The following is a 57,671-nucleotide window of genomic DNA, read 5'->3' on the forward strand; positions in this document are numbered from 1 at the left end:
GGGATGACGTGAGCGCGTTAAGGATCAGGGTGTTCACGTTGGCCGGAATGGCTGTTCAACTTCGCCGGAATACGCAGCTTCGACCTTCATGGCAATACTCCTCGTTGTGATGCCTGATATCAGAACCTGTATAGGTATCGACGGCGAGCATCAGGGCATAGGATGTTGAGCGGCATACGCCGCAACCAGCCGCACAGCCAATGCGTAACTGAGCGGTAGACGTGTTTTGTATTTCCTCAGGCAGTCTGGCCTATCGACTGCCCGTTCCAGTGCAGATAGAGAGCTTGCCTGCTCGGCCAGCAGCCCCAGTTGCTCAGCCAGTTTCCTATCCCGTTCTTCCCAATCCACACTGGGATGGTGAACTGCTCGCTTGGCGGCAGGTAACTGTTGATACAACCAGGCACGATCATGTTTATAGAGCCAGGTGAAAGCCGTTCTGCACACCTGCTCGACAAAGCCTCGACTAGCATCAGCATGTTTTGCCAAATATGCAGCCACCGTTACACGGTGCTCACGGAGACGGTTAACCCTTCTCAAATGCCGTCGCCAGTCAGACAGCCCTTGGTGGCTCTGAATAATGGCTTCGACCGCCCCGACAGAAACGCCATGACTGTGCGCGATCTGCTGCCGTGATCCCCCCATGAACGCCTGACGCCATATTCCCCGCTCAACTTCAGCTGTAATGCGCTTGGCACGGTGATCAACCGGTTGATTGTGTCTCAGGGCGAGTTGCTTGATATAGCCGATGCTGTATCCGGTCTGGCAGGCAATCTGTCGCATGGAAACCCGCTTCACCAACAATGTCAGTATTGCTGTTTCTGATAGCTGTCCGTCGCTAGGCATAGTGGATTGTATCTGCACCGCAGCTGGGCTACTGATAGAAAAAAATTCCGCTGGGCTACGGCTTACAAACGCCATCAGCATCACATGTTTCAGGTAGTGGTGACTGCGGTCACCGTGCACCAGCCCCGAGACGTATCGATAGTTGGCCAGCCCCGGCGGCACTATTGGCGTTATATCGGCAAACAACCCCTGCCAGAACTCCGTCATGGCCTGCAACAGGGGCTGGCTACGCAGATGGCCTCTGGCCGTCAGATAGCCCTGTTGCCCGAGCCATCGCTGGTACAGCTCAGCTAGCGACTCCGTTGGCGACTGGACGCACAGATACCGATGCATAGCGGTGATATATGTAGAAAGTTTGATTTCCTGTTCAGATGGACGCGATGGTTCACAGGGTATCTCGGGATCCGGTATTAGCAGTCGCCGATCAATACCTCCCGCACTGGCCGCCAGGGTTTGCAATCGTAGCTCATGCTTGGCACAGGCCGTGACCCCATACAACTGGTGTACCGTATGCCAATACCCACACCCGAACTGCTTTTCATCTTCTAGAAGACAGGCCGGACACCATTTCAGGCAAGCGCCACCGACCCTTAGTTTGCTGGCGGCTTGTCCTGACAGGGCCATTATTCCCCTCCCCTCACCCAGCATGGCGGCAGCCAGGGCGTGGACTTGGTGCTTATTGTTCAGCGTCAGGGCGAACAATGGGAAGGCCGAGCCGTGGTGCAGCAGGTATTGCGGATCCACCCCCGCCGCCTGGGCAGCCGCCTTAATATGGCCTGGTAATGCCGGATGCAACCGAACAGCAGGACAGTGGAATAGCTGGTTACAAAAATGGTTTCGATCACTGTATGCCGAATGAACAAAATACTGGCTGACCCAGCTGTAGGCCGACTCGCCAGGGATATAGGTGGGGATCACCGAGGTCAACACCGATCACCCCTCAGATCCCAAGAGCCTCACCAGATCGACGCCTGCATGCTGCAACATCATTAGGTGGGCCAGAGGGTGCAACGGATCTCGGGCTGACTTCTCATGGTAGCCCCGTGCATTGCGCAGCTGTGGGGGTAATTGCCATACCTGACCTGGCCCCCCACTATTGGTGAAATACGCAGTAAGTGCCAGGGGATCACATTGCGAGTCCATCTGCTGAAACCACGCATTGATCGTTTTGATACTTTTGACCGTGCGCATCGCCTCGCCCGAGATGCCCATCGAATCAGTCACCAGCTGAGTTAGTGCACACAGGGTGAGAGTGCTCGTGGACTGGGCCAATGCCAGCGACGCCAACTCAATCTCGTGCATCCGCTCGGAAAAATGACCATCGTATCCCCCCATCCAGTGTCCACAATGGGAACAGAGGCTGTCGTAGGGCGGGATCAGTTGCTCCGACAACAATTTGGCGGAAAAACCACAGCCTGCGCAGTGACCAGACAAACCGCGTTGATGCCGATGACAATGGAACACTCCTGGTAGTTGATGATCTCGGTGGTAGTAGGGCATACCATAGAGCTCATAATCCTCGGCAATACAGTCTGCGCACCAGCGCCAATATTGGTGTTGTACATTGTGCAGGCCAGTCACCCGTAACCGAAGCTGGGAACGGCCCGCCAGTGCTGATGCCACTATCCTCTGCTCATCCGGAGTCAAAAAAGAAGCTAAATAATTGCCGACAGAGTGATCCTGCCACGCACGTTGAACGTGTCGGGCCCGAAATTGGGTATCGAGGACAGGATCGTCGGGATGACATAAACGATGGGGACGGATTTGTGGGCTGCTCAGCCCCAGCATCTGGGCCGTTGCAGTAAACGTCCCGTGCGTGCTCAGCACATGCATCCGGCCAACTACCGCCCCTAAATGCTCACCAGGTAGCAACTCCAACCGATGGAGGATCATTTGCACGGCCCCTTATCTACAGAGTAACCGAGTTGCCCCAGCAATGAATCCGGGGATAATTGCTCTAAAGTTTTTAGCTTCTTTTCCTCTGTTTTTGGCAGCTTTTTGGTGATTTTAACCTCACCTTGCAGCAGGATTTCTCCCTCTGCTGAATATGTGTCTCCATCAACAACCTGACTATTTCCCACTGATTCGAGCAGTAACATCGGCGATAGGTCCTCAAATTGGTAGTAATCACCCTTACGCAGAGCACTCAACGCAGGCTGGAGGATTTTAAATTCGCGATTGAAACATAAGTCCAATGCAGCGATCGAGAGATCTTGATCTGTTGGTTTCAGCAGGGTTAGATACGATAGCGTGGCGCGAACTAGACTGGTTGCAATAGCCGGGATACCGGCACTCAAATAATGTATATGTTGGCGTAATACATCCTCTGATGTTTTCTGGTTTTTCAGAAATCTAGTTTGACATATCAGGCGGATAAAACGCAGCCAAAATGAGCTATGTATATCGCAGCTCACCAACTGCATAAATCCATTTTTAGTTGCTCGGCGGGTTAGCGTCATTTCGCTATCAAACAATTTCATCGTGGCCAATGTTCCGACAAACATCAACGGGATCCCCACTCGATTTAATAGTTCCTCTAGAAATTTCATGGTCGTTTTCTCGTTGTTACTGATCACTTCATTCTTGGCAGACCTGGCCAGGTTCTGCGCTTCATCAAGGATCAGCAAACCAACCCCATGGCCGATAAACGATTTTTGCACTACCGAAATCAACTCATTAACAGAGCGGTTCCTATGGGTATGGCTATAACTCTCACCAGTGACAGCGTCGAGTGATTCTAACAAGTTCAGCAAAAGTGCTTTTTGGCCACGGCGATCATGAATTTCAATGTACAGATAGGTCACCTGCACTCGACTCACAATAATTTCGTGACCATGCAGGTCCGTATAGCGATCATGCTCTATCGTTTGTGGTATCTGTTGGCAAATTTGCCTAACCATCGTGCTCTTCCCACGTCCACTGAGCCCTAGCAGTAACAGGCTATACTGAACAGACAATTCTAGTTCCAATACATGTGAAGCTTTCCATGGCTCGGCCTTGTCACGATCAATCGCAGCTAATATCCTGCGTACATCGGCCCCAATTGGATTGCGTCGAGCATACCCAGCCTCGATCATCCGTCGTATCTGGTCATATAAACGGTACGCCTCATCTGGAGAGGTATAAACCTCCGCCAGTTGATCAATGGCAGTGCGGATAAAATATGAATGCAGCGATTCATCCACCCCTGCAAGATCCAGATCACACTGAAAAGGGATCTCACAGTTCGCATAAAATTGTGCCGTTGAGAGCGGCAAGCCAAGCCCCTCGATATAGGGGTTTCCCCGATATTTTGAATTGGGATGTGGGTAATATTGAGGTGCGGCCATGATTATTTCTCCTGAACTGTAAATATTGTCGGATCAGCAAGGTTCTGACTGGGTGTTTTTTTAATATAATTATCTTGCTGACATGTATTTCTTAAATCAGCAGCAATAGCCATTTCCTCATGATGACGTTGCAAGTTCCCTTCGACCTGTTTATGGATTTTCATTCCTGACTGTATATTTTTTGCAGTGGATTTTTTCAGTCCACGATTAGTTTTTCGAATTACCTCATCACATTCATGAAAGTCCATTTCTAACACTGCGCGAGCATTGAATCTCTTCTCATCCAACGCAGCCAATTGTTGTTTAACAATATACAGGCGATGCATGACATTTGCCCAAACCTGATTCCGATATGCCTCACTGCGATCTGTCAGCTCAACCTGATAGACCTCATCACTATCCTCAGTTTTAAACCAAAGATGATTAGTACATGTATCTATGTACCTGACTCTAATTTTGAAACGTCCGAGATTTTTCGCCTGATCCAGCCACTGCATTCGAACAATTTCATTACTGCTATAGTAAAGGCCTCGAAAAAATATCCCATCAGCACGCACCGTAGCCTCATCCTCTGGCAACAGCGCAAATCGCAGGCGGTCTATGGGAACAGGCCTCACTATCACTGAATTTTTCAGACCCCAGTTCCATACATCACGAGGAGTAAAACCAACCCCATCACGTGACATTTCTAGGTTGTGCGAGGTCACGCGCTGACGATGATTATTTGAATAGATAATGATATTAATGAGTCGATACATGAACTGTTCATACGTCAACAGGGGGCGACGAGATGCGTGCTGATCCTCCTTATGTGGATACTTAACCACCTTGCCTGCCTCGAACGGGATCGCTAAAGTCTGAATAATGTCGAAAGTTTTCTCCACTTGGCCTTTCATATCCCCGCGATGATAGGCATTAAAATTACCGACTGTGATACCAATGAGTCCGCGCAGCAGGCTGCAAATATTGGTATCAGTATTCTCAGAGCCCCGGTCGAACGTTAATTCACGACATGGTAAATTGCAGGGCCAGTCAGCCTCTTCGATCTCCACACCATACTGCCGACAAAACTCTCGCTTACTGCTCATCGCATTGAATAATGCTTGACTTGCTCCATGCCAACAAGGCGAGTCGAAACCGACATGCAATCCAACAATCATACTGCTGGCGGTATCAACGACAAAATATATAACCGGTCTTCCAGTACTCAGTAGCTCATCGTTACTGTACGGGTAACGGATGTAAACATCGGCAATAGTACTGTCTATTTCATATCGTGACGTTGGCCCCCGCAGGCCGGCACGGGCAAGACCTGGTTTTCCTGCATGGTCACGGGAATAATTAATACTGCCTACTCGCTTTTTCAGGAACGTGAGATCACTGACGAACTTTTTCAGATGATATTTAAATATTCTTGGTGATATTAAATATTCCCTATGAAGTAACATTTTAATTGGTTCTGCTATGTCACAATCCTCAATGCCCTTCGGTAAAACATTGACACATTCATATTTCAAACAATAGTCAAAGTATAGCTCTGACAACCTCACTTCAGAGCCAGATTTAATAGATTTTGAAAAACGCTCAATTTGTATAATATCTCGCTGAGTAATGCCACGATATGGTGTACCATATCGAGTAATTGGGCCACTCTTGGTTGCTTTCTGACCCAATGGCACATCTGGTAGTTGAAAGTTGCTGCCACAATTAAAATAGTGTGGAAGCAATGAATTTGGAAATGCCCCAAAAAAGAAATAACTATTCAATTGAGCGCAAATGTATTTCCTACTTCGACCGGAATTTTCAATCAACGTTTTCAATATACCACTTGCATCACCATATAAATAGCGATGTAACAATTCAGGCTGACTAAGCAACGGACTAATTACAGCCAACCTCTCATTGCGAATCTTGATCCATTGAGGTTCTAGCTCACTATCAGAGGAAAATAAAACTTTTGGAAATTGATGTTCAGCCAGAGTCCACTCACCACTTTCAATATTAGACTCGACATTCTCGATTAATAGATTAGTCGGCCGTTTTGGTGGCCCATCTAATAATTCACTTACAGCTAACAACCCCATGTCATAACAAATAGAGACAATCAGAAACTCTGAACCACCATTTGTATTAGTGATCAGTTTCTGGTTAACTCGCATGAACCACCTCGTTGAATGGCACAGGCCTATATAACTCTAAACGTTGTGTAAGATCAACGATTATAACACCATGATAAACTGCATATTGAAATACACATTTCACCTGCACGTCAGAAATATTCAACTCCTTAGCCACCTGCTTGATCAACACTAACAAGGTATTTGAGGGATGGGCAATCAGGTGATGTTTGATACGTCCCAATATAATGAGGTATATGGTCTCAGATACCTGAATATACTCAGGCGTATCAAAACACTCACGTAGGAATTCCAGATTATATATATGTACTTTATTGAAGCTTTTTTCCGTTAACAGCACATGATCAATATTTTGAGTACGCCAATATTCAATGGCAATTTTCTCCTTTGCCCTTGTACGATTAACAACACGGGGGGATGTTATTTCCGGATCCAGCGCATCCGAATATTTGAAGCTATATGGAGCCAATATATGCTTCCCTGCCTCCGTTTTCCGAATAATGACAAAATCCTGAGTCATTGTTTTGGCTGGGATGCGGCCACCATAATTCGCCCGCTCTTTGTAATTACCAGGATGGACAATGTGCAGAGATGCCGCAATTTTGAGCGTTTCATGCAGTGGTAACGGATACTGTTCGAGAATGTCGATAACAGTTGGATCGCGTTCGAAATAGAAAAATGGTGCCCTCTCGCCACGGCTGAGAAGATGATGCTCACGACCCGTTTTGTGGCTAAATACAATCTGCCCCTGGCCGTAGGTGTGGGACTGCCGCACCGTGACCCAGGGGCGATACCCCGAAGCTTTGATGTCTCGGTTGTACCGTGCTGTTTTTGCGATCTCCGCATCGGTGACGATGGGCTGCTGAACCGTTTTTTGCTGCATGACTACTCCTACCTGACCTGCATACAACCTAGTAACTGGGCAGGGGGTCGTCAACCGCAATAGTGCACGTAAGGCGTTGTTTTTACTTATTTATTTTTATAAATAATAACTATCGACGCTATCATGGCAAAAATGCCACACTCAACAAAATTTCATTTTTTATCTTAAAAAACATATAGTTATAAAAAATCACATAAGCATACATAATCACGAATATTTATTTTTATAAATAATAAGTAAATGTTTTTTATTCCTTTTTTGACATAATAGGGTGGCGGATATAGAACATTATTCTGAAGCGATTGATGATTCCGCTCAGAAAAAATGTCCGTTTTTGGCTACAAAAGGCTCCATGCGAAGAGCAATCAATGCATCCACACCAAAAAATTCAGCCCGGCAAGGGGGCCTGCCGGGCTGCGGGTGACTGACGAGCAGATAACTCAGGTCAACAAGCGATTAGCCATGCCATCCAGCTTCGCTTTGGTCTTTTCCCAACCGGGCATCACCTGACTCATCAGCCGGTAAAAGTGCTCGCTGTGGTTGTGCTCGGCGATATGGCAGAGCTCGTGCAGGATCACGTAATCGATACACTCGCGGGACGCTTTGACCAAATGTGGGTTGAGCGTGATCCGGCCATGGGGGGAACAACTGCCCCACTGTGTCTGCATAGTCAGGATGCGCAGTGCTGGTCTGCCCGTGACCCAGATGGCTTGATCCAGCATGGCGTTGAGGCGTCTGGCAAACACCTCTTTGGCACGGGCCTTGTACCAGTCTGCCAGCAGCTCACGAACTTTCTCGGCGCTACGTTGTCGAACCGACACCTCCAACTTGCCACGCAGCATTTTGACCCCCTGCACCGAATCAGGGGCTTCGATCATCTTGAGCAGGTACTGCTTGCCGAGGTAATAGTGGCTCTCACCGCTGATGTACTGGCGTGGGGTGACGTGCTCCAACTGCTGGCGAAAGTCGCGTAACTGTTCGTAGATCCAGCGTCCGCGCTGCTTGACCGCTGCGAGAACCGCATCATCAGCCGTCTCACGCGGGGCCGAGACCACGACGCGGCAATCGGGATGCACCTTGATAAGCACCTTGCCGCTAGCCTGTCTCCGTTGCACCCGCTCGAAGGCGATCCGCTCATCGCCGTAGCGAAAGCTAAAGGATGGAGCTGGAGCCTGGGGCTGAGCATCGCCCTTGACCCGAATAGGCACATTCATCTGATCAGACTCCGCTCAAGCCGACTCGGGTGATCTGCACCACCATCTCGACAATCTTCTTGGCCTGCTCCATACCACTGCCGATTGCTTTGCACTCCTGGAACATACGCGGCAGCAACTGCTTGCGAATACCCGCCTCGATGTTCTGCGGGTTGATGGAGTGCTCGGCCACCGATGCATCCACGACCGTATCGATCTCGAAGGCCAGCTTTATCCACTTCTCCTGTACCTGGCTGTCGGTAATGGCGAACACCTCCGGCAGTACCTTTTTAAACACCCCAAAGTAGGCCTGAGCGTGGCGATGCCCAGCAAAAGCGTCAGGAATCTCACTCAGGCGACGCTCCTGCACCTGCTCTTCGAACTCACGAAACAGCATGTACTGCTTGAGCGGGTGATCGAACAGCTTCTCCGCATCAAGGATGGCTTGGCGCAGCAGCTTGGAGAAGGCTTCCTGGGCGTAGGGGTCGTCGCATAGCTCCTGCTCAATCATGCGGGTGACGCGAGTCTTGATGATGTCGGTCTCGTTGCGGGTCTTGTTCTCGCTCCACTCTTCTGGCTGCTTTTGGCCCATCTTGCCGACTTCATAGACGCCGCCCGGCTCTTTAACCTCTACCCCGACCACATGCTTATCCAGCAGCTTCTTCACCTGTTCGGCATATTCGTCGTAGTCAACCTTCTCACCTGCATCCTGTTGCACCAGTTGGCGCAGGCTGGAGAGCTGTTTCACCGTCTCTTTGTAGTGGCGACGATCCGCCTCGCTAAAGGCGCTGTCCTCGAAAAAAGAGGCCGACTGCAACGCCACTTTCAGGCAACTGGCAAACGCCGTGAGAGCCTCGTAGAAGTCTTCTCGCACCTTGAGGTTCACATCCACCAGTTCGCCGTCCAGTTCCTCCATCTTGGGCACCAGCACTTGGCGCAGTTGCTCGATATCCTGCTTGTTCTTCACCCCGGCGAAGATGTTCCACAGGGTCTGGTAGAGCTGAGGCAGCCGCTTATATTCGGTGCCCATCTGGTTGTAGAGGCCTTTGAGATCGTCAACGTCATAGCCGCCCTGAGTACGGGAAGCGAGATCCTGATACTTGCCGATGGTGGTATCCAGCTCGGATAAGATGCCGCGATAGTCGATAAGCAGGCCGAACTTCTTCTTCGGGTGCAGCCGGTTGACCCGCGCAATCGCCTGGATCAGGTTGTGCTCTTTGAGTGGCTTGTCGATATAGAGCACTGTGTTCTTTGGTTCATCGAAGCCGGTCAACAGCTTGTCCACCACGACCAGCAACTTGAGGGGGTCATTTTCATCGGCAAAACGCTCGATAAGCGCCTTGGAATACACCTGCTCATCCTGAGTGCCGACATTCTCCTTCCACCACTGAGTGACCAGCGGGGTGGTTGATTCATCGACCTCGGTGTTGCCTTCACGACTGTCGGGCGGGCTCATCACCACCGCCGACTCGAACAGCCCCGCCTCGTCGAGGTACTTTTTATAGAGCACCGCCGATGCCTTGCTATCGCAGGCCAGCTGGCCCTTGAGCCCCTCGACAATGTGGTTTGAAAAGTGACTGGCGATATCGAACGCAATCAGCTTGATGCGATCCTCCGCGCTGTAGATCTCGCCCTTGCGGGCAAATTTGCGTTTCAGATCGGCCTGCTGCTGCTCGTTTAACCCCAGGGTGATACGCTCAAACCAGCTGTCGATGGCCCGCTCGTTGACCTCCAGATCGGGGATGCGCTCCTCATAGAGCAGCGGCGTCACCGTTTTGTCCTCGACCGCCCGCTGCATGGTGTAGGCATGGACGATGGGGCCAAACTTATTGGTGGTCTTGTCATCCTTGAGAAGCGGCGTGCCGGTAAAAGCCACAAACGCGGCGTTGGGCAATGCCAGCTTCATGCGGACATGGTTCTCGCCCCCCTGGCTGCGGTGGCCCTCATCGATCAGCACGATGAGATCCGGGCTCTTGTTGATGCACTCCGGCAACTTGGTCGCTGAGTTGAACTTCTGAATAAGCGAGAAGATGATCCGCTCGCTGCCCTTACCGATCTGCTCGGCCAGCCGCTTGCCCGAGGTAGCCATGGCCGCCTCTTTATCTTTCTTGCCCGCGAGTTCACCGCTGGAGGCAAAGGTCTTGCTGAGCTGGCTCTCCAGATCCACCCGGTCGGTCACCACCAGCAGGCGACACTGTTTCAAACTATCGTGCAGGATCAGCGCCTTGCTGAGGAACACCATGGTGAACGACTTGCCCGAACCAGTGGTGTGCCAGATCACCCCACCTTCTCTCCCGCCATCGGGGCGTTTCTGGTTGATACGCTCGATTAACCGCTTGATGCCAAACACCTGCTGGTAGCGGGCGACTATCTTGCCCGCCTTCTTGTCAAACAGGGTGAACAGCCGGGTCATCTCCAGCAGCCGCTCCGGCGAGAGCAGGCTGATGAGCAGCCGATCCTGATCGCTGACGGCCAGCTCGCCCGCCGCAACCAGAGACTGATACCAGTCCAGGTCGGCGGCGGAACGGTGGCTAAACAGGGCGGAGAGTTGTTCGGATGAGAGCGGCTCATTCTTGATGGCTGTCATCGCACCATCACCGATATCCTCCTCACGCCAGGCGGCCCAGAACTTCTCCGGCGTACCGCAGGTGCCGTATCGCCCCTCGATGCCATTGATGGAGAGCAACAACTGGCTGTAGGCAAACAGCAGCGGGATCTCGTCGGGGCGCTGGTTGCGCAGGCTCTGGGAGATCCCCTCCTTGATGGTCGGCCCTTTTTTGGCGTTGCCATCCGGGCGCTTGGCCTCAATCACCACCAAGGGCAAGCCATTGACGAAGCAGACGATATCCGGGCGACGATGCTCTTGAAACGAAGAGCCGATGCCCCCTGCGCGGGTGACCCGAAACTCTTCGGTAAAGGTAAAGCGGTTATTGTGCGGATTGTGCCAGTCAATCAGGGGGATGGTGGGGTTCACCTTCTTGCCATCGACAAATTCGGTCACCGACATGCCATAGAGAAGGTGGTTATAGAGCCGCTCGTTGGCCGCCTGCAACCCTTCATTCAGGGCCGGACTACACAGCTCACTCACCAGATTGTCCACTGACTTAGGGGAAAGCGGATAGGTTTTGCCCGCAAACATAAAGGTGCGCTCGGCCAGCACGCTGCGCAGTTGTTGGCGCAGCACCACCTGATCGGCCTTGTTATCCCGTGCCGCCAGAGCCTGTTCAGGGGAGAGGAAAGACCAGCCCAGCTGGGTCAGCAGGGTCAGGGCCGGGATCTTGGAGCTGTATTCTTCCTGAAACTTAGGCATGAGTTGCGTCATTAGTTCTATCTCTATCAAGACTTGAAGCCCAAGGTGAACAGATTTTATGCAACTTGGTTTTCTTGTTCTTCTTGTAATATATGAAGTTGGATAAATAACTGACGGAAAGAAGGAAATAAGTCATCTAGTGATGCAATAAAATCGAAATATTTAATCAACAATAATGATGCAATTTCCTCATCATTATTTGAACTTCGCAGAAATAGAGATAGCCCAATTTTAGATTCTAAACCCATAACGAAGTCTCGAATTATTGGTTTTGCCATCACTCTTTCTGGCCTAAATACACCTTGGTCTGTCCAAGATCTAACAACGTCCGTGAACTGGAGTGTTGAGAATTCTGGTCTGTTGTTTTTCTGCCCATTAAAACGAGATTCGATCTCTCTATTAGAAGAAGAGTTGATATCTTGAACATTTTCAGCCAACTCAGTTAGCAACTCATCGACATGATTAAACACATCTTCTTGAGCAATGTTATGAACAAGAGACGAAAGGTATCTTTTCAGAATGTCAACATCTGAAAATAAAACGGACTCTATGCAATAGCCTTCGTGACTATGTGGCTCACAATGTTTACCTCTTATACTTGCTTTTAGATGTTCATCAATCTCATTTGTAGAGAAGTCACGGTCAAAGATGACATTCCATGTTTTTCCTTTCAACATCGAAGCTAGAGTTCTTCTATTATACTCAATTTTCTGGACTATATTATCCTTACCGCGTAGTGGGAAGAACGCAACATCAGACAAACAACCTATAGGATTTGCAATTTCTTTTAATTTTAAATTGAGTTTTTTTAGATATTCTGCATCATCATTACCTTCTACAAACACAATCTGCTTTGCGTTATTCAAACGTTCAAGTGATATAATAACACCACCTAAAGAGCTTTTTATGATGTCGAAACTGCTAGGACTGACAGGCTCTAGCTGCCCCTGCCGTTTAGCATCATCATTCATAAAAAAGACTTCGCCATCTCCTGCATTATTCACAAATTGATCGTTATGGCTAATTACAAAAAATTGATTGTGATCAATCTTCCTTAAGTGACTAAGAAGGTTTTGTTGCAATTTGGTATGAATATGTGAATCCGGCTCATCAACAAGTAGCAATTTTAATGGTGCATCAACAAACTCAACAGTCGCTAATATCTCAACAATCTGGAGGAAGCCACTGCCTTGGAGATGAAGGTCATAAAACTTAGAGTCATTTATAGAAACACATAAATCTATATATTCATCTTTTTCTCTTCGCGTTGCTGCTGGGATAGAAAATTTAACTTTCTTTTCAAGAATTTCTGAAATACTACGTTCCAACTCAATAATAGACTTTCTTTTTGCAATTATTTTATTCCTTAATACTTCATGTGATAATCCTTTTTGTATCTTTTTAGTTATCTGTGCCTCATTGTAATAAGGTTCGTATTGGTGCACACCAGATACAGGTCTAGTCTGATATATGAAAACAGCTTCATCAAGAAATTGTCCACCACGACAAAATTCCGTCGCAAAAGCAGTAAAATGAGCTTCCTCTATTGGCTGTATACGGAAAAATGCATCAGGAATAGAAGTTGGGCATGTTACCTTAAAGCCTAAATCCCATGTGCGAACCCCAATATCCTCATCTTCACTTGTAAGTGATAATGTAATTTCTGAGCACTTCCCTAAATCAGGGTCTTTAGGATCGTGAAAGAGATCTTCATCCTTAGTAATCCGTAAAAAATCGAGCTCATGATAATTCACGTATCTGTTTGTCGATTTTTGTACTTTATAAAATCCTTTGCGAGATGCCAAAATATTATTTTTATAGCATTTTTCCCATAGATGAATTGCTTCAAATACAGAGGACTTTCCCGCACCATTCTCACCTATGATTATATTGAAATCAGCATTAGGAGTGATGGAAATATCCTTGAACGCTTTGAGGTTTTTTAAAACAATTCTACTAATACGTAATTTCATAATTATGTCATCCTACACAATGACCCGCTTTTTACCGGTCAGAAGTTGTTGCATCAGGGCCATTTTCTCTTGCTTTAGAGCGTCGAGTTTCTGTTGCAGGGCTGCAATTTCTTGATCAGCAGTTGAGAGAACTGCGGAGATTTTTTGTTGCTCTGCTATAGATGGAGGACACCAAAACTTGGTTTTTTTCGCATTTTGAATGGTATAGGTCCCTACCGTTGTAATGGATGCCTGAGCAACAATCTGTTCCTGCAAGAAATCTGACTGGAAACAATATTTAAAATAATCAGAGAAAAGACCTTCTTTTATTTTAAACCAAAGTACGTTGCCATCTTTGAAATAAAATCTGTCACCATCTTTAACCTGATATGAAATACCTAGCGTGCCTACACCACTCACAAGAAAATCACCTGGCTTGGGGGCTCCATACTTTATAGACAATTCATGAAAGAGCTCATCAGCAATGAAAACTTCACTCCTGAATGGCTCATTCTTACTCAGGGATACCAATTCTCTAGTACGATAGAATGGCGTTCCTTCATTTTTCCAATCATCCTGTAACACCCTCTTGCTTGAGCCAACATCAAAGAAATCTTCAATAATACATTGTTGCCATTCTCCACTAAACCTCACACCATTGTTATCCAGCAGGCGTTTTTTGCCGGTGAGCAGTTGCTGCATCAGCGCCTTTTTCTGCTGCTGGCTATTGGCCAGCAGTTGCTCGGTGGTGGTGATAGCCTTATCCCAAGCGGAGAGGATTTTGGCGATTTTCTTTTGTTCGGGGAGTGGCGGAACGAGAACAGGAAATTCCTTTATCTGGCTCGAATTAATACTGGCTAAATTTGTGCTTCGTTTTGCACAACTTAGAAAATAGGTTTTTCCATAATTACTAGCCGCTAATGCGGCGAGGTAAAATGAATCTATTAACTCTTCATCGGGCCTAACCGCAAACACATGGTTCTGATGTAAGCATGGTTCTATTTGACCTAACCATACGTCTCCGCGACCTAGTTTATCGAAGTCACCACCTTCATTCATAAGAACGTCGCCCTTTTTCAAGGAGAAGCGTTCTAGCTTGTCGCGTTCAATCTCAATTTCTTTCACTTCCTCAAGATTGATATGTCCATCTTGAACATTGGCAACCCTCAGGTATGGAACACACACGGGATCTTTTAATCCAGTTTTTCCCTTGGCTACTCCAGATCTTACTTCTGCAACCTGCTCAAGAGGCTGCCTTTTCCAACCCTTAGGCACCATAACCCAGCTCCTCCAGATATTTGGCCATCTCGGTTTCCAGCGCGGCCAGTTGGGTTTTTAGCTGTTCGCGCTCGGCACGCACCGCCAGCAGATCGATCTCCTCCTCTTCTTCGAAGGTATCCACATAACGGGGAATATTGAGGTTGTAGTCGTTAGCGATGATCTCTTTAAGCGAGGCAAGATAGGCGTATTTATCGACATTGCCGCCATTGCGATAGGTGGCGACAATTTTGGCGATATTGTCCGCGCTCAGCAGATTCTGGTTTTTACCCGCCTTGAACTCGCGGCTGGCGTCGATAAACAACACATTGTCGTCCACCTTCTGCTTTTTAAAGATCAGGATGGCGGCGGGGATGCCGGTGCCGTAGAAGAGCTTCTCCGGCAGGCCGATCACCGCATCGAGCAGGTTTTCGTCGATCAACTGCTGGCGAATTTTCCCCTCGCTGGAACCCCGGAATAGCACGCCGTGGGGCACCACCACCCCCATGCGCCCACTCTTGGGCTTCAGGGTTTCAATCATATGGAGGATAAAGGCGTAATCCCCCTTGGTTTTGGGCGGCAGCCCGCGCTTGAAGCGACCGAACTTATCGTTCCCCGCTTCCTCATAACCCCATTTATCCAGCGAAAAGGGCGGGTTGGCGGTCACGATATCGAAGCGCATCAGGTCGCCGTTTTTATCGAGCAGCTTGGGGTTGCGGATGGTGTCGCCCCACTCGATCTTATGGTTGTCTTCCCCGTGCAGGAACATGTTCATCTTGGCCAGCGACCAGGTGGAGCCGATGGCCTCCTGCCCGTAGAGGGCGTAGTGCTTCTCGCCATGGTTTGCCACCACCTTGCGGCCGCACTTCATCAAGAGTGACCCCGAGCCACAGGCCGGATCGCAGATGGTGTCGCCCGGCATCGGCTCCAGCAGCTCGGCGATAAGATCGGAAACTTCGGGCGGGGTATAGAACTCCCCCGCCTTCTGGCCGCCGCTGGCAGCGAAGTTTTTGATGAGATACTCGTAGGCGTTGCCGATCACATCCAGAGTGCCGACCCGACTCGGTTTGAGGTTGAGCTCATCCTTGGCAAAATCTTCCATCAGGTGGCGCAGTATGGTGTTCTTCTGCTTCTCTTCGCCGAGTCGGTCGGTGTTGAAGCTGATGTCCTGAAACACGCTCTTGCCCGCGTCTTTGAGCTTGGTGCCGTTGGCCTCTTCGATGGCGTGCAGCGCCTGATCGATCCGCTCGCCATTGCCCGGTTCAAAGCGACGCTCGAACAGGCTGTAGAAGCTGGCCTGTTTGGGCAACACGAAGCGCTCGTTTTTGAGCATCTCTTCAATGAGCTCCGGCTCATCGCCATATTCGGCCTTGTAGCCATCGTAGTGATCCTGCCAGACATCGGAGATGTATTTCAGGAACAGCATGGTGAGCACGAAGTCTTTATAGGTATCAGGGCTGACAGTGCCCCGGAAGGTGTCGCAGGCAGACCAGAGGGCCTTGTTGATATCGTCCTGGTTTATCGAGGTAGTCATAAGTCACAATTCCTTGGGTATTTCTTGGAAAAATGGGCTGCTCAGCGAAACTATTTCGCTGGCTGATCGGATTGTTCGAGCAGGCTGGCAGCGATGGCCTGCATTATCTGCTCGCCGTTACGTTGCAGTTGTTGCATCAGGTTCCGTTCTTCACGCAGGCTGTGGGCCAGCTTCATGATGGCGGCTTGTCTTGCAAGAGATGGGATACCGATAGGGGCCTCCTCCAACACCTGACGGCGAATACTTTTTGCCGCGCTGCCTTCGGCGTGAAGCTCGAAGTAGCGCTGGCAAGGGGACTGATTGAGCTGCCAGGCCAGAAATTCGGGACTGAGCGCCTCGCTATGCAACCGCACCACATAGAAGTGAGGGGCGGCTACGGCGGGCAATGGTGCAAGCCCGGTATCGACCAGCACGGCATAGTTAGTGCTGCCACGGGCCGCCACTAGGATATCGCCGGTTTGCAGCCAGTCAGGCTCCTTCTTGCTGGTAGGCTCGGAGCGAAGGCAGGCAGACCAGTCAACCCCTCCTTCTGGCGAGGCATCTCTCATCTGCACCACGGCCATGCTGCCGGAATCGATCTCCGGGATCTTGCCGCGATAGGGGTGCCCAGCACTGATGGTGGCAATTTGGTTCAGCTTCACAAAAAATCTCTTCATCGTTAATGATGCAGTTACAGTGTGTCGCATCTGACGCTACTGAGTCAATATCAACGCCCATTATTTTTGCATCAATTGGAATGATGCTTTTATGTGTGCCATTGACAAGAGGTAGACCCTGACCTGCCTGAAAGATCCAACTGAGATCATTTTTGTAATTTAATTACAGATATTCACCGCACAAAATAAAAAGGCCCTGCTGTTGCAGGGCCTTTGAGTTTCCAACTTGAATGGTCGGTTTCCAACTTCAATGTCACGGTTTCCAACTTAAATGGCCGTGATCACTAAACGCCACTTACTTGGCGTAATCCTCAGTCGGGATACAGGAGCAGAACAGGTTGCGATCGCCGTAGACGTCGTCGATGCGGTTCACAGAGGGCCACAGTTTGGCGGCACGCACGGCGTCGGACGGGAAGACCGCCTCGGCGCGGCTGTAGCCACGGGACCACTCTGCATCCATCACGTCATCCTGGGTGTGCGGCGCATGGACCAGCGGGTTGTCGGTCAGGCTCCACTGCCCCTCCTGCACCTTGGCAATTTCGGCGCGGATGGCGGTCATCGCCTCGACGAAGCGATCCAGCTCGCGCTTGGATTCCGATTCGGTCGGCTCGACCATCAGAGTGCCCGCAACCGGGAAGCTCATGGTCGGCGCGTGGAAGCCGTAATCCATCAGCCGCTTGGCCACGTCCATCTCGCTGATGCCGGAAGCCTCCTTGAGCGGACGGATATCCAGGATGCACTCGTGGGCCACCCGACCGTTGCGGCCAGAGTAGAGCACCGGGAAGGACTCACCCAGCTTCTTGGCCAGATAGTTGGCGTTGAGGATGGCCACCTGAGTGGATTTCTTCAGTCCTTCGTCACCCAGCATGGCGATATACATCCAGCTGATGGGCAGGATGCTGGCCGAGCCGAACGGTGCCGCCGACACGGCGCCGTTGTCACGGCTCTCCTTGTCGGTCTTGACCACGGTGTGACCAGCCACGAACGGTGCCAGATGCTTCTTCACACCGATGGGGCCCATGCCCGGGCCGCCACCGCCGTGAGGAATGGCAAAGGTCTTGTGCAGGTTGAGGTGAGAGACGTCCGCCCCGATAAAGCCCGGTGCCGTCAATCCAACTTGCGCGTTCATATTGGCGCCGTCCAGATAGACCTGACCACCGTGCTGGTGAACGATGTCGCACACCTCCTTGATGGTCTCCTCATACACCCCGTGGGTGGAGGGGTAGGTCACCATCAGACAGGAGAGTTGATCCCCCGCCTCGGCCGCCTTGGCGCGCAGGTCATCGAGATCCACGTTGCCGGACTTGTCACAGGCGGTGACGATAACCTTGAGCCCCGCCATCTGGGCAGAGGCCGGGTTGGTACCGTGGGCAGAAGCTGGGATCAGGCAGATGTCGCGATGCCCTTCACCACGAGACTCGTGATATTTCTTGATGGCGAGCAGACCTGCGTATTCGCCCTGCGCACCTGAGTTGGGCTGCATGCAGACCGCATCGTAACCGGTCACTTTCACCAGCCAGTTTTCGAGGTCGGCCAGCAGCAGTTGGTAGCCCTTGGCCTGTGCCAGCGGGGCGAACGGGTGCAGCTTGCCAAACTCGGGCCAGGTCACCGGGATCATCTCGGCGGTAGCGTTGAGCTTCATGGTGCAGGAGCCGAGCGAAATCATGGCGTAGTTGAGCGCCAGATCCTTGGCTTCGAGACGGTGGATATAACGCAGCATCTCGGTTTCGGAGTGGTACTTGTTGAACACCTCGTGGGTCAGCACGGCGTCGGTGCGCAGCAGATCCTGCGGGATGGCGTGATGGGCCTGCGCCGCCTTGTCGAGGGCCTCGATGTCGAGCCCATGGCCTTGACCGAGGAAGAGATCGAACAGCTCCGCCACATCGCCACGGGTGGTGGTCTCAGAGAGTGACACCCCTACCGCGCCATCGAGGTCTGCACGCAGGTTGATGCCATTCGCTTCAGCCTTGGCAATGAGTGCTGCTTTATCTGCCGTCAGCACGGTCAGGGTATCGAACCAGCTGGCATGCTTGAGGGCCACCCCCTTGGCCTTGAGGCCAAGCGCCAGAATGGTGGTGAGACGGTGCACGCGGGAGGCGATGGTTTTCAGCCCCACCGGGCCGTGATAGACGGCGTAGAAGCTCGCCATGTTGGCCAGCAGCACCTGAGCGGTACAGATGTTGGAGTTGGCCTTCTCGCGGCGGATGTGCTGCTCGCGGGTCTGCATCGCCATGCGCAGCGCAGCCTTGCCGCGGGCATCCTTGGAGACACCAATGATGCGGCCCGGCATGGAGCGCTTGTAGGCATCGCGGGTAGCGAAGAAGGCGGCGTGGGGGCCACCGTAACCCATGGGCACACCAAAGCGCTGGGCGGAGCCCAACACCACGTCGGCGCCCAGCTCGCCCGGGGACTTGAGCAGCAGCAGGGAGAGCAGATCGGCGCTGACGCAAGCCAGCCCTTTCTGGGCCTGTACCGCGGCAATCAGGGCGCGCAGATCTTTCACCTCACCTGTGGTGGTGGGGTACTGGAACAGGGCACCAAACACCTCTTCGCTCACTGCATCGCTCGCAGCGCCGACCGCCACGTCGAAACCGAAGTGAACCGCGCGCTCCTTGACCACGTCGATCACCTGCGGGTGCACGTCATCGGCCACAAAGAAGAGGTTGGATTTGGACTTGGCCATCCGTTTGGCCAGCGCCATCGCCTCGGCGGCGGCAGTCGCTTCATCCAGCAGGGAGGCACTCGCCAAATCCATGCCGGTGAGATCCAGCGTCAGTTGCTGGAAGTTGAGCAGGGCTTCGAGACGGCCCTGCGCCAGCTCGGGCTGATAGGGGGTGTAGGCGGTATACCAACCCGGGTTTTCCAGTACGTTGCGCAAAATGACGTGGGGCACATGGGTATCGTGATAACCCATGCCGATATAGCTCTTGGCAATCTTGTTCTGAGCGGCATAGCCCCTGAGCTTGGCCAGCGCCTCCACTTCGGTCATGCCGGCACCGATCCCCAGCGGGCCCGGCAGGCGAATGGCGGCGGGCACGGTCTGTTCAATCAAATCGTCCAGGCTTTCAGCCCCGACGGTCGCCAGCAGCTGGCGCAGCTCTTCCTCGCCCGGGCCGATATGGCGGCGGACAAAATCGGTTTTTTGCTCGAGTTCAAACAGTGACTGGGTCATTTCCCTATTTCCTGATAAATAAGTCCTGGCATGACATCCTGATAACCAAGACCTGATGTTCCTGATCGTCGGCTGATACCGACTCCACTCATGTTCTGGGTCCCGCAGACAGGGCGCGGCACCGGATGCTGCGGCAGCATCGAGAGGGGATCGCCTTGTTGCGAACCGGCCTGTTTGCCCCTAGGCTCCTAGGCTGGCAAACGGCAGGCGAGGACGACTTCACCCTTCCACCGGCCGGTGCTTGCCCGGCTGGCGGTCATACAAAGGGGCCCTGCTGTGTTGGCAGGGCCCGGGGGTATTACTCTTCGTCCACCACGTTCTGGTAGCCTTCGGCATCCAGCAGGTTGGCCAGCTCGCTCTCGTCATCGAGCTTGATGCGGAACAGCCAGCCAGCGCTGTAGGGGTCGGAGTTGACCAGCTCGGGGCTCCCTTCCAGCTCTTCGTTGACGGCAATGATCTCGCCGCTCACCGGGCTGTAGATATCAGAGGCCGCCTTGACCGACTCGGCCACGGCGCAGTCGTCACCGGCACTGACCTGCTTGCCCACTTCCGGCAGCTCGACAAACACCATGTCACCCAGCAGCTCCTGGGCGTGTTCGGTGATACCGACCACGGCCTCGCCGTTGGCTTCAACACGGATCCACTCGTGGGAAGTGGCATATTTCAGTTCGCTCGGGATATGGCTCATTTGTGCTTCCTTTGATCTTTGAGTCGCGTTTAAAAACGAATATGAAAAGGGATGGGGGAGGCACTGCCCTCCCCCAAGACGATGTTAAACCAGCTTCTGGCCGTTACGGACGAAAGCGGGCTTGGTAACCTTCACGGTGACCAGCTTCTTGCGGATCTCCACCTCGGCCAGCTCACCGATATCGCGGGGCACCCGCGCCAGGGCAATACTGTAGCCCAGGGTGGGGGAGAAAGAGCCGGAGGTGATCACACCTTCCCGCTTCTCACCGTTTGCCGCGGTGAAGGTGACCGGCATACCGGCACGCAGCACCCCTTTCTCTTCCATCACCAGCCCCACCAGCTTGGGCTGGTTGCCCGCCGCTTTCTGCGCTTCCAGCACGTCGCGGCCGATGAAGTTGCGATCGCTCGGCTCCCAGGCGATGGTCCAGGCCATGTTGGCGGCGAGCGGAGAGACTGACTCGTCCATATCCTGACCATAGAGGTTCATCCCCGCTTCGAGGCGCAGGGTATCGCGGGCACCGAGGCCGCAGGGGGCCACGCCGTTATCCAGCAGCGCTTGCCACAGCTCGCAGGCTTTCTCTTGCGGCACCACGATTTCATAACCATCTTCGCCGGTGTAGCCGGTAGTGGCGATAAAGAGATCGCCAGCCTGCACGCCGAAGAAGGGTTTCATCCCCACCACGGCAGTGCGCTGGGCGGCGCTCAGCACAGCCGCAGCCTTGACCTTGGCGTTGGGGCCCTGCACCGCGATCATTGCGAGCTCGGGACGCTCGGTCACTGTGATATCGAAATCGATGGCGTGATGGCGGATCCAGGCCAGATCCTTCTCGCGGGTAGCGGAATTGACCACTAGCCGGTAGAAGGTATCGGTCAGGTAATAGGTGATGAGGTCATCGATCACGCCGCCTTCCGGATTGAGCATGCCGCTGTAGAGGGCCTTGCCGGGGGCAGTGAGTTTGGCCACGTCGTTGGCCAGCAGGTGTTGCAGAAAGGCTTTGACCCGTTCGCCGGTCAAATCGACGATGGTCATGTGGGAGACATCGAACATACCGGCATCGCTGCGCACCGCGTGGTGCTCTTCCAGCTGGGAGCCGTAGTTGATGGGCATTTCCCAACCGTGGAAGTCCACCATCTTGGCGCCGGCTTCCAGGTGTTTGGGATGCAGTACAGTAGTCTGGATCATCGCATTCTTTCCTTAGCAAAAAGCCTTTTCGCTTTGGCGACCACCCTTGCGACCCGCGCCACCGCTCTGACTGCACAGCGTGCAGCAAAAAGCGACCGGATCCAAAAGTGTGTGCTCGCTCCTGCCCTTGCCAGGCAAGAGGGATTCCTTGAACGCAGCGGATTATATGACAAGCAGGCGAGCGTGCCGCTCAAAAAAAACTAATCCCCTCCCGTAAAACTGACTCCAGACACTAAGATAAATGCAGTGATAAAAACAGCCATAAGCCGACTCAGGCGAGATTAAATTTTGATTTTTACCGTTTCGTCACAATTTGCAGAAAAACGTTTCGCTCCAGAGCAAAATTAAAGGCTGACACCCAAAACGGGTCATCAGCCTTGTCGGATTACTTTTGTTGTCAAAAATGGCGAGTAATATTAGTTTTTTTCACCCTTGGCCTGCATGGCACTGCCCTTGGTCGCCGCAACGACCCAGTCAGGACGGGCCAATGCGGGCAACTCTCCCTCCAGCCCCATGGCGGCGCGGATCACCCCCTCCTTGAAGGGCGTCAGCAGATTGGCTGCCCGCAATCCCACGCCCCGCACCAGCTTCTTGAGCGGGTTGGCACCGCTGAACAGCCGCTTGAGCCCCTCCATCGCCGCCAGCATGCGAGCCGCCTCGCTCTTGCGCCAGCGCTCGTAGCTGCGCAGGTTGGCGAGCAGGCCGATATCCTCACCCGCGGCATGATTTTGCAAGATCTGCTCCGCCAGCGCGGCAGCATCCAGCAGGCCAAGGTTGACCCCCTGCCCCGCCAGGGGGTGGATGGTGTGAGCGGCATCTCCCACCAGCACCAGCCGCTCGCGAGCAAAGTCGCGGGCATAGCGGGCAGTGAGGGGAATGGCGCTGCGCGGCCCCTCCACCTTGCACAGACCGAGACGGGCATCGAAGGCGGCGGTAAGCTGGCGATTGAACTGCTCGTCATCGCAGGCGCAGAGCGCCTCGGCGCGGGCCGCAGGCAGCGACCAGACGATGGAACAGAGGTTCTCCTTCCATAGCGGCAAAAAGGCGAGCGGACCATCCGGGGTGAAGATCTGGCGAGCAACAGCTTCATGGGGTTCGGCGCAGCGCACCGTCGCCACCAGGGCGTGGTGGCCATAATCCCAGCTGGTAAGCGGGATATCAGCCTGACGGCGCACCCAGGAGTGGGCGCCATCGGCAGCCACCACCAGTTTGGCCGAGATGGCCTGACCATCTTCAAGGAGCAGCAGGGCGCCCGCCGGGCCGCTCTGCAGGCTCTTGGCTCTGGCGGGGGTCAGCAACTGGATATTGCTGGCACCTTCAATCGCCTCAAGCAATGCCAGCTGGATCACCCTATTCTCGACGATATGGCCGAGGTTGGCCTGACGCAGGCTGGCGGCATCGAAGTCGATATGGCCGAAACTGTCCTGCTCCCACACCGCCATCTTGTCGTAGGCCTGCAGGCGGCGCGCTTCAATGCCGTCCCAGGCGCCGACATGGCGCAGGATCTGCTGGCTGGCCAGACTCAGGGCACTGACCCGGTTATCTGCCACCTCCCCCAGCTGCGGGTCGGGCAGTTGTCCCTCCACCACCAGCACCTTGAGGGCGCTATGTTTCAGGGCCGCAGCGAGCCCCAGCCCCACCATGCCGCCACCGACAATCACCACATCCACATTTTGCATCTGCATCATCTCATCCTTTCAGGGCTGACCGGCTGGCCAGCGAGGGGACGCCCGCAGGCATCACCTCTTTATTCAATAGGTTTTGATCAACGAATGGTGGTCAACAGGTTCCACTCAACAAGTGCTGGCTAGTTGCCGCACACATCAGCGACAAAGCCCAGGGTGCGCGAGGCAAGCGGCGCCTTGAGGCACGGGAATCGCCCCATCAGGGTGAGCGCCAGATTGCGCCCCGCCACCAGCGGATCGTGACCATTGGAGAAGAGCTGGGCCAGCGAAGAGGTGAGCCAGACGGTCTGCTCCTGATCGCGCTGACGCTGCTGCCAGTAGCCACTCAGTACCTTGAAGCTGCCGATATCCTCTCCTTCTGCCAACGCCTTGGCTACGGCGCCGGTAAGCAGGTCCAGATCCCGCATCCCGAGGTTGAAGCCCTGTCCGGCAATCGGGTGCAGGGCGTGGGCGGCATTACCGACCAGCACGGTGCGCTGGGCCAGCGGGTAATCGCAGGCGGTCAGAATGAGCGGATAGACGTGACGCACGCCGCATCGCTCGAAGCGACCGAGCCGCCAGCCAAAGGCCTGCTGCAGACGGGCAAGAAACGCCGCCTCATCGAGGGCCGTCAGCTCATCCACCTCATGCTGCCCGACGCTCCACACCAGCGAGGAGAGCCCCTCCTGCATCGGCAGCAGGGCCAGCGGCCCCCCTTCGGTAAAACGCTCGAAGGCGCGTCCCTCAGGGGCTTGCGCCGTTTTGACCGTGGCGATGATGGCGTGCTGCTCAAAGTCGTGGCGGGTCACCGGCAACTTGAAGTGCTGACGCACAAAGGAGTTGCCGCCGTCTGCCGCCACCAGCAGGCGGGTCTCAATCTGTTCACCGCTCTCGAGGGTGAGGGTCACCTTCTCCTCATCGGGCACAATCTCGCTCACCCGTGCCGGACAACAGACCCGGATATTGGGAGAAGCCGCCATCGCCCGTTGCAGCTCATGACCGGCAGCTGCAAGCTCGATCACCTGGCCCAGCGCGGGCAGACCGTATTCAGCGGCCGACAGGCGAGCCTGACCGAAGTGGCCCCGATCCGAGACATGAATCTGGGTAATGGGAGCGCAATGGGGGGCAAACAGCGGCCAGAGTCCGCGTCGTAACAGCGCATCACAGGTACCGGCCGAGAGCGCAATGGCGCGGGCGTCGAACCCTGAATGGGTGTGCTGTTCGGGGACGCTTGCCTCCAGCAGCAGGATCTCGAGGGGGGAGCCATCGGATCGAAGCAGGGCTGCCAGCGAGAGGGCCAGCACGGCACCGCTCATTCCACCGCCGACCAGGGTGACATCGACCTGTCGCACATCAGATTGAGACATAAGCAGAGAGGAAGAAGTGAAAAAGGTGGCCTCATGCTATCACAAAGCCGCTGGCCGAATGCGAGGTCACCGGCAAAAAACCGGTTGTGCCTCACAGGGTTAGCCACCACAAGGAAATAAAAAAGAGCGCCATCAGGCGCTCTTGCAGATTCAGTAAGGGTCTCGTTGACCCGCACCTCAATGAAGGGTCGGCGGCGCGCTCGGGGTATCGGGGCGCTTGCCAAACTCTTCGAAGGCCATCATGACCCCCAGCTTGACGTGTTCGTAGAGCACCAGGAAGGAGGCTTCGTTCTCGTCATCTTCCTGATCGAACTCGGCGGAGACCTGAGTGATGCTGGCGATATCCTGGATCATCTCCTGCAGCTCTTCCGACGCGCGGGAGAGCTCCTGCTGCACCACGCCAAAACCGGCCAGAAATGCCTGTGACCAGTCCACCAGCGAATCGATGCGCTCGTCGAGGGGAGCATCATCACTTGGCAGCAGCAGCTCGACGCCCTTCTGGGCCATCAGGCTCTCGACCACATTGTGATAAAGTTCGGTCATCACCTGGCGCACCGGGGCCGGCAGGCCGAAACCGTCGTTCACCAGATCGTTGAAATGGGGCACCCAACTCTTGTCGTCCAGTGCCACACCACCGCACACCAGACCGCAGATCACACCATGGGCCTCTACTGCGCTGGCCATCAGCTCATGTTGTTCCATGATGTCGGCCACTGCCGCGTATTTAAGGGGGTTCGTTTTGCTCATCGAGGATCCGCTCAAAGTTCAGTCAAATTTGCAGAATTAATGGTCAGGATCCTAGCATTCTCCCTCTTGCAGAGCCAGCAAGGCCTTGAAACTTATGCATCTGCGCTATATAGTCCCGCCCAGTTGTCCACGTGGATAAAGGCGGAAATCAGCTCCGCCGTATTGAGGAAGGCATGAGCACAGAGGCCGTAGAAATCGTCATTTTGGGACGTCCCTACAAGGTATCCTGTCCCTTGGGACAGCAGGATGCCCTGCGCCAGGCCGCCGAGCAGCTGACCGACAAGTTGATCGACCTGCGTCAACGCTCCAAAGTCTCCAGCAACGAGCAATTGGCTATCATGGCGGCGCTCAATTTCTGTCATGAGCTCTGCCTTGAAAAAGAGAAGAACCACCAATACTCTGAGACCATGGACAAGCGGATCAAGATGCTGCAGCGCACCATCGAAGCGGCCCTGATCGAGCACGGACAATATGGTGATTCCAGCGAAGAGGGGCAACAGCCCTAATCGCAAACCGTTTTAAAATTCCCTGGGATGTTTGTCAGCCGGTTCAAGTCCCCGAGCCGATATTCATACCAAACAGGGGATCTGCCTTCTGGCTATTGCGCATGCTCGGCACGACCGAGAAGCCTGCGGTCAGATCCGATCCCCGCCTTGAACCGACGGTTCAAGGGCCCAAACCGGCAACGGCATCTCGGGGTACCAACAGCAAAAGCCCGTCACCAGCGTGACGGGCTTTTTCTTTGCCTGATGATCAACGAACTGTCCCGTCCTGAATATGGTTTACACCTTTCCCCCCAATAAATGGAGAACCCGATGGGACAAGGTGTGAAGCGGACACAGCCATAACGACAAAGCCCGCCAAAAGGCGGGCTTTGTTTTGCAGCAGGCAAGCACGTTTAGATGGCCATCTGCTCGTGGGGGGAGCCGTGGTGGCGCAGCCAGACAAAACTCAGCGCCACGATCAGCACCATCAGGGTCATGATGGCCCCCAGAGTCACCTGCCCGGTCATTGGGAAACCGGCGGCCAGCAGGGTCACCACGCCCGCCCCCAGATTCTGCATCCCGCCGAGAATGGCCCCCGCGGTGCCGGCTTGACCCGGGAAGGGCTCGATGGCACAGGAAGTGGCGGTCGGGTAGAGAATACCGCTACCGATGAAGTAGACAGCCGCACCACCGACCAGCGAGGCGGCACTCACCACCCCGAACAGCCCCGGTACCAGAATGATGAGGGAGCCGAGCGCCAGAAAGGCGATGCCAAGACGCATCAGTTTGCCCTGAGTCAAACGGAAGCTCAGCTTGGCAGAGAGCCAGGCCCCGAACAGATAGCCGGGCAGCGGCAGCACGAACAGCACGCTCACGGTACGGGCGCTCAGTTTCAGCACATCGCCCAGCAACACACCGGCCGCAGCCTCGAACACTGCCAAACCGGCAAAGGTCGCCATCAGGCAAAGCAGGTTGCCCTGAAACTTGGGGTTGCCCAGCACATGACGATAGGCTGCACCGACGCGCAGTGGCTGACGGGCAGCAGCAGGCAGGGTCTCGCCAAACCAGGCCATGATCGCCAGGGTTGCTACGGCACCAAAACCGAACAGGAACCAGTAACCGGCGCGCCAGTTGAACAGCTCGGTCAGCCATCCCCCCAGCACCGGTGCCAGCAGCGGGGAGAAGATCACCCCCATACTCACCAGACTGTTGGCGCGGTTGAGCTCGGCGCCATTGTAGCGATCGCGCATCACGGTGCGGCTCATGGCGCCACCGGCACCGGTACCCAGCCCCTGAACAAAGCTGCCCACCAGCAGGGCGGCAAAATGGGGGATGACCTGAATGATCAGGGTACCCACCAGAAACACCATCATGCCGACGATCAGCACCGGGCGACGGCCGATGCGATCCGACAACGGCCCGTAGACAAACTGGGAGAGGCCATAGGGGATCAGGTAACAGGCCATCACCGCCTGCAACTGGCCCGAGGCCACATTGAAGTCCCCCGCCATCATGGGAATGGAGGGAACATAAAGGGTCTGGGTCATCTGGCCCACAGCGACCATCAGAATGGTCAATAAAAACAACGGATAAAAACTGTGCCGATCCATATCAGTCCCAAAAAATCGAAAAAATGCTGCCGCCCCTCTGGCACAAAATGGCCCAGAGGAATCTGATCACAGAGGCTGTGATGCAATCAAAAACAGTGTTGGAAACAGTAGGCGGGGAGCCCGCCAAGCCACCGCACAGGACGCTTGGTGGTATGAGGGCATCATAGTGATTCAGCTCACAAAAAACGAACGAATCTTTATAATCTGCTTGCCTTAGTTTTTCTAATATTACGGGGCTTTACGCCCCGTCGGCAGTTAAAAAATCAACGTGTTACCATCTGTTGTGCCTGCTTGATCAGCTCATCCGGCTGCTCCTTGCGCGGCGGTATGGTGATCCCCTTCTGGCAGGCTGGCTTCTCGGCCATCCGCTCCATCCAGGCTTGCAGATGGGGCAATCCCTCGATGGAGATACCGCTCCAGTCATAAATACGCACCCAGGGCCAGGTGGCAATGTCGGCGATGCTGTACTCGTCCGCCAGATATTCGTGATGGGCCAGATGGCTGTCGAGCACCTCGAACAGGCGGCGCCCCTCCTTCTGGTAGCGTTCGATAGCGGCGGGGATCTTCTCGGGGAAGTAGCGGTAGAAGACGTTGGCCTGCCCCATCATGGGTCCTATCCCGCCCATCTGGAACATCAGCCACTGGATGGCCTGAGAGCGGCGTTTGGGATCAGCGGGCAGCAACTTGCCTGCTTTCTCCGCCAGATAGATGAGGATGGCCCCCGACTCGAATACGGCGAAATCGTCGTTATCCCGATCGACGATAGCCGGAATACGGCCATTTGGGTTGATGGCGAGAAACTCGGGCTTCTTCTGATCCAGCGCCGAAAGATCGAGAGGAATGACCCGATAGGGCAAACCCAGCTCTTCGAGGGCGATCGCCACTTTGAAACCATTGGGGGTCGCGGCGGTGTAAAAGTCGATCATGATTCACTCCTTGTTGGTCATAGCCAGATTGCACGGTTGGAACAGGGTGCAACACCATAGCCGCCTCATCTTGCAACAAGTGACCGGCTCCAGACCATTAAAAAGCGGCGCACCGTAGGCCAAACAAGGCCACGGTGCGCCGCTGGTGCGCTCTGGCAATGGTAGATATTAGTTGAACATGGCGACCGGCTTGCGCTGGCGCAGCATGATCAGGCGGGAAAGCAGCGGGAAGTAGGACTCCAGCTTGCGCAACAGCACCCGGCTGCAGGCAGGCTCGGCCAGCTCCGACTCATCCAGCACGATGCCGTTTGAGACAAAATAGAAACGGGGGTCACGCACATCCGGCCCGCAGACCGTCAGCTCCTTGTCCCCCTTGCGGATCAACAGCGGCAAGACCGGCAAACCGATCGTCTCATCCTCTCCCCGGGCAAATCCGGCATCCTGCCAGGGCGCATCGCCGTCGATCAGCAGGATCGCCGCCTCCGTCTTGGCCGGTTGCCACTGGGCCAGGGGGGTCACGGTGATGTGGGCAAAGTGATCACCATACTCGGGTGATGACCGCAAGATGGCCAACAGTCCCTCGCTGGCCGCTGACTCGTTCTGACTCACTAATGACAAATTCATGGTTCACATCCCTATGCTCATGACAGCCTGTATCCGGCTGCTGGGATAAGACTAGCGCAGATCTGGTCTATATTGGAGCCGTCAAATCTGGCAGTGGTAATCAATTGGTCGTAGGGGGATAACAGTTGCCATCGCACAAAATACTGGTATCATACCGCGTCCTTTTATCCCCCGTTCTTTAACATCCAGTGGTGAACCTATGCATCCGATGCTGAATATCGCCGTGCGCGCTGCGCGCAACGCCGGTCAAGTTGTAGTAAAAGCCTTCTCCCAGCCCGAGAACATTGAGACTATCCAAAAAGGCAGCAATGACTTCGTGACCAACGTTGACCGTGAAGCTGAAGCGGCCATCATTCACACCATCAAAAAATCTTACCCGGAACACAGCATCGTCGCTGAAGAGTCTGGTGAGATTGCCGGTACCAATCCGGACTACCAATGGATCATTGACCCACTGGATGGCACGACCAACCTTGTCAAAGGCATTCCGCACTTTGCCGTCTCCATCGCCCTGCGCGTGAAAGGCAAAACAGAACAAGCCGTTGTTTACGATCCCATCCGTGACGAACTGTTTACTGCTACCCGTGGTAGCGGCGCCCAGCTGAACGGCTACCGCATTCGTGTCGGCAAGGCCAAAGAGCTGGCTGGCACCGTGCTGGCGACCGGCTTCCCGTTCAAGCAGAAGCATCACATCGAGCCTTACCTGAAGATGTTCCAGAGCATGTTCATCGAATGTGCCGACATCCGTCGCTCCGGCTCTGCCGCACTGGATCTGGCCTATGTGGCTGCCGGTCGCGTCGACGGTTTCTGGGAAATCGGCCTGAAACCCTGGGACACCGCTGCCGGTGAACTGCTGGCCAAAGAAGCTGGCGCCATCGTCACCGACTTCGTAGGTGGTCACAACTACGAAAACTCCGGCAACATCGTGGTTGCCAACCCGCGCGTCCTGAAAGAGATGCTGGGCAAGATCCGCGAAGAGCTGCCGGAGTCTCTTGCTAAATAAGCCAGCCTTCGAGCAGACAGATAAAAAAACCGGCGCAAGCCGGTTTTTTTATTGCTGCGATATGCCCTGTCAGGGCACACCAACCCACTACTAGTTCTCTCCTCCCCCCAGCGGGCACTCCATTAGCTCACCCATACCCCATCCCCAAAACAGTTCGTCGCCCTTCTCTCGTTATCAAATACGCCTTAACCAACCTTCTTGAATATCACCGCGTACAGGCCGGGATAATCATCTGGCCTCCCTGTTCGCCCTGACCTTCATCCTCTTATGAAGAGCCCCAACCATCAGGCCTCGTAACGATTGCCAGATAAAGAAACACCCGGCACATGGCCGGGTGTCGTGAGGGCAGGCAAAGCGCCCCGACTTTTTATGAATAAAGAGGCCGGCGTACGCCAGCCCCCTTATCAGGCGAGACGGAAGCGCCCGATTGTCTGCTTCAGACCCACCGCCAGCTGGCTCAGCTCCAGACACGCGCGGGCAGTATGATCCGCCCCCTGCGCCACCTCATTGGCGGATTCGTTGATCCGCTCGACGTTGCGACCCAGCTCGTCAGACACCGCATCCTGCTCACCACAGGCGCTGGCAATCTGGATCGCCATATCGGCGATCTGCGCCACCGCCTCTTCAATCTGCTGGATACCGATACCGGTCTGCTCGCTTTGGGTGACGCACTGGCGGATCATGTCACAGCTCAGTCCGGTCACCTCTTTCGCCTGATTGGCGCGAGACTGCAGGGTTTCGATGATGGCCACGATCTCACCGGTCGAGGCCTGGGTACGACCCGCCAGGGTGCGCACCTCGTCGGCAACCACGGCAAAGCCACGGCCCTGTTCACCGGCGCGGGCTGCTTCGATGGCCGCATTGAGGGCCAGCAGATTGGTCTGCTCGGCGATGCCGCGGATCACATCCACAACGACGTTGATCTGGGCGGATTCACGCTCCAGCTCAGTCACCAGCGTACCGGCCTGCTCGATCTCCTCGGCAACCCGGGTGATGGCCACCAGCGAGCGCTGCACATCCTGATTGCCGTTGCGGGCCAGCGCATTGGCTGAGCTGGCGGAGCTGGAGGCGGTTTCGGTATTGCCAGCCACATCGGCCACGGTGGCCTTCATCTGGGTCATGGCGGTCGCCACCAGCGAGATCTCCTGCTGCTGGCTCTGAATGCCCTTGGCGGACTGCTCGGAGACGGCGCTCACCTCCTCGATAGCAGTGCCAAGCTGGGTGACAGCAGCCACTACCTCTTCAATCAGACCGCGCAGGTTGTCCTGCATCTTGAGAGAAGCTTTGGCCAGCATGCCCAGCTCGTCGCGGCCGATATGTTGACGCTCCAGCTGATGGGTCAGATCGCCGGCGGCAATGGCGTTGGCCTGAGCCACTACGGCTTGCAGCGGCAGGCAGATCTGGCGAGTCAGGAACCAGGTCATCACCACCATGAACACCACAGGGCACCGATGCTCACCATGGCGAAGGTGGTTACCATGCTGACGCTGCCAAGCAGGCTGCCACGGTTCTCTTTGACGAAACCGAGGTTCACCTGGATCAGCGAGTTGACCGCCTGCTCCAGTGCCCCGAAAAGCGGGTTGGAAGCAACCAGCTGGGTTTTGGCCTGCTCGTGCTGACCCTGCACCAGCAGCATATCAAACTCGTTTACCGAACGTTGATAAGTGAGCCACTGTTGTTTGGCTTGGTTAAACACTTGGCGCTCGTTGTCGGCACCCACAGTCGCCTCGTAGGCACGAAATGCCTCGTCAACCTTGCGAATATTCTCCTGAATACGGCCACGACGGGCTTGCAGGTCGGCAGCATCATCCACCATCAGCAAGGCAAACTGGGCACGACGGACATAGGAGACGTCATAGAGCAGGGTTTCGACCGACAGGACACTCGGCAGCGTAGAGTCGGTAAAGTTCAGCACCCGATCACGCACACCGCGCAATTCGCTGGAGAGAAAAACACCGAAGACGACGTTGACTGCGGCAATGACCGCAAAAACCACGGCAATCTTTTTGCCGATGGAGAGATTCTTGTAAAACATGGTTGGCTGTTGATCCTCAACTGCTGACAAGCAGGTAAACAGTAGCGATCACATCCGTATGAGCTGATCCAGGCCATTCCTGACGGGAGATGGAAGGTTGCGAAAACGGGGGAAGGACGATTTCGCGAGGCGCGCACTTTATCACAATATCGCCTAATCCTTCACCGGATTTCACCAAATGAATGCAAGCTGATTTCCTTCACAACCCGACATTCATCACGAAATATTTATAGCGACCAAATCATTTCAAATAGTTAACCGATAAATGCAATCGAGGCAGTGGCATGGACAAGGGGCCATCAACTCGTTGTAATGACCAACATGACCCGATGGCGGAGCGTCATCCCCCCTTCGTTGTAACAATTTGCTGTAACAAGAGGCCTTGTTTATGGATAACAGCTCGTATCTGCCCGCTTCAACCTGGTCTGCCCAACTGCGTGAACAACTGCAGGCGCGGCCACTTACCGCCCTCGGTCTCTTTATCGCTCTGGCTGCCGTCTTGTTGCTGCTGTTGCAGAGTCTCATCATGCTTGCTACCGGCGAGGTAAGCAGCGGCGTGCGCTTCGGCCTGATCGGTGGTGCTGCCGGGTTTGCCGCCACCGCCATCGGCGCCCTGCCCGCTCTATTCCTGCGAGCGGTACCACAAAAAGTGGAGGACACCATGCTGGGCTTTGCCGCCGGTATGATGCTGGCGGCCAGTGCCTTCTCCCTGCTGCTGCCGGGGCTGGAGGCCGCCGAGGGGATTACCGGCAACGGCTTTAGCGCCGCCGCCGTGGTGGTGGTCGGCATGACCCTCGGGGTGCTGTTGATGCTGGGGCTGGATCAGTTCACCCCGCACGAGCATGACAAAATCGGCCCCTGCGGCCCCGGCCATGAGAGCTGCTCCCGGGTCTGGCTGTTCGTCTTTGCCATCGCCCTGCACAATCTGCCGGAGGGGATGGCCATCGGGGTGAGCTTCTCGCAGGGGGATATGTCGGTGGGGCTGCCGCTCACCACCGCCATCGCGCTGCAGGATATTCCGGAGGGATTGGCGGTGGCGCTGGCCATGTGCGCCGCCGGTTTTCGCCCCTCTGTCGCCGTGCTGGTTGCCATCGCCAGCGGCCTGCTCGAACCGGTTGGCGCCCTGCTCGGGGTCGGGCTCTCCAGCGGCCTTGCCATCGCCTACCCCATCGGACTTGGGCTCGCCGCCGGCGCCATGTTGTTTGTGGTCTCGCACGAGGTGATCCCGGAGACCCACCGCAACGGTCACCAGACCTATGCCACCCTCGGTCTGATGGCAGGCTTTGCCCTGATGATGACCCTCGATACCGCGCTCGGCTAAAGGCCCTCTCCCCTCCTCATCAATGCTTTTTGTCACCTGCGGCGCTCCCATATGGAGCGCCGCGCTTCATCTCTCCTTTCGCTTGTGCCTCTCGGCGCCGACGCCATCTTTTGTTATGATCTACAGCAACTTAAATTCAGCCACACGGCTATCAAGACGAGGTCAGCAATGAAAGTAGGTATTATCGGCGCCATGGAGCAAGAAGTTGCCCTGCTGCGCAGCCAGATGAGCAACCCCACCACCCTGCAACTGGGCGGCTGCGAGTTCTATCAAGGGATGCTGGCAGGCAAAGAGGTGATCCTGACCCGCTCCGGTATCGGTAAGGTCGCCGCCAGCGTGGCCACCAGCCTGCTGCTGGAAAAATTCGCCCCCGACTGCGTCATCAATACCGGCTCTGCGGGCGGCTTTGCCCAGGACCTGCACATCGGTGATGTGGTGATCGCCAGCGAGATGCGTTTCCACGATGTGGATGTAACCGCCTTTGGTTACGAGATGGGCCAGATGGCGCAGCAACCTGCCGCCTTCCCCTGCGACGAGAAGCTCATCGCGGTCGCTCAGGATTGCATCGCCGAGCAGGGCAAGCACCAGACCAAGGTCGGCCTTATCTGTACCGGCGATCAGTTCATGTGCAAACCGGACGCCATCGCCAAGGCTCGCGCCGACTTCCCGCAGATGCTGGCGGTCGAGATGGAGGGTGCCGCCATCGGTCAGGTGTGCCACATGTTCAACGTGCCCTATCTGGTGGTGCGCGCCATGTCCGATATCGCCGGCAAGGAACAGGTTGAATCCTTCGATGCCTTCATCGAAGTGGCCGGCAAGCACTCCGCCGAAGTGATTATCAAGATGCTCGGCAAGCTGTGAGCGAGACCGGCTCGCTTGATTTGATGGCCGACGCCCTCCTCTCGACGACGGCGGCCATTCTGGTAGGTGCTGCCCTGCTGGAGGCGGTGATCCCGTGGCCATCCCATCTGCGTCTTTCGGCCGTCACGCCCTTGCTGACCCGGCTGGGGCACAAGGTGCACAGACCCGATGGTTCACCCGGCCAGCAAATGCAGGCCGGCCTGCTGGCAATGCTGGTAGTCTGGCTCCCCTGCGCCGCCGGGCTCTGGTCGCTGCGCAATCTGGCCCTGAGCGAGCCGATCTTCGACCTGCTGTTCCTGCTGCTGATGCTAGAATCCCGTCCACTATGCGAACTCGCCCATGCCACCCGCTCGCTCGCCACGCAGGAGACCCTGCCGCTGGCGAGATTGCAGGCGACACCCTGGTTCAAGCGTGAGACTGGCAAACTCTCGGCCATGGGGCTCGCCAAAGCGGTGACGGAGAGCTGCGCCCTGCGTCTGGTCGGCCAATGGGCTGGCCCGCTGCTGGGATTTGCCCTGGCTGGCGTACAGGGCGCCCTGCTCTGGCGGCTGGTTCAGCTGATGAACCTGAGCTGGAGTCGCAAAGATCCCGCCTTCGACCACTTTGGTCGCGCCGCCAGCGCGCTCTATCAGGGGCTCAATGCCCCCACCATCCTGCTGTTGGGGCTGCCGCTCCTGTTGCCCCGCATCAGGCAGGCCACACAGCTGCTGCGCAATGGTGCGCTCTGGCCCTATCCCACCATCGGGATGCTATTGACGCTACTTGCTGACAAGTGCCGGAACCGCCTTGGCGGCCCCCGCTACTATCAGGGAACCTTGCAACGCTGGCCGATACTTGGCAGCGGTGGTGACCCCAATGGCGAGTCACCACGCAAGGTGCTCAATATTCTGCAAGGAATTGGCTGGGGCTGGTTGATGCTGGCGCTGGTTGTCACTGTGGCGGGGTTAGTTCATGGTTAGATGGTTGCGATTGCCTATCTGGCTGCCCTGCGTGTTGCTTGCCTGGTTGCCTGGTGCCCTGCAGGCCGCAACACCGACCCGGGTGGTGAGCGTAGTACCCCATCTTACCGAGCTGCTTTATGACATCGGTGCCGGCGACAAACTGGTGGCCATCGACGATGCCTCAGACTATCCCCCCGAGGTCAAAACCAAGCCAAAGGTAGCGAATTATCGCAGCATCAATGTCGAGGCAGTGCTGGCGCAAAAGCCGGATCTCATTCTCGGCTGGCGCTCGGCTCAGTCACGGATGCTGGCTCCGCTGGAGCAGCTGGGTATCCCGGTTTTCTACTCTGAGCCCACCAATTTTGCCTCGCTGGCGACCGAAATGCGGGCGCTGGGCAAATTGCTTGGGGTGGAGAAGAGTGCCAACGAAGCCGCCGATCGCTATCTGGCACGCCTGCATTACCTGCAACAGCGCTATGGCAGGCCAACCGGCGTCAAGGTGTTCTACCAGCTCTGGTACCCGCCGCTCACCAGCGTCAGTGGCAATGCCTGGCCGGCTCAGGCCATCGAACTCTGCGGCGGGATCAACATCATGGCGAATGCCAAGACCCCTTACCCTCAAGTGGGCATGGAACAGGTGATCAGGGCCAACCCCGCGCTGATCCTGGCCGGGAGTCAAGATCCTGACGCCCTGCGTCATTGGCAGCAGTGGCCAAACCTTGATGCGGTGAAACATCACCGACTGATGCTGGTCAACTCCGATGAGCTGCACCGATTCACCCCAAGGGCCCTCAATGCGGTGGAAGATATATGCAGGGCAATCAGAAAGTAACAAAAGCCAAAGAGACCAAGACCTGAGTGATGCCCTTGGCTTTAAAACCGTTTTTATGAATTGATCACACTCTTTACAGAAAAAGCTGGTACTTTATTTGCTAGCATATGATTCATCTACTGTTTTTGAGACGAGATGCCCACAATGTTCAACGATAAAACGCTACTCATCACAGGTGGCACTGGCTCGTTTGGCCAGCGATTGGTCAAGACAGTACTGGAACGTTATAAACCCAAACGCCTTATCATCTATTCTCGCGACGAGCTGAAGCAGTTCGAGATGCAGCAAGAGTTCAACGACCCCTGCATGCGCTATTTTATCGGTGATGTCAGAGACGCCAACCGCCTTACCATGGCAATGCGTGGAGTGGATTATGTGGTTCATGCAGCCGCACTCAAGCAAGTGCCCGCCGCTGAATACAACCCCATGGAGTGCATTAAAACAAATATCCATGGTGCTGAGAATGTCATCCAGGCGGCCCTGCTCAATCAAGTCAAAAAGGTTATCGCCCTCTCAACTGACAAAGCTGCCAACCCGATCAATCTCTATGGCGCCACCAAGCTGGCATCAGACAAACTCTTCGTGGCTGCCAACAATATTGCGGGTCAAGACCCAACCCGTTTTGCAGTCGTTCGGTACGGTAACGTTGTTGGTTCCCGAGGTTCTGTTGTTCCCTTCTTCCAAAAGCTGATTGATCAGGGTATTGATGCCTTGCCCATCACCCATGAAGAGATGACTCGTTTCTGGATTACCTTGCAACAAGGGGTGGATTTCGTTCTGGACAATTTTGGGCGGATGAAGGGGGGGGAAATATTCGTTCCCAAATTGCCATCTGTTCGCATCACAGATTTGGCCAGTGCCATGGCACCAAACCTGCCACACAAGATCATCGGCATTCGCCCGGGAGAGAAGCTCCATGAAGTGATGTGCCCTGCCGATGACTCTTATCACACCTTTGAGTTTGATGACTTCTTCGTGATTGGCCCAACCATCAACTTCAATAATCGCAACAACGATTTCTCCAAAACAGCGGCAGGCGAAAAAGGAAAAATGGTAGAACAGGGCTTCGAATATAACTCTCGCAGCAACCCTCACTTTTTCAGCATAGAACAGCTCCAGAAGATGAACCAGAGCAAGGTAGCAGAATGATCCCCTACGGCCGTCAATCTATCAGCCAGGCAGATATCGATGCTGTCGTTGAAGTTCTCAAGTCAGACTTCCTGACCCAGGGGCCGATCGTTCCACGCTTCGAGCAAGCGGTTGCGGACTACTGTGGAGCTAAATTTGGGGTGGCGGTCAATTCAGGTACTGCAGCACTCCATATTGCCTGTCTGGCGCTGGGAGTTGGCCCCGGCGACTGGGTCTGGACATCCCCCATCAGCTTTGTGGCATCAGCCAATTGCGCTCTCTATTGTGGTGCACAAGTCGACTTCGTCGACATTGAGCCCGATACAGGGAACATGTGCGCAATGGAGCTGGAGAAGAAACTGATTGCCGCCAAGGCGGAAGGAAAACTACCCAAGGTAGTCATACCGGTACACTTTGCCGGCCTCCCCTGCGATATGCAGGAGATCCACCGCCTAGGGCAGGAGTATGGCTTTCGGATAATCGAAGATGCCTGTCATGCCTTAGGTGCTCGCTATCACGATGAACCCACCGGCAACGGCCGCTACAGCGACATCACCGTCTTCAGCTTCCACCCGGTGAAGATCATCACCACCGGTGAAGGAGGGATGGCCATGACCAACGCCCCTGGGCTTGCCAAAGCAATGCGCATGCTCCGCAGCCACGGCATCACTCGTGAACTGGAAGACTTTATCAATGAGCCGGACGGCCCCTGGTACTACGAGCAGCAGATGCTCGGCTTCAACTACCGCATGACCGACATTCAGGCTGCGCTGGGGTTGAGCCAGATGGCCAATCTGGAAACCTGGATGCTTAAGCGCGGAGAACTGGCCCGATACTACTTTGAAGAGCTGACACCTGAGCTGCTCCCTCGCTACTTCAGCTCAGAGCGCCGTAGCGCCTTTCACCTGTATGTACAGCATGTAGCCCCAGAGCAACGCAAAGCCCGATTCCAGCAACTTCGTGAACAAGGTATAGGTGTCAACGTGCACTATATACCGATCTACAAGCAGCCTTGGTATCAACGCAAGCAGCAAACATCCCTGCCTCAGGCCGAACAGTTTTACTCCGGAGCGATCACCTTACCACTGTTTCCAAGCTTGAGCTCTGCCCAGCAGGGCCTCATTCACGCCAATTTGTTGTCAACAATCTGATATCGAGCCGCGGAGCGCCTTATGCACATTCTGATCTACGGAACCTCGACCCAAGCGCTGCATTTCTTACCGGCCTTGGCATTGAACTATACGCTGCTTGGCTTTGTCGATAGTGACCCAGCCAAACAGGGCTCGCTCTGGATGAACAAGCCGGTTTATCACCCCAGTCAGCTCGCGGGACTCCAATTCGACAAAATCCTGATCGCCAGCAGTTTTGTCAGCGACATAAACCTGACGCTGGCCAGTTATGGAATCGAGCCGGGCATCCCAGTCGTGGAGTGTGACGAGGTACTGAAGACCAGCCGCGAATATGAGAATGCCCTACAAGCAGTGCGCTCCAAACGCGAGGATATGCTGCCGAAACTCCCCTTGCTACAACAGCATGTCGAGGGCGCAACTCTATTGACCGATCGATTGGCACTGCTCAGGAAGTTACCCATCCAGGGCGTCGTAGCCGAACTGGGCGTGGCAGCTGGTGATTTTAGCCGCCAGATCGTGGATATCTGTGCTCCGGCGCAGCTACATCTGGTGGATATATGGAGTTCGGATCGATACGGCGAAGAGTTGTACCTGAGTGTGAACGACTATTTTCAGCAACAACAACAGCGCGGAGAAGTAACCATTCACCGTAAACCCTCGCTGGAGGCGCTAGAGAGTTTCCCGGATCAGACCTTCGATTGGGTATATATCGATACGACTCACAGTTATGAATTAACCAGGGATGAACTCCGAGCCTGTTCCCAAAAAGTAAAGTCAACCGGTATTATTGCTGGTCATGACTACATTCAAGGCAACTGGCGCTCTCAATATCGTTATGGCGTTATTGAAGCGGTGCATGAATTTTGCGTTGAATATAACTACAGAGTGCTTTATCTAACGATGGATATTTCTGAGTGTTTGAGTTTTGCTTTAGTGAAAAACAGCTAATTAAAAACCTGATCGATATTAATGGCGCAACCTTCTGATACGGGCAGCGTCATTCTGAACATGCATCATACGCTAACCAGATATTTATATAAGCTGATATAACCAATACAGGCAACAATAGAATGTGTGGAATCTACTGCAAACTCTATAAATCACAACAGATACAAAACGATGTCCGCTACGAAAAAAAAACAGCCTTATTAAGTCATCGCGGCCCAGATTGCCAACAAGTTGTTTACCTAAACAATGTTGTTATGGGACACACCCGTCTAGCAATCCTTGATACCCGAACCTTTGCGGATCAACCATATAAAAACCAAAAGGCCATGCTGGTTTTCAATGGTGAAATTTATAATTATCGAGCTCTAGCTAACAAATACCTTTCGGATATCGAACTCAAGACAACCTCTGACACAGAGGTATTATTTGAACTACTAAACCGGATTGGTAGTCAGGCAATTTCCAAACTGGATGGTATGTTTGCTTTCGCCTACATGAATTTTGAAACAGAGGAGCTTATCGTTGCTCGTGATATTAGCGGAATAAAGCCTATCTATTATATAGAAACCGATGAGTCCATCGAAATCGCATCAGAAATTAAAAGTCTTGATGCTGTAATATCTCGAGAAAAATTAAGAGACCAAATTCGAATTGGAGCATTTCAGGATACAAATCTTCCCTATCAAAATGTCACTACTCTCGAAGGTGGGACTCTACTGACCTATTCCCCCCGGCAGGGAAAAATACAATTAAAATGCTTTGGCAATCCTTTATTTTTTATCGATAACAATGTATTTCAACATCGCAAAAAACAACCTCTTTCTAGCTTGGTAGATGAACTGGAAACACTCGTAATCAATAACGTGAAATCACATCTGGTCAGTGACGCTCCACTGGCAACACTCTGTAGTGGCGGAGTGGATTCAAGTCTAATATCCGCCATTGCTGCTCAACATACCCAGCTCGATCTGTATCATGCTGGAGTAGAAGGCGGTGGAGGAGAAGAAGAGTATGCGGAGATTGTATCCGCACATCTGGGTAAGAATATTATTTACGAAAAGATGACGGCCGAGAAATATTGGTCAGCATTTCCTTATCTGACTTATATCTCAGATTTGCCTATATATCATCCAAATGATATTAGCCTGCATTGCATTGCCAGCAAAGCGCATGCTGATGGAATCAAGGTCATGTTATCTGGTGAAGGTGCCGATGAGTTGTTTGGTGGCTATTCTTGGCACCAACGGCAGATGAAACAATATCGCTTGGCCAGAATATTTGCCAGCAAGAAGTCACTATTGACTCGTCTCTCTGGCGATTACGCCAGAACAATGCGTGATGGTTTTGAACAATTCACTTTGAAAGACATCACGGATTACATGCCACTGGGTCTGGGCTATTTTGATATGTCTAATGACCTGATAATGCGATCTTTCCTGTTCGAGAGCCAAAATTTCTCCAATTGGAAGCGCCTAGCGATTATTCATGAAAAATATAATGCTCTGATAACCTCTGAGTTCGAAAAACATATGCTGAGCGCGATCCATTTTAACTATTATGGTCATCTAGGTAACATATTACATAGAACTGATAGAATATTGATGGCCAACTCAATTGAAGGCAGGGTACCATTTCTAACCAAAGACATCATTGACTTTTCGATGAATATACCTCTCAATCTAAAAATTCATCGACGCTTCCGAAAAGACGGAAAATATTTGTTAAAAAAACTGGCTGAACGTTATCTACCACAGAGCGTCATTTACCGCCCCAAAGCAGGTTTCCCGGTCCCTATGCATGAATATATTCAGCCAATTGAACGAATATTTGAGAATGGTTATGCTATGGAATTTACCGGGATGTCTCTTCGGATGCTAAAAGACTTTTATGAGGCCAATCCATTATTGAAATTCCGCTTATTGGCACTAGAAGTATATGGTCGGATTTTTGTCCGGCATGAAGATTATCGACATATTCATATTGAATAAATAAAAAGGCCTTGATAGGTCAACAAACTATCATGGCCTTCTAATCACAGAGAGTAAGAAATTAAAATAACAAAGGTGCTCATTCTTTATCGTCCCCCCTCCCTCAACAAAACTTCATATACCTGACCTGCTTTACACACGTAGTAGCCACATCGGAGAATTGGTTATGTTTCACCAACTGCACGACCACATCGGCCTGGTCGAGCGCCTGCTCCAACGTCACCAACTGGACATTCTTCAGGCCAGATAACTCGAGCGGCAATGCGGAAATATGCGGTTCAACCACCAGAATTTCATTCTGGGTACAACGAGCCAGAATACGCGTGATGTTCAAGGCCGGACTTTCACGCAAATCATCGATGTTCGGCTTGAAGGACAAGCCCAGACAGGCAATCCGGCGGCTGGACTGTTCAGGTAACGCCTTCTCGATTTGCTCAACAACATAGAGAGGTTTGTAATCATTCACCAGTCTGGCCTGCTGGATCAGTTTCGCCAGATCCGGATTCTGATTGACGAGAAACCAAGGATCTACCGCGATACAATGGCCGCCAACACCGCAGCCGGGTTGCAAAATATTCACCCGCGGATGGCGATTTGCCAAAGAGATCAACTCCCACACATCGATCCCCTGCCGGTCGCAAATCAGCGATAGTTCATTGGCAAAGGCAATATTGACATCACGAAAGGAGTTTTCCGCCAGCTTGCTCATCTCAGCAGTGCGCGCTGATGTGGCGATGCACTCTCCATTTTTCACAAAAAGACGATAAAACGCCATGGCTGCTTCAGTACTGGCGGCATCCAAGCCACCGATGATTCGATCATTATCAACCAATTCACGAACCACATGACCAGGCAAAACCCTCTCAGGACAATAAGCCACCAACACATCAGGGCATGTTCCCGGCTTGACCGTGTGCGGAAACGTCAAGTCGGGACGCGACTCAGCCAACCAGGAGGCTATCAGCTCGGTCGTTCCAACCGGTGAGGTGGACTCCAGGATCACCAGATTGCCCGGTTCAAGACAGGGCGCCAGACTCTGCGCCGCCTCCCGAATAAAGCGCAGATCCGGCTCGCGATTCTTACCTTTAAACGGCGTCGGTACCGCCACCAGAAAGACATCGGCAGGCTGCGGGGTGGAGTGAGCACTCAAGTAGCCAGCTTCCACCGCAGTGCGTACCAGATCCTCGAGCCCGGGTTCAATAATATGAATTTTGCCATGGTTGATCGTATCCACCGCATGGGCATTCACATCGAAACCGAGTACCCGAATTCCGTTGCTGGCAATGATCGCCGCCGTGGGCAGGCCGATATAGCCCAGTCCGATGATGGATACGCTGTTAAATTTCATACTGCTACGGCTCCAGATACTTCGGTGCGGCCATGACCGCTGTGTTGTTTTAAGAGAGTGAAAACACCTAGCGAATCTCATGCCATCAAGCGCAACCCAGTACGGCCGCGACAATCCGCTCGCTGGTTTTGCCATCGCCATAGGGATTCATGGCCAGACTCATGGCCTGATAGGCAGGTTCGTTATCCAGCAGCAGGCAGGTTTTGGCCACAATTGCGTGCTCGTCAGTGCCCACCAGATAGACGGTTCCGGCCGAGACCGCTGTTGGCCGCTCGGTGGTATCGCGCATGCACAGGACCGGCTTTCCTAAGGTAGGAGCCTCCTCCTGAATACCACCCGAGTCGGTCAAAATCAGATAGCTGCGCTTCATCAGATAGACAAAGGCAAGATAATCCTGCGGTTCAATCAGGAAGATATTGGCCACCCCCCCCAGATTGCGCTGTACCACATCCAGCACATTTGGATTGAGATGGACCGGATACACAATCTGCACATCATCTCTGGTTGCCAGCTGCCGCAAGGCGCGACAAATCCGCTCGAAACCTTCCCCGTGATTTTCCCGACGGTGGCCTGTCACCAGCAACATCCGCTTGCGGCCATCGAGGAACGCAAACCGCTGACTCAGGCTAAGCTGCAATGCCGTGTCCTTTTCTATCTTATCGGAGATCTCCAGCAGGGCATCGATTACGGAATTACCGGTGACGAAGATGTTTTGTGCTGGAATATTCTCACGCAGCAGATTCTGACGGCTGCTCTCGATGGGCGTGTAGTGCTGGTCCGCAATGCCGCCAGTCAAGCGGCGCATCCCCTCTTCCGGCCAGGGAGAATAGAGATTGCCAGTCCGCAACCCAGCTTCGACATGCCCGACCGGGATACGATGATAATAAGCGCACAGAGTGGTAGCAAAGGACGTCACCGTATCCCCGTGAACCAACACTCGAGTGGGTTGAAAAGCGGCAAAAACCGGCTTGAGGCCAACGAGAATGGCCGCAGTAACATCATTGAGATCCTGACCCGGGGTCATGATATCCAGATCGAATTCGGGTCGAATATCAAACAGGGCGAGCACCTGATCCAGCATCTGGCGATGCTGCCCGGTAACACAGACGGCAACCTCAACACCGGAATGACTGCGGAACGCCTTGATAACAGGAGCCATCTTGATGGCCTCCGGGCGAGTTCCGAACACGATCAGCACGCGCTGAGTTGAAGACATCGTTTTACTCCAAACAAGCTGCCAAAAGCCGCTAGCGTATAAGAACCAGCAAATGAATGGCGCGATTAGGCTCCGCTTTTAATGCCATGAGAACAAATTAATCGCCGCCAACAGCCGACATGGACCGAAAATGATTTCGGTGCCGCGAAACCGGCCACTAGCCGGCTTGATTGAGACAGCTGATAATTTGCGCACAGACAAAATCGACTTCATCATTCGACAAATCGAAATACATCGGCAAACGGACGATCGAATCGGTGAAATGATCCGCATTGGGCAGTGAACGACCATCATGCAGTCCCTGAAAATAGGGGCTGCGATGCAAAGATTGGTAATGAAAAACGGCTTTAATCCCGGCTAATTCCAGATATTGAATTAACTGACTACGCTGTTGAAGGCTGGCACAGTCCAGGTAAAACATGTGCGCATTGTTGGTGGCATAGTCAGGGATTGATGGCAATTTAATCCCATAAACGCCGACCACGGGTGTCAATGCCTGTAGATAGCGATGCCATATTTCAAGCCGACGTCTTTGGATTGCGTCCAACTGCTCCAACTGCGCATACAGATAGGCGGCAATGATATCGGAGGGTAAAAAAGAGGAGCCAATATCGACCCAACCGTATTTATCAACCTCGCCACGGAAGAACGAGCTACGGTTAGTTCCCTTCTCGCGAATTATCTCAGCACGCTGTATATACTGCTTATCATTGATAACCAGTAGACCACCTTCACCGGAAATAATGTTTTTGGTCTCGTGGAATGAAAATGTAGATAGACAACCGATGCTGCCCAATGGGTGTGATTTATAAAACGAGTCGATCGCTTGGGCTGCATCCTCAACGACTGGGATCTTATATCGCTCAGCCAGTGACATGATCGCATCCATATCACAGGCCACACCGGCATAGTGAACAACCACGATCGCGCGTGTTCTGGGAGTAATCAGCGCTTCAATTTGCTTCGGGTCAATGTTCGGATGTTCGGGATAAGAATCCGCAAAGACAATTTTGGCTCCACGCAGGACAAACGCATTGACCGTGGAAACAAATGTATAACTTGGTGCAATCACCTCATCACCAGGTTGAATATTGAGCAAAATCGCCGCCATTTCCAAAGCATCGGTACAGGAAGTGGTCAGCAGTACTTTGCCAAAGTTATAACGCGACTCCAAATAATTGTGACATTTACGAGTGAACACACCATCACCCGATATCTTTCCGCTGGCAACTGATTCAGCAATATAGACCAACTCACGGCCATGCAAATAGGGTTTGTTAAATGGCGTCATATTCATTTGAATCTTGTTCTGAGTTTTGTAATCACCATTAAATCACCATCATTTGTCTCTAAACAATCTAATCGCAGAAGGCCTTTACCACAAACAACAACTGGCATATTACCATCAAAATAAATTATCTTCCCAGGTGTTCGGTTTTCAATGATGAGATCTTTAACTAAAGTAGCACTTTTCACTCTAATTAACTCACCATTAACACTTGTAGATGCACCAAGATAGGGATATCCAACGCTGTTTACTAGCAACTGTATTTGTTCAGCATCCATACTCCAATTAATGGCGTAATCATCACTGTCTCTCCATAAACTATACGTAGCCAACGCTTCGTCCTGAGATGTACCTTTTAATTCATTCCTAATGAACAAGTCGTATATTGTTTTTGCGACAACATAATAAGAGTCACCAACTTTACGAATGGCATCTTCAATTAAAATCGGATACTCGACAGGTATTTTTAATTGATAAATTATATCACCGCAATCATATTTATCAGCCGCACTTAATGCTGTCACCCCTATAAAACGATCTTTATTCAATAAAGCCGTAACCAAAGGGTTAAATCCTCTATATCTAGGCAACAATGAGTCATGAAACACTATTAGCGCTGATGATGGCATATCATAAATCATCCGTTGCCATCCTGCAGCTATAGCAAGCCCAAAATCATTATCACCATCAGACATATCATACGAATATTGAATTTCTTCCTTTTTACAAAATAATTCAATCTCTCCAGAAAAATCATTTTTAACATGAACATCTTTGCCTATAACAACAAAAACATCATCAGTTTTTTCCTTTACTCCTTGTATTGCCCTCAATCCTTTTAACCCTGCAGCCAGAATTTTCACTTTATTTGATGAGGCTAAATACATATGAAAAAACCTTTTATAAAATCCAGTTCATCAGACTAAAAACGACTTTCACAGACACAGAAAGCACATGGCCAATAACATAACGTTTAATTATCTCAAGCGCGCCATCCAATTAATCATCATCGATTGCTCCCTCTAAATAAAGCTTCATATCATAATTCACCCCAATCGACTATAGATGACACTTGGCAAGCTAGCCATTAAAAATCGCACGCCAATCATTAACCAACTGATTAACAGTAAAATAATCATGTATGATTTTAGCATTCTGTGATTGATAGCCAATGCTTAGTAAAGCCGCATTAATCTGCTCAACTGAAAAAACATCAACCCCCATACTAAGAAAAAACTGTCTTGATGTAGTCTCTGCATGCATAGCTACCGGGATACCTCGTCCAAGTAGAGAAATAATATTTCCCATACCATGCTGACGCCAAGAAGGCATAATCGCAAAATCAATTCCATTCAAAAAATGTTCATACTTTTCTCTTGAGAAGAAATCCAGCATTGGATTAAACCGTTCCCCGAGGATCGCATCACCAATAGCGATCACCTCTGTCACATAGTCAGAATTTTTAGGGTAAGCCAAAGGAGAAAAAACAGTCACATTTTTAATATCTGCAAAGTATTTAATCCAGTACGCATGATTATTTTCTACAACGCCGGAGTGCCCAAGCATGACATTCAGTGACTGAGCGTCGCCGTCACAATCGCTATGAGGGTCATACCTCGGCCCGCAATAAACATTACTTGGGTAAAAGAAACAAGAATAAGTATTGCCACGAGCCATATATCTCTTCCTGACAATTTCAATATCTCCAGGAACATATGATATTAACCCAGATACATTATTTATTACTTTCCTATGGTTAAGTGAATATTGGTCATAATAATAAAAGTCCCCCCCCCACATTACCCAGAAAGACTTGTCAAGCCAGCTTTTACTTTGCACGAGAAGATCATTCACCTTTTGCCGCCATAGACCGTGCAGTATTATTTTTTCCGCCGCATCAAAATAGGAGGCAAGCGTTACAAAATCTTCATCACGATACAAAAACTCGACTGGGTGATGAGGTTGCAAACCATATTGATACTTAGGACTGGTGATAAAAACAAACCGATGCTGTCTGATATCAAAATGCTCAATCATGAAATCAATGAATGGTGGCATAAACTTTTCCATTATCATGACGTGCAAAATCATAACTTACCTCACAACATTTTGATGACCAGATACATGTCTTCGCACCGACGGAATGATTTTAACCATTTACAAAACCTAAAGCAGTTCCTCACGAAGAACTCGGGCAAATGATATTTATCCACAACTAACTTCACATTTTTATTATGATGACATCTTCTGACATCGATCACTTCCAACCCTGGATATTTCTCACTAATATAGGATGTGATTTTTTTACTTGTTATCCAATTAAGTGTCTTTAATCCTGTTGTTGGCCTATTGATAACCTTCAGAAAGAATTTTGCCATCAGCTGGTTCAACCTTGGCAAAAGCGGTAACAAATAATGAGGTTCAAAAAGGCCACAATAGTCGGGTGCTTGAATTATAACTTTCCCACCGGGCTTGGCCACCCGTATCAATTCATCAATACAAGCGGCAACATCCTGAACATGCTCAAGTGTCTGATATGTAGTCACTAAATAGAACGTATTGTCCTCGAAGTCCAGTTTTTCACCAAGACCATATTTAATTCTATCGTTAAACTCAGAATAATTTGGTTCTTCTTCAATTCGCATCTTGATATATTCAAGTTTCCAGCTTTCTGGTTCAACACCGCAAACATTATACCCCCGATTCAAACCACGAAAGACAAATGAACCGACTCAGGCGGCCATGTCAAGAATACAACCATGAACATCCCCAAAATGTTCTAGTTCACGCCAACGTCCATTGAGATCATTTTCAAAATCAGACCAGGAATCAATGACATCATCCAAGTATTTTTCGTTCCTAAGGCCAAAATTGATTAACGACTCTTCGTAAACATGCTCTCTGAGGAATTGCTTGCTCTTACTTGACATGATTTAGTAGCTCTTATGGAAACTGGAAGAAGTTTTGCAAGAATAATTCAATTGTTACGGCTCGAAGTATTTTATTGCTTCGATTCAGATTTTTCTTCAAATGTGGCACAAGATACATCTCATGCCAATCTTCATCAATGAAATTCCGATATAAAGCAGTTGGTGAATTTAGTATCCTATCGATCTTGACAGCGATATCAGGCTCTCTTATCCAGCTAATATAATCGGTATAGTTCTCGGTGGCAGACAAAGGCATGGCAACCTCTGGATTATTATCTATTGTTCTACCTGTTTTTTGCCACGGAATAGTCTTATAAAACTCAGGAAATTGATTAAGCAACATCGTTGAATATAGTTTATTTTCAAGTCGATACTCGTCATTAATGCTGAATACAAACTCGATCAGCTCATTATCTAAAAATGGCTTTTTATGTTCCAGCCAGGGCGATGAAGCCAAAGTTCCCATATTGGTAAACCTTCTGACCCGATTCATCAAGAGATTTGGCTCAACATGCGGAATATCATAGAACGATGATTCAATATCGGCTAAATGAACATATTGTCCATAATATTTTTCCGCAATACCTTTATTGATTCGTTTATTAGTGGTGTCAGCACGCAAAAAACTTGGACCCAAAATGGCATCACCAGAATAACCATTTATAACAAAACGCCCCTGCTTGGTAATATCATCAACAAATTCACAGCCATGCATATGTTGCATATCCAGCAGTCCATCGGTTACCCAGATGGTAGGTATCCGTCTTTCAAACCAATTGTCTGGTGTCAATTCATGAATTTCATGGGGCCAACCAACCAGATCGGTCACTTTCTGCGCCAAAACGATATCGGCACAATCATGAGTTCCAAAAGTAAAGCAAGGCCCCTTATATCCCGGATACAGGCGATGCGTCGCCGCCAGCAAAATTCTTGAATCCAACCCACCACTGATGGGGAATACTAACGACTCTGCCATATCAATTCGACGATGAACGGCACGCATCACGATTTCACCCAATGCATCGGTCGCATCTCTGAATGACAAATTACATTGCTTAATATCTGCCCACGACCAATAACGCTGACTGTGCAATCGATCGGTATCGATATCATAGGTTAGCAGCGTTGCGGGTGGTAACAGGCTCACACCAGTAAAATAGGTAATATCGCCGACCAGATAGCCCAGATCCATAAAACAAGAGAGAGCCTGTTTATCCAGTTGCCTATCGAAGAACTCCAGCGGCATAAACCCCTTGATCTCACTTGCCCAAGCAAAATGGCTATTCTTGTGATAGTAAAAAAGCCCACGCATACCATATCGGTCAGTCAACAAGGTGACTTTTTTTTGCTGCCGATCATATATTACCACGCAGAATATTCCATCCAGCGCCGCCAGCATCTCTGCCAGCAGTTTTTGCTGATAACCCCATAGCAGAGCCTGATTCAGATCCTGGAAAACACGTCGATATCGATGAGCCACCTCCGCCAGATTATAAACACACCCTTCGACCCAAATATGAATAGTGCCCGTCGCATCTTGATGCGTCATTTTTTCATAGAAGGAATAGCATCGAACCCCAGCTAAGTTTTCATCTTGATGTTCATGTTCAATAGCAACTGGATAAAGATCCTCTTGCATACGAATGATCTGACTTATCGCATCCGAATGTGCGGGGTATTTTTTTATATAACCGAACAGTCCTGGCATAAGCGGCTCATTTTAATAATTGGTGTCGAGAGGAGTTTACACTCTTCATTTCGTACTTAACTATGATAGTTTTCTGATCTTGACGGCGATTGACTATGACTATTTTTAATTATTGACTATGACCATTTTTAATTAATGCCACTTCTACTGGGTTTTTATCATCGGTTAGTCACATTGCTTTACCAAGCTCATAGAGTCGCTTTTCTGAATAACGTAGGGCGCAGAGAAATTCCTTTCAACGCTGCAGATTAAACTGATTTAACAATATAACCCACCTGTTTTTTCATTATTTCTTCCCAGCCAAAATTTCTCCTTGCAAAGTCAATTAAAACACCAGCCGATTTATCTAAATAAAAAATCTTGCATTTATTGAAAATATCAACCAGATCAATAGGAAGATCATCATTACTCACCCGATACACCCCTGGCAACGAATAAAAATCCACACTATCTTGATAACTCAGAATAAATGGAAGCCCCATCGCCATAAACTCTCTTACTTTTAGCGTCTCTATTTTAACATTTTCAGCGTGATGTCTATGCAAGCCTAAAGATGCGACGCCACAATGAGCCATCTGATACATTTTAAGTAGATCATCTCCATCCAGAGAACCACAGAAATGAACCATATCCTCAACAGATAATTCTTTTGCTAACTTGGCCAGTTTATCTTTTTCTGGCCCCTCACCGATAATATAATAATTACATCGTATATTTGGCAATTTACGCTTAAAATCATCAAGTGATTTTATGATTCTGTCATAACCATGCCAAAAGGTTAAGGATGCAACACCAACAATTTTAAAATCTTCAATAATATTTTTATGATTTAATTCTGAGTCAGTATCGAACAGCTGCACACCATTCCCTGTTTTAATTATTTTTTTCCCAAGAAAAACATCACCATCCACACAGGCAGGACAGAAAACACCAGCAACATAAGGTGATATCAACTTTTGATTATGCGTATCGATTTTTATCCTTTCTTCCGTCAGTTCGCCATCGTACGGGAATGTTGGTATTTCAAAATACACGGCAAATTTCTCTGCTGCGACTTTTACAAGTTGCGCCAATGAATCATCAGCAAGAACATGGTACCTTATGCACATATAATTTGTTTTAATCGTGTTTTGTTGTATGAGATAAGCCACCTTACTAAAAAACGATTCACCACCTACTGGAGTATTGGATGATAATATTTCTTGCGACACTTCTTGCCCATTAAAAAATTCTAGCAAAATGATGTTTGCCCCATCAAGACACACGAGAGAGGTCGTCACATTATTATTTGACATGTGAACGCATTGGGCATACACCTTTTTCCTTACACCTATTAAGCTTTTTGTCTTCAAATTGATGTAGGCAACCATACATATGTTCAACATTTATAACACCTTGGTCTTTTATATTAAGCTACGTGTATATTCGATATTCAGTACCAGCTCTAGATTTTATTCCAGCAATGGTATCTAATATATTCGCAAAAATTACACTTCGATGTGGTTTTGTGAAAGTGTGGGAAGGACTCAATAAATGCAGACAACGTACCATCACCATCATTACTGTTGTGAGTAATCATCTAACTGATTAACAATGCTCAGCACGTGCTACCGATGTCATTCACAATTTTCAAACTTCTCATCTTTTATATACAGAATACATTGAAATTGAAAACCCCAGGTACAGCATGGTGATGCTATCTTTGTAATTCAAGGAAATCCGGCCATATCAAACACATCCATCACTGGCAACCCTGGATTTAATAGCAGCGGCTTTATTTAATTAATTCCAAGGTTCTAATCAATAACTGCCAGAAAAGAATCGATGATTTTTTCGCTATCAAACTGTGCACTGCCTTGTATCGATCTGGCTGTATACTCAGGCAAAAATGTCGAATCATTTACCGCCCGTAACATACCGGATAACAAACCATTGATAGAATTATCTACCAGTAATCCGTAATCTCCATGCTGAAGAATATCATTTGCCCCCTGGTTGTCCGTCGCGACGACGGGCAAGCCAAGTATTAATGCCTCGCCGATGGAAAGCGGATGTCCCTCGGTATATGACGAAGAGATATAAACATCTGCGGCAGACATATACTGGTAAGGATTCTCCGAATATCCCAACAAAATCACGCGATCAGTCAAATCAAGGGAAGAAACCAGCGTACTCAACCGCTCATACTCTTCTCCGATACCAATGATCATCAGATTCACTTCTTTTGTTACGCGCAGGCACACATCAGCAAAAGCCTCAATCAGCCGATCAAATCCTTTGACCGCAGTCAATCGCCCCACTGTTATAAATGTAAACCCAGAGAAATTTACATTGCCATGAGAAAGTTTAATAATTTGTGATGAATTAAATACATTAGGAATAACAGACTTGTGGCTGTTTATGCCAGGATATAGCTCACAAAAACCAGCCAAGCCAGATTGGGATACAAATACAATTTCGTCAAATTTATTGTAGCAAGCCTGCTCAGCAACATCACTGACGAAAAAATGACTAGTCCAATGATAAGTTTTTAGATTTGTATGACACCATGCTATTTTTTTTCTGGCGGGAATAGATGAGCAAAATAACGTGGCATGTCCCTCGAGAAATGAGATAACAACATCGAATTTTTTATCTATAACCATTTCTTGAAAATTGGGCGTCGTATTTATTATCAATTTACCAACAATATCATCTTCAGGGGGAAATAATTCAACATGGACATGTGGATGATTAATCTGAGAACTATATACTCCACCACCATAAAGAGAAATCACGTTGACTGAAACACCACGCACAGCCAGCAAACTGAGTAGATTTATTAGAGCCCTTTCCGCTCCACCTGCGCGTAGCGTGTTGATAACAAACAGCAAGGAACCATTAATTTTTTCTATAATCTCTTTCTTTTTTTGATTAATGGTTGTTTTTTTTGATGCTAGCAAATCACGGCCAATCAATTTATCAAAATTAATATTTTTTATCTTGGCATCACAAATTCCAGCAGCAAGAAGCTGGGCTCGAATATCAGCAAAATACATGCTAGCAACCAGAATAAATTGAAAGTCATATGGAAAACCATCATCGACATGCCGGATCAATCGGCCATCCAAATATTGGCCACATTTTCTGGCGTCATTATCGTAAAAAGCCACAACTTCATAATGAGAAAGAATAATGTCTTTCAGTTTCAGATATAATCCACCGATACCAAAAATGAGGATCCTGTTTTTGCTCATAATACGTCCTGATGATTTCCGAGAGGCCAATAGATATTCGTAACGGGAGCCATGTCAACGGATAAAAGAACATACTCCTCACAGTTCATATGAAGAGCGAGCAGGGAAAACCGTCTCGAATGCAGCATTAATTTCTTTTTTTGAAAAAATGAAATCTTCGGCGCTCATATCTTCTTTGGTATATCGACCTTTATATATAGCATCATTGATGCAATAAATAGAAAATTGGCCACTCTGAATATCACGAGCAACACGCTTGGCATCCTGAAGTGTTCTTACCTCGACATGCATGCGCTCTTTTTTCCACTTTCTATATTCTGCTGGATAGAACTGCCCCGTTACCAACTGCCAATACCGAAAAAGATATTGATTTACGTCCTCATTACTTCTGAATTTTGAGGCTGTTGTTTTTTCCATGATTATGGGTTCTTTTTCCCACACATTAAAATATGTCGTTTTAAGATAAGGAGATGGATAGTGGTTCATGACAAAACCTGTATGGCCTTTCCATTTCAGAAAGACTAAGTTATTTATAACATCAAGACCATATCTTGGATTGAACCATTTTTTAAAATTATTTATGACGATTTTCTTTTTTTCATACGCTGGCTTCACATGTCTATTGAAGTTTTTGTTTATCAAATCGATATCATTAAGGACTATGTGAGAGATAAGACCGTCATGTGTTGCATCCATGATGGCGAAATCAACTGGTAGGCCGTTCTGGAAAAACTCTTCTTGCTGTAAAGGTCGCAGAATAAATAGATCATCATTGAAAAATACGAAATGTTCGCTCAATCCTTTGATGCGATGAAGATTAATCTCCAGGGGGTTGACGTTGAATACCGGCAGATTTTTCTGCTGGATATAATCTTTGTGATTAACAATAACTAGTTTGGGGTGATTTATGTTCAACCAAGCAGGCAAGTGCCCCCAAGTGATCAAAAAAATCTTATTGACCCATGGTGTAAATTTTTCGAACGCTCTAAAAATATACTGCAGATTCTCCCAGTCTTGAAACCGCGACCCAGTATTCAATAAGGGATTAGCAGGCTTATATTTAGCAAATTCGGCTTGCCACTCAGGATCGCTGCCATCAACCCACGGTAGGACAAAATCAATTTTGATATCTTGAGTATTCATGTTTCAGGTCTCGAAATTTGACAAGCGCATTGTCCACAGCGTCGTCCATGTCGAAATAACGGTATTCGGCAAGTCGGCCCAACGCTGTTAGCCGCGGAAACTTGGTTAATTCATCACAGCAAGCCTGATACTGCTGTTTAGCTGAATCGGTAAACAGCGGGTAGTAAGGCTCCAACTCCTGCTCTGGCTGATAGTCACAGGGATATTCGTACACGATACTGGTGCCGGGATGCACCTGCCCGCTGAAATGCTTGAATTCGGTTATCCGAGTGAAGGTTTCTTCATTCGGATAATTGACGGTGGTGACAGGTTGAAATTGCTCTTGCGCCAGATGGCGATGTTCAAAACGCAGCGAGCGGTATGGCAGGCAATTTCCTTCTGCCGGCATCAACTGATCCAGCATACCGGTATATATCAGTGGGCCATCGAAAGGAAGACCATCCAGCAGCACCCTCTTCTGCAGCCAGTCCAACCTGACATACTGTTCCATAGGGGTCGACAACCTTACGTCAATCAAGGGGTGCGCAAGTATGCGCTCAAACATGGCGGTATAGCCTTCCGCCGGCACCGCCTGCCAGGGATCGGTGAAGTAGCGCTCATCCCGACTCACCACCACGGGCACTCGTGCCGTCACCTGGGGGGAGATCTGCTCGGGCGGTACCCCCCACTGTTTGCTGGTGTAGTTGACGAAGGCTTTCTGATAGATGAAATCTGCCAATTCACCCAGCAGGGGATGCGCCTCTTTGCGCAGTTCCAGAATAGGCACTCTGGCACCATCACCAAACCGGGTGCGCAGGGCCTCAATCATGGCGGCTGCCTTGTCGGCGGGGAAACAGCACTCGATGCTGGTCAGGTTGAACGGGATAGGCACCAACTGCCCGTCGATGCGTGACAACACACGATGCTCATAAGGCAGCCACTCGGTAAACTGCGACAAGTAATCCCAGACTTCCTTGTTATCGGTATGGAAGAGGTGCGGTCCATAGCGATGGATCAACACCCCATGCTCATCATACTCGTCAAAGCAGTTGCCACCGATATGATCGCGCTGCTCCAGCACAAGTACCTTCCAACCGAGCTGGCTGGCCATTCGTTCAGCCATGACGGCACCGGACAGCCCGGCGCCGATGACGATCGCCTGATAGCTCATTGAGAAACCCCGAAAAGCAGTTGAGCCACAATGTTGGGTCGAGCACGATTCTCCCAGGCCAATTGATGCCGCTCATCGAAGAACCAGCCATCCACCACGGATTCATTGATGAAGCACTCGAAACGCACTACATCACCCTGTTTGAGAAAATAGAGTGCCGTCGCGAAACGGTAGTGCGCCTTGCCTGCCGCGATAACCGATTCGGATATCCCAAATGGACGCGCGTTGTCACAGGCTCTGAGTTGATCAGCCAGCACCTGGTCACGCCGTTCTGACGAACGCTTGGTTTGTCCCCCAAAGCTGTGAGAGTGGATCCGGTAACGGCCATATACCACTGGAATAAAATCGACACTGCCCTTGCCATAAAGAGCATTGAGAATATGCCAGGGGTGATCGAGGATAATTCGACACCCTTCGTCGACCGCCTCCTGTAAATGACCATGACGGCGGAATACAATCGAGCTGGCATTCGGGAAACAACCATAGCGGATCAAATGCTCGGCTTGTGCTTGCTGCGGGATATAACGAGCGTTGTAGTAATCGCGCGAATAGTGAGAAGTCACTTCGTTACTATCAGAATCAAACACCTCAGCTTCGTGGTAGCAAAGCGTGCAGCTAGTGTGCGAATCAAGATAATCGGCCTGGCTCTGCAGCTTGCCCGGCAGAGCCAGATCATCCCCGTCGACATAGGCGATGTATTCACCGGTAGCCTCTCTCAGCAAGCGTTTCTGGGTCTTGGCCAACCCCATATTCTGCGAGTTCTGTAGTACCTTGAGTTGCGGCCACTGCCGTGCCAGCCGCTGCATGATGGACCAGGAGTCATCGCTCGAGCCGTCATCAATGGCAATGACCTCAAAATCGAAATTGGTTTGCTGTTCCAGCAAACTAAGCAGACAGGGCTCGATAAAGCGCCCGAGGTTATACACCGGCACCAGTACGCTGACTTTCATAGAGAATCCAGAAGTAGAGTAAAAAAGAAGCGAATTGGAGAAAATGGACAAGGCTACCGCACGGTCTCTGTCAACCCTTCCTGCCCTTCATGGCAATTTTTACTGCAAGAGCCGTGCCTGACCAAGCTAATTCATTGATATGACTTGATTTATGTGACCTGGCATCCACTATTCAATACGGTCAAGCTGACGGCTGCAGGCCACCAGCATGTCGATGCCGTCCCAGAGCCATTCGAATGCCAGCGCCTGTCCCGGACTTGCCACCCTATCGATACGACAGCGAGGCGACAGCTGTAGCGCACACTCAAGCCGCATTTTATCTGGCCCAACCCAGACACAGGTCTGCATATCCCACGGTTGTAACAGAAACTCATCAAGGGTATCGGCAACAAATTCGGCAACTGTACCTCCTCCGATGTGTGCAAGTCGCAAATTGAGTGCCGGAGTCAATAAGGTGACGCCAGCAAAGGTCTCCAGCTGCATCTGACCATCGAGAGCGGCATTTTGTTGACAATTGATGAGGCGTTCCATCATCAGGGCAGGGCTGTCTGCAAAAGGGGCAAAGACTGCTTCGAGCCAACGACGGCGCAACACACTATCGGGAGAGCCCAACCAGCAAATCGTGGTGGGCGAGGCGCAGGCTTGCTGATTGAAGCGAGTAAAGTCTTGTTGCAAAGCCGCAACCACTTGCCGCCACGCAGCAGCATCCAGGTTGGCGAGCCATTGGCTATCCAACACCGCCATGGAGCGGCGATCCGGAAACACGATTTCCTGAGCGCGGGGTGAGAGCGGAATAGCCCGTACCCGGCTGATGGTTTCATCACCTCCCCAGATAATGCGAAGGCGACACCGGGCCGACAGCCAGGCGGTGATGCCCTCGTCGTGGTCATAGCGGATAAAACGGGTACGGGAGGCAATCTCTTGCCACTCGGGCAGAGAGAAGAGCTCGTTCAGG

Annotated in this window: 45 protein-coding genes, 1 other RNA gene and 1 pseudogene (1 of these 47 running past the window's edge); 12 read left to right on the top strand and 35 right to left on the bottom strand. The window is 51.4% G+C overall.

All coding sequences use genetic code 11. The features are described from left to right. Positions 1–150: 150 nt before the first annotated feature. The 14 genes from NOM06_RS14350 to gcvT form a co-directional block, all read right to left on the bottom strand. Positions 151–1,773, bottom strand: coding sequence for a TnsD family Tn7-like transposition protein (locus NOM06_RS14350; protein ID WP_077097821.1), 1,623 nt, complete (start codon positions 1,771–1,773; stop codon positions 151–153). Positions 1,774–1,776: 3 nt separating this feature from the next. Beyond that, positions 1,777–2,736 carry a TniQ family protein gene (locus NOM06_RS14355; protein WP_080768656.1) on the bottom strand — a complete coding sequence of 320 codons (960 nt, stop codon included), beginning with the start codon at positions 2,734–2,736 and terminating at the stop codon, positions 1,777–1,779. Beyond that, positions 2,733–4,172 carry an AAA family ATPase gene (locus tag NOM06_RS14360; RefSeq protein WP_017784506.1) on the bottom strand — a complete coding sequence of 480 codons (1,440 nt, stop codon included), beginning with the start codon at positions 4,170–4,172 and terminating at the stop codon, positions 2,733–2,735. The genes NOM06_RS14355 and NOM06_RS14360 overlap by 4 nt, the downstream gene beginning before the upstream one ends. Before the next feature lie 2 nt (positions 4,173–4,174). Continuing rightward, positions 4,175–6,331: a transposase gene (locus tag NOM06_RS14365; RefSeq protein WP_255912051.1), complete on the bottom strand. Its 2,157-nt coding sequence runs from the start codon at positions 6,329–6,331 to the stop codon at positions 4,175–4,177. Continuing rightward, positions 6,321–7,193, bottom strand: a complete 873-nt coding sequence (locus tag NOM06_RS14370; RefSeq protein WP_042082322.1) for a TnsA endonuclease N-terminal domain-containing protein — start codon at positions 7,191–7,193, stop codon at positions 6,321–6,323. Before NOM06_RS14370 ends, NOM06_RS14365 begins: the two co-directional genes overlap by 11 nt. Positions 7,194–7,633: 440 nt before the next feature. Continuing rightward, entirely contained in the window at positions 7,634–8,407 is a 774-nt protein-coding gene (locus NOM06_RS14375; RefSeq protein ID WP_047440443.1) for a M48 family metallopeptidase, read from the bottom strand. 4 nt (positions 8,408–8,411) lie between these two features. Continuing rightward, positions 8,412–11,696 carry a type I restriction endonuclease subunit R gene (locus NOM06_RS14380; protein ID WP_255912052.1) on the bottom strand — a complete coding sequence of 1,095 codons (3,285 nt, stop codon included), beginning with the start codon at positions 11,694–11,696 and terminating at the stop codon, positions 8,412–8,414. Between the two features lie 56 nt (positions 11,697–11,752). Next, positions 11,753–13,669: an ATP-dependent endonuclease gene (locus NOM06_RS14385; RefSeq protein WP_255912053.1), complete on the bottom strand. Its 1,917-nt coding sequence runs from the start codon at positions 13,667–13,669 to the stop codon at positions 11,753–11,755. A gap of 12 nt (positions 13,670–13,681) precedes the next feature. Then, the gene (locus NOM06_RS14390; RefSeq protein ID WP_255912054.1) at positions 13,682–14,926 is read right to left on the bottom strand and encodes a restriction endonuclease subunit S; all 1,245 of its coding nucleotides are present in this window, start codon (positions 14,924–14,926) and stop codon (positions 13,682–13,684) included. Then, positions 14,916–16,439, bottom strand: coding sequence for a type I restriction-modification system subunit M (locus NOM06_RS14395; RefSeq protein WP_255912055.1), 1,524 nt, complete (start codon positions 16,437–16,439; stop codon positions 14,916–14,918). The genes NOM06_RS14390 and NOM06_RS14395 overlap by 11 nt, the downstream gene beginning before the upstream one ends. Positions 16,440–16,489: 50 nt before the next feature. Further along, the gene (locus NOM06_RS14400) at positions 16,490–17,080 is read right to left on the bottom strand and encodes a restriction endonuclease subunit S (protein ID WP_255912056.1); all 591 of its coding nucleotides are present in this window, start codon (positions 17,078–17,080) and stop codon (positions 16,490–16,492) included. A 310-nt stretch (positions 17,081–17,390) separates the two neighbouring features. Continuing rightward, positions 17,391–20,267 (bottom strand): aminomethyl-transferring glycine dehydrogenase, encoded by a 2,877-nt coding sequence (gene gcvP / locus NOM06_RS14405; RefSeq protein WP_255912057.1) that lies wholly within the window; start codon positions 20,265–20,267, stop codon positions 17,391–17,393. A gap of 298 nt (positions 20,268–20,565) precedes the next feature. Next, entirely contained in the window at positions 20,566–20,955 is a 390-nt protein-coding gene (gcvH, locus tag NOM06_RS14410) for a glycine cleavage system protein GcvH (RefSeq protein ID WP_005333898.1), read from the bottom strand. 84 nt (positions 20,956–21,039) lie between these two features. After that, positions 21,040–22,137 (bottom strand): glycine cleavage system aminomethyltransferase GcvT, encoded by a 1,098-nt coding sequence (gcvT, locus tag NOM06_RS14415; protein ID WP_005346577.1) that lies wholly within the window; start codon positions 22,135–22,137, stop codon positions 21,040–21,042. On the opposite strand from gcvT, the gene NOM06_RS14420 reads away from it, so the two are divergent. Beyond that, positions 22,114–22,341, top strand: a complete 228-nt coding sequence (locus NOM06_RS14420; RefSeq protein WP_040067241.1) for a hypothetical protein — start codon at positions 22,114–22,116, stop codon at positions 22,339–22,341. The genes gcvT and NOM06_RS14420 overlap by 24 nt on opposite strands. 212 nt (positions 22,342–22,553) lie before the next feature. Here the strand turns inward: NOM06_RS14420 and NOM06_RS14425 are convergent, their stop codons facing one another. The 3 genes from NOM06_RS14425 to NOM06_RS14435 form a co-directional block, all read right to left on the bottom strand. Next, entirely contained in the window at positions 22,554–23,822 is a 1,269-nt protein-coding gene (locus tag NOM06_RS14425; protein ID WP_255912114.1) for an FAD-dependent 2-octaprenylphenol hydroxylase, read from the bottom strand. Positions 23,823–23,944: 122 nt separating this feature from the next. Beyond that, positions 23,945–25,168 carry a 2-octaprenyl-6-methoxyphenyl hydroxylase gene (ubiH, locus tag NOM06_RS14430; RefSeq protein ID WP_255912058.1) on the bottom strand — a complete coding sequence of 408 codons (1,224 nt, stop codon included), beginning with the start codon at positions 25,166–25,168 and terminating at the stop codon, positions 23,945–23,947. Positions 25,169–25,345: 177 nt separating this feature from the next. Then, positions 25,346–25,915 (bottom strand): UPF0149 family protein, encoded by a 570-nt coding sequence (locus tag NOM06_RS14435; RefSeq protein ID WP_255912059.1) that lies wholly within the window; start codon positions 25,913–25,915, stop codon positions 25,346–25,348. Positions 25,916–26,088: 173 nt separating this feature from the next. Between NOM06_RS14435 and zapA the strand changes: the two genes are divergently transcribed. Both zapA and ssrS read left to right on the top strand, forming a co-directional pair. Continuing rightward, the gene (gene zapA, locus NOM06_RS14440; protein WP_005333910.1) at positions 26,089–26,421 is read left to right on the top strand and encodes a cell division protein ZapA; all 333 of its coding nucleotides are present in this window, start codon (positions 26,089–26,091) and stop codon (positions 26,419–26,421) included. 16 nt (positions 26,422–26,437) lie between these two features. Then, a non-coding RNA gene (ssrS, locus tag NOM06_RS14445) (6S RNA) lies at positions 26,438–26,619 on the top strand. Between the two features lie 194 nt (positions 26,620–26,813). Here ssrS and emrD read toward each other — a convergent pair. From emrD to NOM06_RS14460, 3 genes are all read right to left on the bottom strand, one after another. Further along, complete coding sequence (emrD, locus tag NOM06_RS14450) at positions 26,814–28,010, bottom strand: multidrug efflux MFS transporter EmrD (RefSeq protein WP_042030002.1); 1,197 nt, start codon at positions 28,008–28,010, stop codon at positions 26,814–26,816. Between the two features lie 263 nt (positions 28,011–28,273). Continuing rightward, positions 28,274–28,936 carry a glutathione S-transferase family protein gene (locus NOM06_RS14455; RefSeq protein ID WP_101531625.1) on the bottom strand — a complete coding sequence of 221 codons (663 nt, stop codon included), beginning with the start codon at positions 28,934–28,936 and terminating at the stop codon, positions 28,274–28,276. 168 nt (positions 28,937–29,104) lie between these two features. Continuing rightward, on the bottom strand, positions 29,105–29,560 hold the full coding sequence (locus NOM06_RS14460) for a hypothetical protein (RefSeq protein WP_255912061.1): 456 nt from the start codon (positions 29,558–29,560) through the stop codon (positions 29,105–29,107). Positions 29,561–29,759: 199 nt separating this feature from the next. On the opposite strand from NOM06_RS14460, the gene suhB reads away from it, so the two are divergent. Next, positions 29,760–30,563 carry an inositol-1-monophosphatase gene (suhB, locus tag NOM06_RS14465; protein WP_255912062.1) on the top strand — a complete coding sequence of 268 codons (804 nt, stop codon included), beginning with the start codon at positions 29,760–29,762 and terminating at the stop codon, positions 30,561–30,563. A gap of 404 nt (positions 30,564–30,967) precedes the next feature. Here the strand turns inward: suhB and NOM06_RS20940 are convergent. Continuing rightward, positions 30,968–32,598 (bottom strand): annotated as a pseudogene (locus tag NOM06_RS20940) (methyl-accepting chemotaxis protein). A gap of 388 nt (positions 32,599–32,986) precedes the next feature. Here NOM06_RS20940 and NOM06_RS14480 point away from each other — a divergent pair. From NOM06_RS14480 to asnB, 8 genes are all read left to right on the top strand, one after another. Further along, entirely contained in the window at positions 32,987–33,919 is a 933-nt protein-coding gene (locus tag NOM06_RS14480; RefSeq protein ID WP_255912064.1) for a ZIP family metal transporter, read from the top strand. 168 nt (positions 33,920–34,087) lie between these two features. Beyond that, the gene (mtnN, locus tag NOM06_RS14485; RefSeq protein WP_005333935.1) at positions 34,088–34,780 is read left to right on the top strand and encodes a 5'-methylthioadenosine/S-adenosylhomocysteine nucleosidase; all 693 of its coding nucleotides are present in this window, start codon (positions 34,088–34,090) and stop codon (positions 34,778–34,780) included. Further along, on the top strand, positions 34,777–35,739 hold the full coding sequence (locus NOM06_RS14490) for a cobalamin biosynthesis protein (RefSeq protein WP_255912065.1): 963 nt from the start codon (positions 34,777–34,779) through the stop codon (positions 35,737–35,739). The genes mtnN and NOM06_RS14490 overlap by 4 nt, the downstream gene beginning before the upstream one ends. Further along, positions 35,732–36,553 carry an ABC transporter substrate-binding protein gene (locus NOM06_RS14495; protein ID WP_255912066.1) on the top strand — a complete coding sequence of 274 codons (822 nt, stop codon included), beginning with the start codon at positions 35,732–35,734 and terminating at the stop codon, positions 36,551–36,553. The genes NOM06_RS14490 and NOM06_RS14495 overlap by 8 nt, the downstream gene beginning before the upstream one ends. A gap of 144 nt (positions 36,554–36,697) precedes the next feature. Then, the gene (pseB, locus tag NOM06_RS14500; RefSeq protein WP_236382288.1) at positions 36,698–37,702 is read left to right on the top strand and encodes a UDP-N-acetylglucosamine 4,6-dehydratase (inverting); all 1,005 of its coding nucleotides are present in this window, start codon (positions 36,698–36,700) and stop codon (positions 37,700–37,702) included. Further along, positions 37,699–38,832 carry a UDP-4-amino-4,6-dideoxy-N-acetyl-beta-L-altrosamine transaminase gene (gene pseC, locus NOM06_RS14505; RefSeq protein WP_255912067.1) on the top strand — a complete coding sequence of 378 codons (1,134 nt, stop codon included), beginning with the start codon at positions 37,699–37,701 and terminating at the stop codon, positions 38,830–38,832. Before pseB ends, pseC begins: the two co-directional genes overlap by 4 nt. Before the next feature lie 21 nt (positions 38,833–38,853). Continuing rightward, positions 38,854–39,759 carry a class I SAM-dependent methyltransferase gene (locus NOM06_RS14510; RefSeq protein WP_218822051.1) on the top strand — a complete coding sequence of 302 codons (906 nt, stop codon included), beginning with the start codon at positions 38,854–38,856 and terminating at the stop codon, positions 39,757–39,759. Positions 39,760–39,881: 122 nt separating this feature from the next. Continuing rightward, positions 39,882–41,747, top strand: a complete 1,866-nt coding sequence (asnB, locus tag NOM06_RS14515) for an asparagine synthase (glutamine-hydrolyzing) (RefSeq protein ID WP_255912068.1) — start codon at positions 39,882–39,884, stop codon at positions 41,745–41,747. Positions 41,748–41,850: 103 nt separating this feature from the next. Here the strand turns inward: asnB and wecC are convergent, their stop codons facing one another. From wecC to NOM06_RS14585, 14 genes are all read right to left on the bottom strand, one after another. Continuing rightward, complete coding sequence (wecC, locus tag NOM06_RS14520; protein ID WP_255912069.1) at positions 41,851–43,095, bottom strand: UDP-N-acetyl-D-mannosamine dehydrogenase; 1,245 nt, start codon at positions 43,093–43,095, stop codon at positions 41,851–41,853. 85 nt (positions 43,096–43,180) lie between these two features. Further along, a complete protein-coding gene (wecB, locus tag NOM06_RS14525) occupies positions 43,181–44,311 on the bottom strand; it encodes a non-hydrolyzing UDP-N-acetylglucosamine 2-epimerase (protein WP_255912070.1) in 1,131 nt (376 codons plus the stop codon). A 157-nt stretch (positions 44,312–44,468) separates the two neighbouring features. Then, a complete protein-coding gene (gene rffA / locus NOM06_RS14530; RefSeq protein ID WP_255912071.1) occupies positions 44,469–45,602 on the bottom strand; it encodes a dTDP-4-amino-4,6-dideoxygalactose transaminase in 1,134 nt (377 codons plus the stop codon). Positions 45,603–45,604: 2 nt separating this feature from the next. After that, entirely contained in the window at positions 45,605–46,486 is an 882-nt protein-coding gene (locus NOM06_RS14535) for a methionyl-tRNA formyltransferase (protein ID WP_255912073.1), read from the bottom strand. Positions 46,487–46,679: 193 nt separating this feature from the next. Beyond that, a complete protein-coding gene (locus NOM06_RS14540) occupies positions 46,680–47,657 on the bottom strand; it encodes a TDP-N-acetylfucosamine:lipid II N-acetylfucosaminyltransferase (protein WP_255912075.1) in 978 nt (325 codons plus the stop codon). Between the two features lie 41 nt (positions 47,658–47,698). Continuing rightward, the gene (locus tag NOM06_RS14545; RefSeq protein WP_255912077.1) at positions 47,699–48,307 is read right to left on the bottom strand and encodes a class I SAM-dependent methyltransferase; all 609 of its coding nucleotides are present in this window, start codon (positions 48,305–48,307) and stop codon (positions 47,699–47,701) included. A 24-nt stretch (positions 48,308–48,331) separates the two neighbouring features. After that, positions 48,332–48,529, bottom strand: coding sequence for a hypothetical protein (locus tag NOM06_RS14550; protein WP_255912078.1), 198 nt, complete (start codon positions 48,527–48,529; stop codon positions 48,332–48,334). Between the two features lie 13 nt (positions 48,530–48,542). After that, positions 48,543–50,237 carry an asparagine synthase-related protein gene (locus NOM06_RS14555; RefSeq protein ID WP_255912079.1) on the bottom strand — a complete coding sequence of 565 codons (1,695 nt, stop codon included), beginning with the start codon at positions 50,235–50,237 and terminating at the stop codon, positions 48,543–48,545. A gap of 248 nt (positions 50,238–50,485) precedes the next feature. After that, a complete protein-coding gene (locus NOM06_RS14560) occupies positions 50,486–51,607 on the bottom strand; it encodes a glycosyltransferase (RefSeq protein WP_255912080.1) in 1,122 nt (373 codons plus the stop codon). A gap of 426 nt (positions 51,608–52,033) precedes the next feature. After that, on the bottom strand, positions 52,034–53,473 hold the full coding sequence (locus tag NOM06_RS14565) for a glycosyltransferase (RefSeq protein ID WP_255912081.1): 1,440 nt from the start codon (positions 53,471–53,473) through the stop codon (positions 52,034–52,036). 78 nt (positions 53,474–53,551) lie between these two features. Then, positions 53,552–54,616 carry a stealth family protein gene (locus tag NOM06_RS14570; protein WP_255912082.1) on the bottom strand — a complete coding sequence of 355 codons (1,065 nt, stop codon included), beginning with the start codon at positions 54,614–54,616 and terminating at the stop codon, positions 53,552–53,554. Next, positions 54,591–55,766, bottom strand: coding sequence for a UDP-galactopyranose mutase (gene glf, locus NOM06_RS14575; RefSeq protein ID WP_255912083.1), 1,176 nt, complete (start codon positions 55,764–55,766; stop codon positions 54,591–54,593). Before glf ends, NOM06_RS14570 begins: the two co-directional genes overlap by 26 nt. Then, entirely contained in the window at positions 55,763–56,716 is a 954-nt protein-coding gene (locus tag NOM06_RS14580; protein ID WP_255912084.1) for a glycosyltransferase, read from the bottom strand. Before NOM06_RS14580 ends, glf begins: the two co-directional genes overlap by 4 nt. 168 nt (positions 56,717–56,884) lie before the next feature. Then, positions 56,885–57,671 carry the 3' portion of an acyl-CoA reductase gene (locus NOM06_RS14585; RefSeq protein WP_255912085.1) on the bottom strand. 419 nt of this gene lie beyond the right edge of the window, so the window shows 787 of its 1,206 coding nt (coding positions 420–1,206); its start codon lies off the right edge, out of view; the stop codon is at positions 56,885–56,887.

Source organism: Aeromonas sp. JL9, assembly GCF_024436075.1.
Classification (GTDB): domain Bacteria; phylum Pseudomonadota; class Gammaproteobacteria; order Enterobacterales; family Aeromonadaceae; genus Aeromonas; species Aeromonas veronii.

Bases quoted from the DNA above. Each gene is read 5' to 3' on its own strand.
- NOM06_RS14355 (WP_080768656.1), bottom strand. From the start codon at position 2,736: ATGATCCTCCATCGGTTGGAGTTGCTACCTGGTGAGCATTTAGGGGCG.
- NOM06_RS14360 (WP_017784506.1), bottom strand. From the start codon at position 4,172: ATGGCCGCACCTCAATATTACCCACATCCCAATTCAAAATATCGGGGA.
- NOM06_RS14365 (WP_255912051.1), bottom strand. From the start codon at position 6,331: ATGCGAGTTAACCAGAAACTGATCACTAATACAAATGGTGGTTCAGAG.
- NOM06_RS14370 (WP_042082322.1), bottom strand. From the start codon at position 7,193: ATGCAGCAAAAAACGGTTCAGCAGCCCATCGTCACCGATGCGGAGATC.
- NOM06_RS14375 (WP_047440443.1), bottom strand. From the start codon at position 8,407: ATGAATGTGCCTATTCGGGTCAAGGGCGATGCTCAGCCCCAGGCTCCA.
- NOM06_RS14380 (WP_255912052.1), bottom strand. From the start codon at position 11,696: ATGCCTAAGTTTCAGGAAGAATACAGCTCCAAGATCCCGGCCCTGACC.
- NOM06_RS14385 (WP_255912053.1), bottom strand. From the start codon at position 13,669: ATGAAATTACGTATTAGTAGAATTGTTTTAAAAAACCTCAAAGCGTTC.
- NOM06_RS14390 (WP_255912054.1), bottom strand. From the start codon at position 14,926: ATGGTGCCTAAGGGTTGGAAAAGGCAGCCTCTTGAGCAGGTTGCAGAA.
- NOM06_RS14395 (WP_255912055.1), bottom strand. From the start codon at position 16,439: ATGACTACCTCGATAAACCAGGACGATATCAACAAGGCCCTCTGGTCT.
- gcvP (WP_255912057.1), bottom strand. From the start codon at position 20,267: ATGACCCAGTCACTGTTTGAACTCGAGCAAAAAACCGATTTTGTCCGC.
- gcvH (WP_005333898.1), bottom strand. From the start codon at position 20,955: ATGAGCCATATCCCGAGCGAACTGAAATATGCCACTTCCCACGAGTGG.
- NOM06_RS14420 (WP_040067241.1), top strand. From the start codon at position 22,114: ATGCAGTACAGTAGTCTGGATCATCGCATTCTTTCCTTAGCAAAAAGC.
- gcvT (WP_005346577.1), bottom strand. From the start codon at position 22,137: ATGATCCAGACTACTGTACTGCATCCCAAACACCTGGAAGCCGGCGCC.
- NOM06_RS14425 (WP_255912114.1), bottom strand. From the start codon at position 23,822: ATGCAGATGCAAAATGTGGATGTGGTGATTGTCGGTGGCGGCATGGTG.
- ubiH (WP_255912058.1), bottom strand. From the start codon at position 25,168: ATGTCTCAATCTGATGTGCGACAGGTCGATGTCACCCTGGTCGGCGGT.
- NOM06_RS14435 (WP_255912059.1), bottom strand. From the start codon at position 25,915: ATGAGCAAAACGAACCCCCTTAAATACGCGGCAGTGGCCGACATCATG.
- zapA (WP_005333910.1), top strand. From the start codon at position 26,089: ATGAGCACAGAGGCCGTAGAAATCGTCATTTTGGGACGTCCCTACAAG.
- emrD (WP_042030002.1), bottom strand. From the start codon at position 28,010: ATGGATCGGCACAGTTTTTATCCGTTGTTTTTATTGACCATTCTGATG.
- NOM06_RS14455 (WP_101531625.1), bottom strand. From the start codon at position 28,936: ATGATCGACTTTTACACCGCCGCGACCCCCAATGGTTTCAAAGTGGCG.
- NOM06_RS14460 (WP_255912061.1), bottom strand. From the start codon at position 29,560: ATGAATTTGTCATTAGTGAGTCAGAACGAGTCAGCGGCCAGCGAGGGA.
- suhB (WP_255912062.1), top strand. From the start codon at position 29,760: ATGCATCCGATGCTGAATATCGCCGTGCGCGCTGCGCGCAACGCCGGT.
- NOM06_RS14480 (WP_255912064.1), top strand. From the start codon at position 32,987: ATGGATAACAGCTCGTATCTGCCCGCTTCAACCTGGTCTGCCCAACTG.
- mtnN (WP_005333935.1), top strand. From the start codon at position 34,088: ATGAAAGTAGGTATTATCGGCGCCATGGAGCAAGAAGTTGCCCTGCTG.
- NOM06_RS14495 (WP_255912066.1), top strand. From the start codon at position 35,732: ATGGTTAGATGGTTGCGATTGCCTATCTGGCTGCCCTGCGTGTTGCTT.
- pseB (WP_236382288.1), top strand. From the start codon at position 36,698: ATGTTCAACGATAAAACGCTACTCATCACAGGTGGCACTGGCTCGTTT.
- pseC (WP_255912067.1), top strand. From the start codon at position 37,699: ATGATCCCCTACGGCCGTCAATCTATCAGCCAGGCAGATATCGATGCT.
- NOM06_RS14510 (WP_218822051.1), top strand. From the start codon at position 38,854: ATGCACATTCTGATCTACGGAACCTCGACCCAAGCGCTGCATTTCTTA.
- asnB (WP_255912068.1), top strand. From the start codon at position 39,882: ATGTGTGGAATCTACTGCAAACTCTATAAATCACAACAGATACAAAAC.
- wecC (WP_255912069.1), bottom strand. From the start codon at position 43,095: ATGAAATTTAACAGCGTATCCATCATCGGACTGGGCTATATCGGCCTG.
- wecB (WP_255912070.1), bottom strand. From the start codon at position 44,311: ATGTCTTCAACTCAGCGCGTGCTGATCGTGTTCGGAACTCGCCCGGAG.
- rffA (WP_255912071.1), bottom strand. From the start codon at position 45,602: ATGACGCCATTTAACAAACCCTATTTGCATGGCCGTGAGTTGGTCTAT.
- NOM06_RS14535 (WP_255912073.1), bottom strand. From the start codon at position 46,486: ATGTATTTAGCCTCATCAAATAAAGTGAAAATTCTGGCTGCAGGGTTA.
- NOM06_RS14540 (WP_255912075.1), bottom strand. From the start codon at position 47,657: ATGCCACCATTCATTGATTTCATGATTGAGCATTTTGATATCAGACAG.
- NOM06_RS14550 (WP_255912078.1), bottom strand. From the start codon at position 48,529: ATGTCAAGTAAGAGCAAGCAATTCCTCAGAGAGCATGTTTACGAAGAG.
- NOM06_RS14555 (WP_255912079.1), bottom strand. From the start codon at position 50,237: ATGCCAGGACTGTTCGGTTATATAAAAAAATACCCCGCACATTCGGAT.
- NOM06_RS14560 (WP_255912080.1), bottom strand. From the start codon at position 51,607: ATGGTTGCCTACATCAATTTGAAGACAAAAAGCTTAATAGGTGTAAGG.
- NOM06_RS14565 (WP_255912081.1), bottom strand. From the start codon at position 53,473: ATGAGCAAAAACAGGATCCTCATTTTTGGTATCGGTGGATTATATCTG.
- NOM06_RS14570 (WP_255912082.1), bottom strand. From the start codon at position 54,616: ATGAATACTCAAGATATCAAAATTGATTTTGTCCTACCGTGGGTTGAT.
- glf (WP_255912083.1), bottom strand. From the start codon at position 55,766: ATGAGCTATCAGGCGATCGTCATCGGCGCCGGGCTGTCCGGTGCCGTC.
- NOM06_RS14580 (WP_255912084.1), bottom strand. From the start codon at position 56,716: ATGAAAGTCAGCGTACTGGTGCCGGTGTATAACCTCGGGCGCTTTATC.